Origin of the sequence: Pandoraea anapnoica (assembly GCF_902459765.1) — a bacterium.
Taxonomy (GTDB): Bacteria; Pseudomonadota; Gammaproteobacteria; order Burkholderiales; family Burkholderiaceae; genus Pandoraea; species Pandoraea anapnoica.
On the sequence record NZ_CABPSP010000006.1, the window covers coordinates 114,102 to 171,100 of the forward strand.

At 63.3% G+C, this 56,999-nt stretch carries 52 protein-coding genes (2 of these 52 cut by a window edge); 38 read left to right on the forward strand and 14 right to left on the reverse strand.

The genetic code is table 11. The features are described 5' to 3' along the window. From PAN31117_RS11975 to PAN31117_RS12055, 17 genes are all read left to right on the forward strand, one after another. Positions 1-683, forward strand: partial view of a serine hydrolase domain-containing protein gene (locus tag PAN31117_RS11975; protein WP_150738382.1) — the end only. 769 nt of this gene lie to the left of the window's left edge; the window shows 683 of its 1,452 coding nt (coding positions 770-1,452); its start codon lies off the left edge, out of view; the stop codon is at positions 681-683. Positions 684-828: 145 nt separating this feature from the next. Further along, positions 829-2,025, forward strand: a complete 1,197-nt coding sequence (locus PAN31117_RS11980; RefSeq protein ID WP_246189043.1) for a metal-dependent hydrolase family protein — start codon at positions 829-831, stop codon at positions 2,023-2,025. Positions 2,026-2,090: 65 nt separating this feature from the next. Beyond that, a complete protein-coding gene (locus PAN31117_RS11985) occupies positions 2,091-3,566 on the forward strand; it encodes a M81 family metallopeptidase (RefSeq protein WP_150738384.1) in 1,476 nt (491 codons plus the stop codon). Between the two features lie 48 nt (positions 3,567-3,614). Continuing rightward, entirely contained in the window at positions 3,615-4,970 is a 1,356-nt protein-coding gene (locus tag PAN31117_RS11990; RefSeq protein ID WP_174990930.1) for an MFS transporter, read from the forward strand. Positions 4,971-5,156: 186 nt separating this feature from the next. Beyond that, the gene (locus PAN31117_RS11995; protein ID WP_150738386.1) at positions 5,157-7,460 is read left to right on the forward strand and encodes a TonB-dependent receptor; all 2,304 of its coding nucleotides are present in this window, start codon (positions 5,157-5,159) and stop codon (positions 7,458-7,460) included. Positions 7,461-7,495: 35 nt separating this feature from the next. Beyond that, on the forward strand, positions 7,496-8,191 hold the full coding sequence (locus PAN31117_RS12000) for an energy transducer TonB (RefSeq protein WP_150738387.1): 696 nt from the start codon (positions 7,496-7,498) through the stop codon (positions 8,189-8,191). Positions 8,192-8,272: 81 nt separating this feature from the next. Then, complete coding sequence (locus PAN31117_RS12005) at positions 8,273-9,184, forward strand: MotA/TolQ/ExbB proton channel family protein (RefSeq protein WP_150738388.1); 912 nt, start codon at positions 8,273-8,275, stop codon at positions 9,182-9,184. A 16-nt stretch (positions 9,185-9,200) separates the two neighbouring features. Then, positions 9,201-9,626: an ExbD/TolR family protein gene (locus tag PAN31117_RS12010; protein ID WP_150738389.1), complete on the forward strand. Its 426-nt coding sequence runs from the start codon at positions 9,201-9,203 to the stop codon at positions 9,624-9,626. 23 nt (positions 9,627-9,649) lie between these two features. Beyond that, positions 9,650-10,066 carry an ExbD/TolR family protein gene (locus PAN31117_RS12015; protein ID WP_150738390.1) on the forward strand — a complete coding sequence of 139 codons (417 nt, stop codon included), beginning with the start codon at positions 9,650-9,652 and terminating at the stop codon, positions 10,064-10,066. 191 nt (positions 10,067-10,257) lie between these two features. Then, a complete protein-coding gene (locus PAN31117_RS12020) occupies positions 10,258-11,232 on the forward strand; it encodes an ABC transporter substrate-binding protein (protein WP_246189052.1) in 975 nt (324 codons plus the stop codon). 1 nt (position 11,233) lies between these two features. Next, positions 11,234-12,103 carry an ABC transporter ATP-binding protein gene (locus PAN31117_RS12025; RefSeq protein ID WP_150738392.1) on the forward strand — a complete coding sequence of 290 codons (870 nt, stop codon included), beginning with the start codon at positions 11,234-11,236 and terminating at the stop codon, positions 12,101-12,103. Continuing rightward, positions 12,100-13,014, forward strand: coding sequence for an ABC transporter permease (locus tag PAN31117_RS12030; protein ID WP_150738393.1), 915 nt, complete (start codon positions 12,100-12,102; stop codon positions 13,012-13,014). Before PAN31117_RS12025 ends, PAN31117_RS12030 begins: the two co-directional genes overlap by 4 nt. A gap of 442 nt (positions 13,015-13,456) precedes the next feature. Then, on the forward strand, positions 13,457-17,032 hold the full coding sequence (locus tag PAN31117_RS12035) for an autotransporter outer membrane beta-barrel domain-containing protein (RefSeq protein WP_174990931.1): 3,576 nt from the start codon (positions 13,457-13,459) through the stop codon (positions 17,030-17,032). 178 nt (positions 17,033-17,210) lie between these two features. Then, the gene (gene tauA, locus PAN31117_RS12040) at positions 17,211-18,242 is read left to right on the forward strand and encodes a taurine ABC transporter substrate-binding protein (protein WP_150738395.1); all 1,032 of its coding nucleotides are present in this window, start codon (positions 17,211-17,213) and stop codon (positions 18,240-18,242) included. 14 nt (positions 18,243-18,256) lie between these two features. Beyond that, positions 18,257-19,054, forward strand: a complete 798-nt coding sequence (locus PAN31117_RS12045; protein ID WP_150738396.1) for a taurine ABC transporter ATP-binding protein — start codon at positions 18,257-18,259, stop codon at positions 19,052-19,054. 5 nt (positions 19,055-19,059) lie between these two features. Next, entirely contained in the window at positions 19,060-19,929 is an 870-nt protein-coding gene (locus PAN31117_RS12050; protein WP_370855752.1) for an ABC transporter permease subunit, read from the forward strand. Between the two features lie 141 nt (positions 19,930-20,070). After that, positions 20,071-20,862 carry an HAD family hydrolase gene (locus PAN31117_RS12055; RefSeq protein ID WP_150738397.1) on the forward strand — a complete coding sequence of 264 codons (792 nt, stop codon included), beginning with the start codon at positions 20,071-20,073 and terminating at the stop codon, positions 20,860-20,862. 10 nt (positions 20,863-20,872) lie between these two features. On the opposite strand, the gene PAN31117_RS12060 is transcribed toward PAN31117_RS12055, so the two are convergent. Then, positions 20,873-21,538, reverse strand: coding sequence for a helix-turn-helix domain-containing protein (locus PAN31117_RS12060; protein ID WP_150738398.1), 666 nt, complete (start codon positions 21,536-21,538; stop codon positions 20,873-20,875). Between the two features lie 209 nt (positions 21,539-21,747). On the opposite strand from PAN31117_RS12060, the gene PAN31117_RS12065 reads away from it, so the two are divergent. Continuing rightward, entirely contained in the window at positions 21,748-22,101 is a 354-nt protein-coding gene (locus PAN31117_RS12065) for a RidA family protein (RefSeq protein WP_150738399.1), read from the forward strand. Continuing rightward, a complete protein-coding gene (locus tag PAN31117_RS12070) occupies positions 22,098-23,330 on the forward strand; it encodes an NAD(P)/FAD-dependent oxidoreductase (RefSeq protein ID WP_150738400.1) in 1,233 nt (410 codons plus the stop codon). The genes PAN31117_RS12065 and PAN31117_RS12070 overlap by 4 nt, the downstream gene beginning before the upstream one ends. 135 nt (positions 23,331-23,465) lie before the next feature. Here PAN31117_RS12070 and PAN31117_RS12075 read toward each other — a convergent pair whose 3' ends face one another. Beyond that, on the reverse strand, positions 23,466-24,923 hold the full coding sequence (locus PAN31117_RS12075; protein ID WP_150738401.1) for a M81 family metallopeptidase: 1,458 nt from the start codon (positions 24,921-24,923) through the stop codon (positions 23,466-23,468). 126 nt (positions 24,924-25,049) lie between these two features. Next, entirely contained in the window at positions 25,050-26,081 is a 1,032-nt protein-coding gene (locus PAN31117_RS12080) for an ATP-binding protein (protein WP_246189044.1), read from the reverse strand. 288 nt (positions 26,082-26,369) lie between these two features. Here PAN31117_RS12080 and PAN31117_RS12085 point away from each other — a divergent pair, with 288 nt between their 5' ends. Continuing rightward, positions 26,370-28,727 (forward strand): TonB-dependent receptor, encoded by a 2,358-nt coding sequence (locus PAN31117_RS12085; RefSeq protein ID WP_246189045.1) that lies wholly within the window; start codon positions 26,370-26,372, stop codon positions 28,725-28,727. Between the two features lie 37 nt (positions 28,728-28,764). After that, on the forward strand, positions 28,765-30,399 hold the full coding sequence (locus tag PAN31117_RS12090; RefSeq protein WP_150738402.1) for a serine hydrolase domain-containing protein: 1,635 nt from the start codon (positions 28,765-28,767) through the stop codon (positions 30,397-30,399). Between the two features lie 40 nt (positions 30,400-30,439). Here PAN31117_RS12090 and PAN31117_RS12095 read toward each other — a convergent pair whose 3' ends face one another. From PAN31117_RS12095 to PAN31117_RS12125, 7 genes are all read right to left on the reverse strand, one after another. Further along, the gene (locus PAN31117_RS12095) at positions 30,440-32,119 is read right to left on the reverse strand and encodes a serine hydrolase domain-containing protein (RefSeq protein ID WP_174990932.1); all 1,680 of its coding nucleotides are present in this window, start codon (positions 32,117-32,119) and stop codon (positions 30,440-30,442) included. Positions 32,120-32,134: 15 nt separating this feature from the next. After that, positions 32,135-33,151: a dipeptide epimerase gene (locus tag PAN31117_RS12100; RefSeq protein ID WP_150738404.1), complete on the reverse strand. Its 1,017-nt coding sequence runs from the start codon at positions 33,149-33,151 to the stop codon at positions 32,135-32,137. A 28-nt stretch (positions 33,152-33,179) separates the two neighbouring features. Then, complete coding sequence (locus PAN31117_RS12105) at positions 33,180-34,541, reverse strand: MFS transporter (protein WP_150738405.1); 1,362 nt, start codon at positions 34,539-34,541, stop codon at positions 33,180-33,182. 74 nt (positions 34,542-34,615) lie between these two features. After that, entirely contained in the window at positions 34,616-35,044 is a 429-nt protein-coding gene (locus tag PAN31117_RS12110) for an ExbD/TolR family protein (protein ID WP_150738406.1), read from the reverse strand. Between the two features lie 31 nt (positions 35,045-35,075). Continuing rightward, positions 35,076-35,510 (reverse strand): ExbD/TolR family protein, encoded by a 435-nt coding sequence (locus tag PAN31117_RS12115; protein WP_150738407.1) that lies wholly within the window; start codon positions 35,508-35,510, stop codon positions 35,076-35,078. A gap of 4 nt (positions 35,511-35,514) precedes the next feature. Continuing rightward, entirely contained in the window at positions 35,515-36,282 is a 768-nt protein-coding gene (locus PAN31117_RS12120) for a MotA/TolQ/ExbB proton channel family protein (protein ID WP_246189053.1), read from the reverse strand. 106 nt (positions 36,283-36,388) lie between these two features. Continuing rightward, positions 36,389-37,027 carry an energy transducer TonB gene (locus tag PAN31117_RS12125; protein ID WP_150738409.1) on the reverse strand — a complete coding sequence of 213 codons (639 nt, stop codon included), beginning with the start codon at positions 37,025-37,027 and terminating at the stop codon, positions 36,389-36,391. A 287-nt stretch (positions 37,028-37,314) separates the two neighbouring features. Between PAN31117_RS12125 and PAN31117_RS12130 the strand changes: the two genes are divergently transcribed. The 3 genes from PAN31117_RS12130 (at position 37,315) to PAN31117_RS12140 (ending at position 39,451) form a co-directional block, all read left to right on the forward strand. Continuing rightward, positions 37,315-38,034, forward strand: coding sequence for a response regulator (locus PAN31117_RS12130; protein ID WP_150738410.1), 720 nt, complete (start codon positions 37,315-37,317; stop codon positions 38,032-38,034). Between the two features lie 212 nt (positions 38,035-38,246). Next, complete coding sequence (locus PAN31117_RS12135) at positions 38,247-38,834, forward strand: TetR/AcrR family transcriptional regulator (RefSeq protein ID WP_150738411.1); 588 nt, start codon at positions 38,247-38,249, stop codon at positions 38,832-38,834. A 122-nt stretch (positions 38,835-38,956) separates the two neighbouring features. Continuing rightward, positions 38,957-39,451 carry a hypothetical protein gene (locus PAN31117_RS12140; RefSeq protein WP_150738412.1) on the forward strand — a complete coding sequence of 165 codons (495 nt, stop codon included), beginning with the start codon at positions 38,957-38,959 and terminating at the stop codon, positions 39,449-39,451. A gap of 65 nt (positions 39,452-39,516) precedes the next feature. Here the strand turns inward: PAN31117_RS12140 and PAN31117_RS12145 are convergent, their stop codons facing one another. Both PAN31117_RS12145 and PAN31117_RS12150 read right to left on the reverse strand, forming a co-directional pair. After that, a complete protein-coding gene (locus PAN31117_RS12145) occupies positions 39,517-40,218 on the reverse strand; it encodes an aspartate/glutamate racemase family protein (RefSeq protein WP_150738413.1) in 702 nt (233 codons plus the stop codon). Between the two features lie 55 nt (positions 40,219-40,273). After that, positions 40,274-40,840: a helix-turn-helix domain-containing protein gene (locus PAN31117_RS12150; RefSeq protein ID WP_046291224.1), complete on the reverse strand. Its 567-nt coding sequence runs from the start codon at positions 40,838-40,840 to the stop codon at positions 40,274-40,276. Between the two features lie 185 nt (positions 40,841-41,025). Here PAN31117_RS12150 and PAN31117_RS12155 point away from each other — a divergent pair, with 185 nt between their 5' ends. The 11 genes from PAN31117_RS12155 (at position 41,026) to PAN31117_RS12205 (ending at position 52,329) form a co-directional block, all read left to right on the forward strand. After that, the gene (locus tag PAN31117_RS12155) at positions 41,026-42,390 is read left to right on the forward strand and encodes an LLM class flavin-dependent oxidoreductase (protein WP_150738414.1); all 1,365 of its coding nucleotides are present in this window, start codon (positions 41,026-41,028) and stop codon (positions 42,388-42,390) included. Positions 42,391-42,440: 50 nt separating this feature from the next. After that, positions 42,441-42,956 carry a flavin reductase gene (locus PAN31117_RS12160; protein ID WP_150738415.1) on the forward strand — a complete coding sequence of 172 codons (516 nt, stop codon included), beginning with the start codon at positions 42,441-42,443 and terminating at the stop codon, positions 42,954-42,956. A 13-nt stretch (positions 42,957-42,969) separates the two neighbouring features. Then, entirely contained in the window at positions 42,970-44,208 is a 1,239-nt protein-coding gene (locus tag PAN31117_RS12165; protein ID WP_246189046.1) for an MFS transporter, read from the forward strand. A 56-nt stretch (positions 44,209-44,264) separates the two neighbouring features. Continuing rightward, a complete protein-coding gene (locus PAN31117_RS12170) occupies positions 44,265-45,698 on the forward strand; it encodes an NAD-dependent succinate-semialdehyde dehydrogenase (protein ID WP_150738416.1) in 1,434 nt (477 codons plus the stop codon). Positions 45,699-45,848: 150 nt separating this feature from the next. Continuing rightward, a complete protein-coding gene (locus PAN31117_RS12175; protein ID WP_150577397.1) occupies positions 45,849-46,064 on the forward strand; it encodes a DUF3311 domain-containing protein in 216 nt (71 codons plus the stop codon). A 2-nt stretch (positions 46,065-46,066) separates the two neighbouring features. Then, entirely contained in the window at positions 46,067-47,542 is a 1,476-nt protein-coding gene (locus PAN31117_RS12180) for a sodium:solute symporter family protein (protein ID WP_150738417.1), read from the forward strand. 76 nt (positions 47,543-47,618) lie between these two features. Beyond that, on the forward strand, positions 47,619-48,134 hold the full coding sequence (locus PAN31117_RS12185; protein ID WP_150738418.1) for a 6,7-dimethyl-8-ribityllumazine synthase: 516 nt from the start codon (positions 47,619-47,621) through the stop codon (positions 48,132-48,134). After that, positions 48,131-49,324, forward strand: coding sequence for a M20 aminoacylase family protein (locus PAN31117_RS12190; RefSeq protein ID WP_150738419.1), 1,194 nt, complete (start codon positions 48,131-48,133; stop codon positions 49,322-49,324). Before PAN31117_RS12185 ends, PAN31117_RS12190 begins: the two co-directional genes overlap by 4 nt. Positions 49,325-49,678: 354 nt before the next feature. Continuing rightward, positions 49,679-49,858, forward strand: a complete 180-nt coding sequence (locus PAN31117_RS12195; RefSeq protein WP_039399840.1) for a DUF3311 domain-containing protein — start codon at positions 49,679-49,681, stop codon at positions 49,856-49,858. Beyond that, positions 49,859-51,355 (forward strand): monocarboxylate uptake permease MctP, encoded by a 1,497-nt coding sequence (gene mctP, locus PAN31117_RS12200; protein WP_150738420.1) that lies wholly within the window; start codon positions 49,859-49,861, stop codon positions 51,353-51,355. A 137-nt stretch (positions 51,356-51,492) separates the two neighbouring features. Beyond that, the gene (locus PAN31117_RS12205) at positions 51,493-52,329 is read left to right on the forward strand and encodes an intradiol ring-cleavage dioxygenase (RefSeq protein WP_150738421.1); all 837 of its coding nucleotides are present in this window, start codon (positions 51,493-51,495) and stop codon (positions 52,327-52,329) included. A 3-nt stretch (positions 52,330-52,332) separates the two neighbouring features. Here the strand turns inward: PAN31117_RS12205 and PAN31117_RS12210 are convergent, their stop codons facing one another. Next, complete coding sequence (locus PAN31117_RS12210) at positions 52,333-53,217, reverse strand: LysR family transcriptional regulator (protein WP_150738422.1); 885 nt, start codon at positions 53,215-53,217, stop codon at positions 52,333-52,335. A gap of 138 nt (positions 53,218-53,355) precedes the next feature. Between PAN31117_RS12210 and argC the strand changes: the two genes are divergently transcribed. Together argC and PAN31117_RS12220 are read left to right on the forward strand one after the other, a co-directional pair. Next, positions 53,356-54,282 (forward strand): N-acetyl-gamma-glutamyl-phosphate reductase, encoded by a 927-nt coding sequence (gene argC, locus PAN31117_RS12215; protein WP_150738423.1) that lies wholly within the window; start codon positions 53,356-53,358, stop codon positions 54,280-54,282. Between the two features lie 129 nt (positions 54,283-54,411). Continuing rightward, entirely contained in the window at positions 54,412-54,867 is a 456-nt protein-coding gene (locus tag PAN31117_RS12220) for an MEKHLA domain-containing protein (RefSeq protein WP_174990940.1), read from the forward strand. A 53-nt stretch (positions 54,868-54,920) separates the two neighbouring features. On the opposite strand, the gene PAN31117_RS12225 is transcribed toward PAN31117_RS12220, so the two are convergent. After that, the gene (locus PAN31117_RS12225) at positions 54,921-55,688 is read right to left on the reverse strand and encodes a DeoR/GlpR family DNA-binding transcription regulator (RefSeq protein ID WP_150738425.1); all 768 of its coding nucleotides are present in this window, start codon (positions 55,686-55,688) and stop codon (positions 54,921-54,923) included. Positions 55,689-56,042: 354 nt separating this feature from the next. Here PAN31117_RS12225 and PAN31117_RS12230 point away from each other — a divergent pair, with 354 nt between their 5' ends. After that, on the forward strand, positions 56,043-56,999 hold the 5' portion of the coding sequence (locus PAN31117_RS12230; protein ID WP_150738426.1) for a 2-keto-3-deoxygluconate permease. It continues 42 nt past the right edge of the window; 957 of the gene's 999 nt are visible here — the first part of the coding sequence; it begins with the start codon at positions 56,043-56,045; its stop codon lies off the right edge, out of view.

The window sequence follows — 56,999 nt, forward strand, 5'->3', positions numbered from 1 at the left end:
GGCAACAGGCGCTGGCGACCGAGCAGATCGAGGCGATGCGCGCGGTGACGTTCGACATGAAGTCACCCAACGTTCCCCCCGTCGGTCTGGGCTGGTGGCAGGTGCCGGTCAGCGGCGTCACGGTCTACTGGCATGGCGGCACGACCATCGGAACGACGAGCACCTTCGTGGTTTGCCCCGAATTGGATCTGGTCGTCGTCGCGGGGGGAACGGGGCCGGGGGCCAATGCACTTCATGATCGTGTGTTGCTCGAAACGCTCGCCCATCTGGGATATGAGCGCGCCGTGCCGTATCGCCGCACACCGCTTACTCGCCCGATGTCCGACTATACGGGCGACTATCTGCATTACCCGATGCACCTGCGTGTTACTAACGTAGCGAACGAGCGACTCTCGGTGCAGGCCGATTGGCGCGTGATGGACGAAGCGATGTTCCGCTCACTTGTCTGGCCCGCGACCGGCGAAGCGTTCGACAAGTTCAACAGACGCTTTGCGTTCGATGGCGGCTCACTGTACGAAGTCGGCCTCACGCCCATCGCGGACGGGCTGTTCCTCCCGGACGGCCTCAACGATGAGGCCATGTGCGGCATCCACAGCCGGATCGGACTGGTGTCGTTCCACGACGCCGAGGGACAACTGTCCGGTGCCCACACGCGGCTTCGCTTTATGCGCCGGGCCGACTGACACGCGGCGCGTCAGGTCGGTGAGGCGAGATGCCGAAACTTGCCGGACGGGCCCTGTAGATATTCAACTGATTCCCAGCGCTTTTTCAGAAATGGTGACGATAATATTTCGGAATGCTAACGTATTTGACGGTTGGTCGGAGGATTTGCGACCTGGCTGCGACGTGCTGGTGGTCGATGGCGAAATCCGTGACGTCAGCGAGACCGCTTTGAAGGTGCCAGCGGGTACCGAGGTGATCGATTGCGCCGGGCGCGTCCTGATGCCCGGATTGATCGATGCCCACGTACACGTCTACGGCGCCGGGCTCGACGTCTCGAAAGCCGTCAAGCGTCCGGGGACCTATCTGGCCCACTACGCGGCGCGTTTTCTCACCGGTTGTCTGAATCGGGGCTTCACCACCGTGCGAGACGTTGGCGGCGGCGATGTCGGTCTTGCCACCGCGTTGCAGGATGGATTGTTGGAAGGCCCGCGCCTGTTCTACGGAGGGCGTGTGCTCAGCCAGACGGGCGGGCACGGCGATATGCGCCCCGGCGACCACGATCTGGATGCGGCGCACGCCATGTGTGGCTGCGCGAGCCATATGGACGGCCTTGCCGTGCTCGCAGACGGGGTCGACGCCGTGCGCCGGGCGGTTCGCGAAGAACTGCGTCGCGGGGCGTCGCACATCAAGATCATGGCCTCTGGTGGCGTCGTATCGCCCACCGATCCGCTCGATTGCTGCCAATACTCGGACGACGAAGTACGCGCGGCGGTCGATGAGGCGACGCGCATGGATAAGTACGTGGCGGCACATTGCCATCCAACGGCGGCGATTCGCCGTTGCGTCGAACTGGGCGTGAACTCCATCGAGCACGGAACGATGATCGACGCTCCCACGGCGGCGCTCGCTGCCGAACGAAACGCGTTCGTGGTGCCGACGATGGCGATTCAGCATGCACTACATGCGCACGGGCGGCGCATGGGGATGCCGGAGGCGAACCTCGCCAAGATGGAGTGTGTGGTGGCGGCCACCATGCAGGGGCTGGACATCATGCGTCGCGCGGGCGTGAGCATGGGCTTCGGCACGGATCTGCTGGGCGCGCTGTGCGATCTCCAGTCGACTGAGTTCACGCTGCGTGCGCGCGTGCTGCCCGCCATCGAGATCCTTCGCTCGGCCTGCGCCGTGAACGCACGCCTGCTGCGGCAGGAAGGGCGGTTGGGCTGTATTCGCCCGGGCGCTTGTGCCGATCTTCTGGTGGTCGACGGCAACCCGCTGCACGACATTTCCGTACTCGCACGCGGCGACGAAACACTACGGGTGGTCATGGTCGCCGGTCGCTTCCATAAGCGGGCGTTGCCGTAACACGCCCGCCCGTCTTCCGTCTTCTCTTCTCTCTCAATCGAACTTCTTACCGATCAGGATTGATCATGCGTATTTTTGTCGCCTCGATGGCGCACGAGACCAACAGCTTTTCCCCGATTCCGACGAGCCTGCATTCCTTCGAGGAGCGCATTCTCTACCGCCCGGAGGGCGGTGTGCCCGATGCCCGCGCCAACGATCTGCTCGGCTACGGCGTGTTTGTACGCGAGGCGCGCGCCCGGGGGCACGAGGTCGTCGGTTCACTCTTCGCGTTCGCCGAGCCCGGCGCGCCTTGCGGCAAGGCGGACTATGAGACGTTGCGCGACGAGATCCTTCGCGATCTGTCCGCGGCGGGCAAGATCGATGCGGTGCTCTACCTGTTGCACGGCGCGCAGATGGCGCAGGGCTACAACGACTGCGAAGGCGATCTGCTCGCTCACACACGCGCCATCGTGGGTCCGGACGTCGTCATCGGCGTGGAGTTGGATTTGCACGCGAACGTGACCGAAGCCATGACCGCGAACTGTGACATCCTGCTCGCCTGCAAGTATTACCCGCACATCGACTTCGACGAGCGTGCGGTCGATCTCATGAATCTGACCGAACGTGCGGTGCGCCGTGAGATTCGTCCGGTGGTGCATTTCGAGCGCGTGCCGATGCTCGGCATGTTCTTTACGACGGAGCCGCGCATGGCTGAAGTCAATCAGTCGGCGATGGAACGGGAGGGGCGTGACGGCATTCTGTCGGTGTCGCTGATTCATGGCTTTCCCTGGTCCGATTTTCCGGAGACGGGCGCAGGGGTGCTGATCGTGACCGACGGCCAGTCCGAAACGGTGCGTGTGCACGCACAGGACCTCGCCAGGCGTTTCGCCGCCGTGCGCGATGAGACGGCCGCGCTGCGCGCGTCGGTGCCGGAGATCCTCGACCGCATTCAGGCGGCACCGCCGTCGAACGGTAGTGGTCCGTTCGTCATCGCCGACGTGGCCGACAATCCAGGCGGCGGCGCAGGTTCGGATTCGACGTTCATTCTGGAGGCCGTGCTTGAGCGGGGCTTGCGCAACGTGGCGGTGGGCATGCTCTGGGACCCGATCGCCGTCACCTTTGCTCGCGACGCCGGTGTGGGGGCGATGGTGCGCCTGCGTCTGGGCGGTAAGACCGGACCGCGCTCGGGCCGTCCGCTGGATGTGCTTGCGAGGGTGGTCGCCGTCAACGATGGGTTCTCGCAGCACGACGACGACTTCCGGTTTCCCGGCCCGGCGCTCGGACTTGCCGCTGTACTCGAAATCGACGGCGTGACGGTCGTGGTGAATTCCACGCGCCAGCAGACCTACAGCCCGAGTTGCTTCACGGACTTCGGCATCGACCTCAAGCGTTTCGACATCGTTGCGGTGAAGTCCAGCCAGCACTTCCGCGCGCTGTTCGGTCTGTTCGCCCGCGAGATCTTTTATTGCGAGACGCCGGGTTCGCTCAACCTCGACTTCCGTGCCGAAGACTATGGCAATCTGCGTCGTCCGATATGGCCGTTCGACGAGAACGCCGTCTGAACGAGCGAAGCGAGGTTCCCTATGCGCAGGATGTCGGATGAAGCGGATATGAACGAGCCACGTTGGACGCAAGACAAGGCATGGGGCACGCCGTTACCGGGGGCGGCGTCGCTGCGGCGCGCCTGGTATGCGCTGGTGGTCCTGTCGCTGATCGCGATTCTCGGCATCACTGACCGGCAGATGCTGACGCTGGCCGTTGAGCCGCTGAAGCAGGACTTCCGGTTAAGCGATACCGAGTTGGGGCTGATCGTGGGATTCGGGCCGATTCTCTTCAGCGCGATTGCCTCGCCGCTGCTCGGCTGGCTTGCCGACCGCGTGGATCGGCGGTGGCTGATGGTGGTGTGCATTCTGGTCTGGAGCGCGGGCACGGCTGCTTGTGGGCTTGTCACGCAAAGCTGGATGCTCTTCCTGTGCACGCTCACGCTGGCCGTGGGCGAGGCGGGTCTCGGACCGGTCGTCTACAGCCTGCTCCCCGATCTGTTTCCGGCCCGCCTGCGCACGACCGCGAACACAATCTTCTTCGCGATGTCGCTCTTCGGCGCGGGGCTTGGCATTGCCGGTGCGGGCGCGATCTTCCGTCTGGCGGAGCCGCTGGCGCGGGAATTGTCGATGGACACCTGGCGTCTCGCGTTCCTCATCGTGGCGGTGCCCGGTCCGGTCATCGCGGCCCTGTTCGTGCCGATCGGGCATCCGCCGCGGGGCGGCGAGGGCGCCCGGACGAGCCACGTGGCACCGGAGACCGTGGCGCAGTACTGGCGCCGCTCGGGCCGTATGCTCACCTGCCTGTTGTTCGGCTACGCGCTGTCGGCGTTCTATGTCGGTGCGATTCTCGGCTGGGCACCCGTGTCGCTGATTCGCTATTTTCATGTCGACCTGGCACAGGCCGGTGTGTATAGCGGCGTCGCCATCGGCGGCGGGTCGGTGATTGGCGTGATTTCCGGGGCCGTGATGGCGCGCGGCCTGCGACCTCGCTTCGGGCATCGAATGCCGGTGGTGGTTGCCTGCGCGATGGCGTTGGCCGGTGCGGGGCTGTTGTTGTGCCTGTCGGTGGCCACGACGGCGACGTGGCTGGTCGCCACGATGACTGGCATTCTCGCCGCCTACATCACCGGCGCGGCGCTCACGCCGACGCTGCTGCAGGACGTTGCGCCGCCACATCTGCGCGGACGCGTGATCGGCGCGTCCTCGCTCATCACCTACATGTTCCAGGCCATCTCGGTCCCGGCCGTCGGCGCCGTCTCCGACGCGTTGCACGGCACACACTATGCGCTTCTGAAAGGCACGGCATGGCTCGGCATTCCGGCAGCGCTCGCCAGTGCGGTGCTGTTCGCCGTTTGCCTTCGCGCCATGCAGGCACGTGCCCGGCCGCAGGGCGACACGCGCCACGGCACCGCCACGCTGTAACGGCCATGTGACACGCCGTCGCTCAAGGACGGCAGCCAATGTTTTCCGGCGACCAGCAAAAGCGCCCCGAAATTTGGATCCCTACATTGGTGTCAGTGCGACGGCAACCGGCCGTATCCCGGTTGCCGCATCGTCGGCGCATTCATGTCAATCGGCGGGAAACCAAAATCACGAGGGGATGGGGAAATGAGAAGCAAGCGACGCCGTGTCGTACCGGGATCGATTTTCGTCAGACGTACCTGGGTTGCGGCCTCGGTCATGAAGTTGTTCTTCACCGCAGCAAGCGCGAGCGCCCAGACGGCACCCGTCGCACAGGCAGCGCCTGCAGCACCGGTGCAGACCAACCCGTCGGACGAGCAGGGCACAAAGGGGGCAGGGGGTGCCGTCACGCTCAACTCGGTCGAAGTGACAGCCAATCGCCGACGCGAACCGGCGCGCGAAGTGCCGATGAAAGTCGACTCGCTGTCCGCCGACGCGTTGCAAAAGGCCGGGGCCACCAAGCTCAGCGACTACATCGCCACCGAACCCGGTGTAGGGTTCAACAGCGCTGGGGGCCCGGGACAGGCGACCATCTCGATGCGCGGTGTCACCGCAGGCAAGGACGTCGGGCCGACCGTGGGCGTCTATGTCGACGACGTTCCGCTGGGGTCGAACACCGTGTCCGGCGGCGGTGCTTCGCTGGCGTTCGACATGGCGTTGCTCGATCTGAATCACATCGAACTGCTGTTCGGCCCGCAGGGCACGCTTTACGGCGCCGGAGCGATGGGCGGATTGCTGAAGTACGTCACCAATCAACCCGATACGGAGAGTTTCTCGGGCAACGTCGGAACGACGATGTCGTCGACGTGGCACGGCGGGTTCAACAACACGGTCAACGCAGTCATCAACCTGCCGATCAAGACGGATGTCGCGGCGCTGCGCATTGCGGCGTTCAACACCCACGATGCGGGTTACGTCGACGCGGTGGGGACGGCAGGCGGCTCGCGCATCAACAAGAACGATACTACCGGCCTGCGCGCGTCGCTGCTGGTCACGCCGACCAGCAAGCTCACGTTTCGTCTGACGGCGACCGTGCAGAACATCAATGCGAGCGGCCAGAACTATGTGAACTACGGCATGAACGGCCAGCCGGTCTACGGCCGTCTCACGCGCCGGCTCGATCTGGCCGAGCCATACCATCAGAGCAATCAGTTCTTCACGGCCAATGCCGAATACGATTTCGGATGGGCGCGAATGAATGCCATCTCGGCCTATCAGTCGCTGCGCACGGTCTCGAACGCGGACTTCACGTCGTTCTACGTGCCGATTCTCGCGGCAGGGGGGATCAACGCGAGCACGGTGGGCGCTCGCTCGGACGTCAACACCAACAAGGTGACGCAGGAATTTCGTCTGACGTCACCGGGCAATCGCACCATCGAGTGGGTGGCCGGTGCGTATTACGACCATGAGCGCAGCTCGCAGCAGCAGGTGTACAACGCGACGCTGGTCGGCGGCTTCACGCCGCCGCCGCTGGAAAACCTCGGCTACTCGACGACGTACCAGGAGATCGCGGGTTACGGCGATATCACTTACAACATGACGTCGCGCGTGGCGCTGACGGCGGGCGTGCGTATCGCCCACAACAGCCAGGACTATCAGCAGAACACGTCCGGGTTGCTCGTGCCTGTCCCGTTCTCCGCACCGGGCGAGTCGTCCGACACCAGCAAGACGTACATGTTCACCGCGAGCTACAAGCTCACGCCCACGAGCAACGTCTACGCGCGCGCGGCCAGCGGGTACCGCCCGGGTGGCCCGAACAGCATGGCCGTGAGTGCGGTGACCGGCACGCTCGTGTCGGGGAGTCCCACGTTCAAACCCGACACGTTGTGGAATTACGAACTTGGGTACAAGGCCGATCTGTTCGACAAACGGCTGTCGGTGGCGCTGTCTGCCTACGATATCGAATGGCGCAACATCCAGCAGTACGGGGCGATCGATGGCGTGGGACAACTCGTCAACGCCGGTAATGCGCGGATCAAGGGGCTGGAGCTCTCCGGCGCGGTGCGCGCCACGTCGGCGCTCTCGTTCAACGCGTCGATGGCGGCGATCCGCGCGTACCTGACGGATGGGAGCGCGGAAGTCGGTTCGCGCACGGGCGATCTGCTGCCGAACACGCCGAAGTTCGCGGCCTCCATCGGCGCGACATACCGATTCCAACTGGCGGGCAATCCGGCATCCGCGAGCATCAGTGAGCGGTTCGTGGGCGAGCGTCATTCGAGCTTCTCGGGATCGACGGGCACGCCCGACTTCGTGCTGCCGTCGTACGCGGTCACCGATTTGCAACTCGGGGTCAACCTACGGTACGCCAGCCTGTCGTTCTTCGTGCGCAATCTCTTTAACCGCAACGGCCTGCTGTCAGCCAATACGAACTTCGTGCCGCTCGGTGGCAGCGCGCTGGTCTCCGTCATTCAGCCTCGCACGATCGGCATGCAGGTGAGCGTGCCGTTCTGAGCATGACCGACACTCACCGACACGGAAGGCAAACCATGCTTGGCGAACTCTCTCCCGAGCGGGCCGTCACCGGCCACGCACACGGTTCATACGGCCCACGCCGCTTCGGCGGGCGCGCGCAAAGTCCTCTGCGCCGGTTCGGTGGCATTGCCTTGGTGCTGGCGTTGCACGCCGCACTGATCTATGGGTTGTTGAACGGCCTGGCATCGCAGGTCGTGGCAGTCATTCAACAGCCGATAGAGGCGCGTCTCATCGCACCTGTAAATCCGCCTCCTCCGCCACCGCCGGTGGTGAAGCTGGCACCACCGAAGGTTACGCCGCCGCCGCGGCCGTTCGTGGCGCCGCCGGAAGTGCCCGTGGTGAGCACGCCGTCGACGGTGTCGATTCAGTCGACGCCCGTGGCTCCGACCAGCCCAACGCCTGCGCCAGTGGTGGCGCCCGCGCCTGCCGCGAAGCCGGTCAACAGGGAAGTCGGCGTGGTGTGCCCCAACTCGGAACAAGTGCGGGCCTCGCTGCGCTACCCGCGCGAGGCGCTGGAAAACAACATCACGGGCGACGTGCTCGTGGAGTTTTCCGTCGACACGGACGGGCACGTGTCGGGCGAGCGCGTGATGCGTTCGGCCGACCCGGTGCTGGACCGAGCTGCGCTCAATGCCGTCCGGCGTTTCAGTTGCATCTCGCAAGGCCAGTCGGTGCGTGTGCAGGTGCCGTTCTCGTTCAACCTGAACTGACGACGAGTCAAGCCGCCGCGCTGGCGGACCACATTCGTCAAGACAACGATTTCGTTAATTTTCGGTAGTCATGGAGTCTCTATGAACATGCGTTTCTTTGCCGCACTGGCGGCCAGCACGACTATAGCGATGGCCGGTGGCGAAGCGCTGATCGCACCGCACACCGCACATGCGCAGGCCGCAAGCGCTGCGGCGACATCGCCCGCACAACCCGTGCCGACCGACGCCGGGCAGACGCCAGCGCCCGGCGCGTCGCCGAGCGCGCAGCCGGTGCCTCCTCCTGCGCCTGAGACCGTCACGAACGTGACGAATCCCTATGGCCTGAGCGCGTTGTGGGAAGGCGGCGATTTCGTGGCGCGCTTCGTGCTCGTGCTGCTGGTGATCATGTCGATGGGTAGCTGGTACATCATGGTGACCAAGTTCTTCGAGCAGTTTCGTGCCAACCGTCGCGCCAGTCGTGCGGATGAGCAACTCTGGAGCGCACCCTCGCTGGCGGCCGGTGCAGCGCAACTGGAGGAAGCGTCGCCGTTTCGCTTCATCGCCGAAGCGGGTATCGATGCGAGCGAGCATCACGAAGAGGCGTTGCTCGAAGCGGTCGATCGCAATACCTGGATCGACGTGTCGATCGAGCGCGCCGTCACCAACGTTTCCAATCGTTTGCAGGATGGACTCGCGTTCCTCGGTACGGTGGGCTCCACCGCACCGTTCGTCGGCCTGTTCGGCACGGTGTGGGGGATCTATCACGCGCTCACGGCGATTGGCGTGGCCGGGCAGGCGTCCATCGACAAGGTGGCTGGCCCGGTCGGTGAGGCGCTGATCATGACGGCTATCGGTCTGGCCGTGGCGGTCCCCGCCGTGCTCGGGTACAACTTCCTCGTGCGACGCAACAAGGCGGTCATGGAGCGCGTGCGCGGCTTCGGTGCGCAGCTCCACACCGTGCTGCTCGCGGGCGGCAAGCGACCCGGGCGCAACGGCGTGCGCGCGGCCGGTTGAACGTACGGAGCCTGTCATGGCCATGAGTACGAAGTCCCGCGAGGACGAAGACGAGGTGATCGCAGACATCAACACCACACCGCTGGTGGACGTGATGCTGGTGCTGCTGATTATCTTCCTGATCACCATTCCGGTGGTCACGCACACCGTGCCGCTTTCGTTGCCCAACGAGACCGTGCAGCCGCTGCAGACGCAGCCTAGAAGCATCGAGATCGCGGTGAACCGGCAGGGGGATTTCTTCCTGGGCGAGACACCGATGGATGGCCCGGCATTGCTTGCGGCGCTCAAACGCATATCGGTGCAGACGCCGCAGCCCACCGTGCATGTGCGCGGCGACCAGATGACGCCGTACGAATTCATCGGCCGCGTCATCACGCTGTGCGAGCGCGCAGGTATCGATAAGGTGTCGTTCATCACGCAGCCGCCCGCGCGCGGTGGTTAGGCGTCAGCTATGGGAATGAACATATGGGAATGAACGTATCGCAGGGCAAGGCCGGAGGCGAGCCGGAAGTGATGGTCGACATCAACACGACGCCGCTCATCGATGTCATGCTGGTGCTGCTGATCATGCTCATCATCACGATTCCGATCCAGATGCACGCCGTGAAGATGAATCTCCCGGTGGGCAATGCGCCGCCCACCGCACCGCCTGAAGTCGTGCGCATCGATATCGGTGACGACGGCGTGATGCTATGGAACGGGGTCATAGTGCCCGACGGACGTGCATTGGAGAGTCAGTTGACGCTGGTGGCCCGCGCGCCGGTGCAGGCCGAGATCCACTTGCATGCGGCGCGTCGCGTGCCGTATCGCGATGTGGCGGCGGTCATGGCATCGGCCCAGCGCGTGGGGGCGACGAAGCTAGCGCTGATCGGCAATGAATGACGGCGATCCGACGACGTCGGTCGGGCTTATGCCGCAACGCCATAACCTTGTGTGATTCGCTTCGTTGACCTCCGGAGGGCGCCACCGCTATTTTGGGCGTTTCTCCGGCTCCTCTTAGGTCGACGTCGCCCATGCGCTTTGCTCTGGATCCACTGCTCCGCCATCCCACGCGTCTGACACGCGTTCTGTTGATGGGTCTGTCCTGCGTAATGGCGGCACCTGCCGCGCATGCCGAAGGGCGCATCCGGATCGCTGAACAGTTCGGCATTGTGTACCTGCTGCTCAATGTCGTACGTGATCAGCAACTCATTGAACAGGAGGGCCGCAAGCTGGGCGTCGACGTCAAGGTCGACTGGGCGAGGCTGTCCGGCGGCGCGGCCATCAACGATGCGTTGCTCTCCGGCGCTATCGACGTTGCCGGTGCTGGCGTGGGGCCGCTGATTACCGTGTGGGATCGGACCTACGGACGTCAGAACGTGCGTGGTGTGGCGTCGCTGGGCAGCTTGCCGTATTACCTGGTGAGCAACGATCCGAAGATCCGGACCATCGCCGACTTTACGGAGAAAGACCGCATCGCGCTCCCAGCCGTGGGGGTCTCCGTGCAATCGCGGGTGCTTCAGTACGCGTCGGCCAGACTGTGGGGCGATAGCGCCTTCGACCGACTGGACAAATGGACACAGACGATGTCGCACCCCGATGCCGCAGCGGCGATCATCGCCGGTGGCACGGAGATTACGGGACACTTCGGCACACCACCGTTCCAGGAACAAGAGCTGGCGGCCAATCCGCGCGCGCATATTGTGCTCGATTCCTATGAAGTCCTCGGCGGCCCCAGTTCAGCCACGGTGCTTTACGCCACGGAAAAGTTTCGCAACGATAATCCGAAGACTTACCGGGCCTTCGTTCTCGCGCTTGCCCGTGCGGCGGACTTCGTCAAGCGGCAGCCGGACGCTGCGGCCGACACCTATTTACGTGTGAATCAGTCGAAAACCGACAAGAAGCTGCTGGTGAGCCTCATCACCGACCCGAAGGTCAACTTCTCGATTACGCCCCAGAACACGCTCGGACTCGCGCAGTTCATGCAGCGCGTGGGGGCGGTGCGTCACAAGCCCACGTCCTGGAAGGACTACTTCTTCGACGAGCCCGCACTGGGGCAGGGTAGTTGAGATGGGAGCGACGAGCGCCCTGCAACCCCTGCGGCCAGTGGACGGCGACGCCGACGTTGCCGCTACCCCCGGAGAAGTCCTCGGCGAGCGTGTGCTCGAGGTGCGCGAGCTAGATATCGAGTTTCGTACGAAGGGTCGCCATGTCGCTGGTGTGAGCAACATATCGTTCGATGTCTATGACGCCGACCGTCTCGTGCTTCTTGGGCCGTCGGGCTGCGGCAAATCGACTTTGCTCAAGGCCATCGGCGGTTTCGTCAAGCCGACACGTGGTGAGATCGTGCTCGATGGGCACTCGGTCGCCAAGCCGGGCATCGACCGGATGGTGGTCTTTCAGGAGTTCGACCAACTCGCGCCGTGGAAAACGGTCGCGCAGAACGTGATGTTTCCGCTGCGCGTCGGCAAAGGGCTTTCGCGTCGCGAAGCACGCGAGCTTGCCCTCGATACTCTGGAAAAAGTCGGACTCTCCCGATTTGCCGACGCATTCCCTCACACGCTCTCGGGCGGGATGAAGCAGCGCGTCGCCATCGCCCGCGCACTGGCGGTGCGGCCACGCGTGTTGCTTATGGACGAACCTTTCGCAGCCCTTGACGCGCTAACGCGTACACGCATGCAGGAAGAATTACTGCGTTTGTGGGAAGACACGCGTGTCACGCTCATGTTCGTGACGCACTCCATAGAAGAAGCGCTTGTCGTAGGCACCCGGATCGTGCTGCTCGACGGTCAGCCGGGACGTCTGCGGGCCGAACTCGACGCGGGAACGTTCGGGCTCGACGAGGTGGCATCCCCGGACTTCCGGCGTGCAAGTGCACGTATTCACGATCTGCTCTTCGGCGAACAACTGCCGTCGCGAAGCACTGGGGAGACGGCATGAGCTCGCTTTCGCCCAAGCCGGTCCGAATTCGCGCGTCGCGCCGCCCCGAAAGAATTTTCCCGAGGACGCCACGCGCGTCCGCGTTGCCGATTGACGGAAAAGACAACGACGCAGCGGGCAGGCAGGTTCGATGGCGGGCGGTGAGTCCGAGCGTCTGGCGAAAGCTGATCATCGGTGTTGCGCTGCTCGTGCTGTGGGAAATCGCGGCCCGATGGGTCGACAACGATCTGCTGCTGCCGGGCGCCAGTGCCACCGCACGGGCGTGGTGGGAGAGTGCGGCAAGCGGGGAGTTGTTCGCGCGCACAGGCACGTCGCTCTGGATGCTGCTGCGAGGATACGGCCTTGGTGTGTTGTGCGCGTTCGCTCTGACGTCGCTGGCCATGTCGAGCGCCGTGGGGCGCGATCTGCTCTCGTTGCTAACGGGCATGTTCAACCCGCTCCCCTCGATTGCGCTGCTGCCGCTGGCGCTGCTTTGGTTCGGGCTAGGCACGGGCAGCCTGCTGTTCGTGCTGGTGCATGCGGTGTTGTGGCCCTTGTCGTTGAGTATCTACACGGGTTTCGAATCGGTTTCGCCCACACTGCGCATGATCGGACGCAACTACGGACTGTCGGGATTGCGGCAAGTCGCCTGGATTCTGACGCCCGCTGCACTGCCGTCGGTGCTCTCCGGGCTGCGTGTGGGCTGGGCCTTCGCGTGGCGCACGCTGATCGCCGCCGAACTCGTTTTCGGGGCGAACACGGGGGCAGGCGGACTGGGCTGGTACATCTATCAGAACCGCAACGAGCTATACACCGACCGCGTATTCGCCGGTCTGCTGACGGTCATACTGATCGGCTTGCTCGTGGAGCATCTCGTCTTCGATACGCTCGCCCGGTGGACGGTGCGGCGCTGGGGGATGCAAAGCGCATGAGGGTATGGCGGACGATACTCGTCTAAGAAACTGCGCAATTTGGCCACTCCGGAGGGGGCGGTCAAACAGATCCCGGACGTAGCGGCGCGGACATGACCTTGCCATCGGGCGAATCCGGGTAGCGAACTACCTTTCGTTGTATTACATTCGGTTTCCGATGCATCGGGTGAACAGATTGCATCGTTCCAGTGCTCAAGCAATTCAAATAGAACGGCATCTCAGAGCACTGGTGTTCGAGAACTGCCGTACTGCGGGGGAAAGGCCGAATCTTCTCGGTCGCCGGTCGCCATGCACGGCCCAATACGAGAGGATATCCGTGGTCTCACGCAAACTCAGGCGTGCTTCGCGTCGTGCTCAAAAAGCTCAGTTCCCATCGACCATAACGCTGGCAACGCCTGGTGTGCGTGGCGCGCTTCCCTCGTTGGTCAGACGTCCGTTTGGTATGCAAATCGTTCGAACTGCTGGCAATGCGGCGGTCGCATTGGCGCTTGCCGGGACCGCCCCTGCGCTGTGGGCGGCCGGGACATGCGGCACGGGTGACATCAGCGGCTGCGGCGCAGCCGGAGGCGATGGCGCTTCGGCGCGGGGCGGCGCCGGTGGCGTTGGCAACGGGCAGGGCGGCGGTTCGAGTACGCTGGATACAAACAGCGTGACGGTGCCGGTTCCCGGCGCCTGGGGAGCACAGGGGACAGGCGGCACTGGCGCGTCCGGCGATGGTGTTCCGGCGTCGGCCGGGGCGCCGGCACTGATCGTCGTCTCCGACAACATAACGTTCAATACGTCGACGAGTGGCCTCGACGGCAGCGACGGCACCAGCGGAACTAACTTTGCCACCGGTGGCAATGGCGGCAACGTCGGACTTTTTTATTCCGGCCGCAACATCTTCGTTTCGGCGGCGCTTACCGGCGGTGCCGGGGGCCAGGGCGGCAACGCCCTCGGTGGCGTGGGCAACGGCGGCGGCGGCGGAGGTGGTGGTGCCGGGATGATGTCAGTCGCGGGAATGGCATCGATCAACAATTCGGGGACGATTACCGGAGGGGTAGGCGGTGTCGGCGGTTCCGGGGCTTTCGGCGGTGGCGGTGGCGGTGGCGGCGACGGGTTGCTCGCGCTTGGCGGGCGCGCCGACATCGTTAACACGGGCACGATCTCGGGCGGTGCCGGAGGGGCCGCGGGTACTGCGACCTTCGCAGGCGGCACGGCGGGCAGTGGCGGCATTGGCGTTAATCTCGCGGGAACGGCCAACACGCTTGCAAATGCCGGAACCATCTCGGGCGGCGCCGGTTTGACCGGTGGTGTCGGCGTACGCACGCGCGGTAACGACGCGATTGTCAATGACGGCCTCATCATGGGCGGGATGAACAATGGTGGCACAGCGCGCGCCGCGGCCATCGAGTTCGGTGGCCTGAACAACGCGCTGAATCTGCTGTCCGGCTCGGTCATACTCGGCGATCTGCTATTCGACGCCGGTGCAAGTGCCACCATCGCCGCCCTCAATTCCGGGCTGACGCTGAACAATGCCATTGTTCTGAGCGACGCCGCGTCGAACGTGATTTTCTCGACTGCGAGATCCGGCTTAACGATGACAGGCGCGGTATCGGGCGCTGGCACACTGACGCTCGGTGGCGTCAACTCGAATGTCTTGACGATGACGTCGGTCAATACGTATACAGGAGCCACGACGATCGGCAGCGGCACGCTGGCGCTATTAGGCAACGCAAGCATCGCGGCATCGTCGGGGGTGACAGTGGCCGGTGTGGGCGGCGTTGGCGGTGTGTTCGATATTTCGGGCGTGACGGCGGGCACATCGATCAAAGCGCTTTCTGGCGGCGGTGCCGTGCGACTCGGCGGCCAGACGCTCTCGCTCACCAACGCGGCCTCGGCATTCGATGGCGTCATCGACGGCACCGGTGGCGTACACCTGCGCGGCGGCACACAGACGCTAACCGGCGTGAATACCTATTCCGGCGCGACGACCATCGATAACGGCGCGGTGCTAGCCCTGACCGGCACCGGAAGTGTTGCGTCGTCGAGCGGTGTGGCGAATAACGGCACCCTCGATATTTCCGCCACAACGAATGGCGCCTCACTGACGGCCCTGACAGGACTTGGGACGGTCTCGCTCGGGGCGCGCACGCTGACGCTGACCCAGGCGGCGGGCGTCTTCTCGGGCACGATCTCCGGTACAGGCGGCCTGACGCTGAACGGCGGCACGCAGACACTTGCGGGCGCGAACACCTATACCGGCGCGACGACAATCAATGCGGGCACGCTCGCGCTTATCGCTGGCGGACAGTTGTCGTCGGCAACGACAGTGATTCTCGGCGGCAGCGGCGCTACGTTCGATGTCTCCGCCGCAGGCGCGCTAACCCTCTCCGGCTTGTCCGGTGCGGCGGGCACGCGTTTCGCCGTTGGCACGAGCACGCTGACGGTCGATGCTGCGAGCGACGCCACCTATGCCGGCGACCTCACCGGCAGCGGGGCTTTCGTCAAACGGGGCGCCGGCATGCTGGTGCTCAATGGGACAAGCACCGCTTTTACCGGCACGACCACGGTTGCGGCGGGCACGCTCGAGATCGGCGACGCCGCGCACGACCGCGCGGTGCAGGGCGGCGACGTTGCGGTCGGTTCGCAGGGCACATTGCGCGGGCACGGCACGATCCTCGGCAGTGTAACCAACGGCGGCATCGTGGCGCCGGGCGGGTCCATCGGTACGTTGAGCGTCGCCGGAAACTACACGCAAGCATCGAACGCTACGCTGGCGATTGAGGTCAGCCCGACGACGGCGTCGCTGCTCAAGGTGTCGGGCAGCGCGACATTGAACGGCGTGCTCGCGATTAGCTATGACCCGGGCACCTATCGGTCGACGCGATATACCTTGTTGAGCGCGGCGAACGGTGTGAGCGGGCGATTCTCCTCGGTGACCGAGGCGGTGTCGGCCGGTGCCGATCTTGGCAATCTGCGCTCCGCCCTGAGCTACGGCGCAAACGACGTGACGCTCGCGCTCAACGATCCGGCATCCGGCGGCCCGGGCGCTTCGGATCCGTCGGGAGGCGTGGTCGTTGCGCCGAAGAACACGAGCGTTTTCACTGCCCTTGGCACGGCGGCGGTGATGAACGCCCAGTCAACGACGGCAGCGGTGCTCGACCAGGCCACGAGGCGGTCCGTCGGGACGGGGCTGGCGACCGGCGATGCGACCTCTGACGAGCCCACGGTCTGGGCGAACGCGACCGGGCTTCACGGGCGTTTGTCCGGCACCGACGGCCAGCCAGGGTTTCAGGAAAACCGTTACGGCTTCCTCGCGGGCGCGCACAAGCGCATGGGGGGCAATACCTTCGGGTTGGCAGGCGGCTATTCCCACGCCGATCTCTCGGAGGCGGGCACGGCGAACTCAGGCATGATCGACACGCTGCGACTGGCCGCTTATGCGAGTCGCGAGATCGGTCCGGTCGACGTTGCGGCATCGGTAGGCTACGGCCTTGATTTCATGTCACAGAAGCGACCGTTCGCGGGCATCGGCACGGCCCAAGGCGATCATATCGGGCAGGAGTTCACTGTAGCAGCACAGGCGAGCGCACCGTTGTCGATCGCCGGAGTGGTGGTCACGCCGCGTGTCGGCTTGCGCTACGCCTACTTCCATGCCAACGGTTTCGACGAAAGCGGTGCGGGCGGACAGAATCTGCGCGTTGGGACGGACAATACGCGCAGCCTTCAGCCCTTCGTGGGCGTAACGTTCGACAAGGCGTTCGGAGAGGTGTGGCGACCGATGCATGTGCAATTTCGCGCAGCCTATGCGCACGAATTGCTCGATGCCGGACGGGCCATCACCGTATCCTCGCAGGACGGCACGATTTTCGTGGCCCCGGGCACGCGCCTGGCGCGCGGCTATCTGACGCTTGGCGCGAGCTTCGGCGTCACGCTCGCGAAGCATCTGGACGTCTCTCTCGCCTACGATGCGCTCGTCAATACCGCACGCGCATCCGCGCAGGCGGGCAGCCTGAAGGTGAGCTACCGGTTCTGACCGAAATCGGCGTGGTGTCGCCCGTTTGGGGAGGCGGGCGGGCCTCGCTGGCATCGAATGGGCAAAGAAAACGAATCTACGTTGTGCGCCATAAGCAAGTGCCAATCCATTGGTACGCGGTATCGCACGTCCCTCTATAGTGGTTCGCTGAATCCAACTACAAGAATGAGGGAATTCAATGAACCGATTGCTCCGACCGCTCGCCATCCTGAGTGCCTTCAGTGCATTGGCATTTTCAACGGCGTACACGCCGTGTGCGCAAGCACAGGCGAAGGAAGTCGTCATCGCGTATCAGGACATGATCGTGCCCTGGCGTTACGCACAGGCCACGGGCGAGGTGGAACGCGCCACCGGCTACAAGGTGACCTATCGCAAGCTCGGTAGCGGTGCCGATGTGATTCGCGCGCTGGCTTCCGGATCGGTGCAGCTCGGAGAAGCAGGTTCGAGCCCGATTGCCGCCGGATTGTCGCAGGGTGTGGATCTGTCGTTGTTCTGGATTCTGGACAATATCAACGACGCCGAAGCGCTGGTCGCGCGGGACGGCTCCGGTGTGACATCCGTCAAACAACTGACCGGCAAGAAGGTTGGCGTCACCTTCGTCTCGACTTCGCACTTTCACACGCTGGTGGCATTGCAGTCTGCCGGGGTCAACCCGTCCGACGTCAAGATCGTCAATCTGAGACCGCCTGAGATCGCCGCCGCATGGGAGCGCGGCGATATCGACGCCACCTACGTGTGGGACCCGGTGCTGGCCAAAGCCAAAAAGAACGGCAAGGTATTGATCACGTCTGGCGAAGTGGCCAAGGCCACGGGCAAAGCCACCTTTGACGGATTCGTGGCAGACCGAAAATTTGCCACCGCGAACAAGGAATTCCTCGATCGTTTCGTGAAGGTGCTTGCAGCAACCGACGCGAGCTATCGGGACCACCCGCAGACGTGGACTGTCGGTTCGCCGCAGGTCGCAGCGGTGGCCAAGGAGTCCGGCGCGAACGCGGCGGACGTCCCGGCAAGTCTGGCGCTGTACGCATTCCCCACCGCCGCTCAGCAGGCCTCCAACTTGTGGCTCGGGGGCGGCAAGCAGTCGGGTGCCGCCAAGTCCCTCGCAGCGACGGCTGCATTTCTCAAGGAGCAGGGCACGATTCAGGCCGTGCTGCCGGACTACTCAGTGGGCGTCGATCCTCAGTTCGCCCAGCGCGCCGCAGCGCGTTGAGTGGGCGTATTCCAATGAGTGGACTGGACATCCGGCGGCTGCACGTCGCCTATGACGGCACGCGCGGTACTGCACCCACCATAGCGCTTGAGAACGTGAACCTGCATATCGGCACCGGGGAGTTTGTTGTTGCCCTTGGCGCTTCGGGGTGCGGGAAGACTACGTTACTCAATTGCATCGCTGGCTTCCTGTCGGCGACCGAGGGTGATGTGAGCCTCGACGGGGTACCGGTGACGGGGCCCGGCGCCGAGCGTGGCGTGGTATTCCAGCGATACGCGTTGTTGCCGTGGCTGAATGTACTCGACAACGTCGCACTCGGGCTGCGATTCCAGGGGATATCGAAGGCGCAACGGCAGGCGACCGCGCTTCGCACGTTGGCGTTGGTCGGCCTCGAACGTTTTGCGGAGTCGCGGGTGTACTCGCTGTCCGGGGGCATGCAGCAGCGGGTCGGTATTGCGCGAGCGCTGGCCAACGATCCGCGTGTGCTCCTGATGGATGAACCGATGGGGGCGCTGGACGCGATGACAAGAGAGTCGATGCAGGAACTCGTTCTGGATATCTGGGAGCGTACCCACAAGACGATTTTCTTCATCACGCATAGCGTGGAGGAAGCCCTTTTCCTCGGGACGCGCGTCATTGTCATGACGCCCGGCCCGGGGCGTATCGCCGAGAGTCACGAACTGCCGTTTTCGCGGCAGTTTCTCGAATCTCGGGACGCCCGCGCCGTCAAGTCGTCGCCCGACTTTATCGAATGGCGCGAACGGCTCGTCCATCGGCTGCGCGAGTCGCCTTCTCTTGCATTGACGGTCTGAGTCCCATGCCATCTGAAATGTCTGCGGTCAATACTCCACGGGCAGCATCGGCGTCGCAAGCGCCCAATCCCAGCCAGACGAAACATACCCGCGCGTGGCGCATGCCGGGTGAGGGGCCAACCGCGCGGCTCAGTTTCCTGGCGGTTCTGTCGATTGGGGGGCTATGGTGGATATCGACCCATTTGCAGTGGCTGCCGCCATTGTTTCTGCCGACGCCGGAAGCAGTATGGAACGCATTTCTCGATGCGGTCCACGGCCGTATTCAAGGCGGCCGACCTTTGTCGGAGCATCTCGCGTGGAGCGCGTTGCGCGTCTTTGGCGCTTTCGCACTCGCCGCGATGACGGCTGTACCGGTGGGTATTCTCATGGGAGTTAGCCGCATCGCCCGCGGGATACTCGATCCGGTACTTGAATTCTATCGGCCGCTCCCGCCGCTGGCCTATCTCCCGCTAGTCGTCATTTGGTTCGGCATCGACGAGGCAGCGAAGATCATCGTCATCTACCTTGCCTGCTTTGCGCCGATAGCGATGGCGGCTCGCGCGGGCGCGCGTAGCGCAACCACCGAACAAATCCACGCGGCCTACTCGCTCGGGGGAAGTTATCTGCAAGTGGTTCGCCACGTCATCCTGCCTGCTGCGCTGCCCGAAATTCTGACGGGCTTACGCATCGCCGTCGGGTTCGGGTGGACCACACTGGTGGCCGCAGAGATGGTCGCGGCCACCGCAGGCCTCGGGCAGATGGTGCTCAACGGGTCGAGTTTTCTTCGCACGGACGTGGTTGTCATGGGCATCGTGCTCATTGGTGTTATCGCATGGTGCTTCGACCTGGGCATACGTGCGCTGGAAAAGCGCCTCGTCCCCTGGCGTGGCCGCTGATGGCCAGTACACCCCGAACACAGCAAGAGGCAACCGATTGGCTCACTAACAACAAATCGCGATAAGCATTTTCATAATTCACCAAAGCGTTTATCGGAATGCCCCGCATAATTTGCTGCCTTCCATTGCCAACCGCTCATCATGCAACCCCTTTCCCTGGCAACAGCGAATCAATTTTCGACCGTCCGATTCGTGCTTACGGATATGGACGAGACGTTGACCTATAAGGGCCGCCTGCCCGCCGAAACGTACACGGCGCTGGCGCAACTGGAAGCCGGTGGCATTCGCGTGGTACCCGTCACAGCGGCCCCGGCCGGATGGTGCGACCAGATGGCACGCATGTGGCCCGTCGACGGTGTCATTGCCGAAAACGGTGGTTTGTTCTTGCAGCCAAGTTCGGACGGGCACCAGGTCGAACGGCATTTCTGGCATTCGCCCGATAACGTTGAGCAGGTGCGCGAACAACTGAAGTCCATTGCAAAGGCCGTCGAAGCCGCAGTGCCACAGGTGCAACAGGCCGACGATCAGGTGTTTCGGCTTACGAGCCTCGCCTATCGCCGTACAGGGGCGGATACCGATGCCCGTATCGTCGAGGCGCTGAGGCAGGCGGGCGCGGATGCGACGATAAACAACCTGTGGGTGCTGGGCTGGGTCGGCGGCTATGACAAGTTGACGATGTCATTGCGAGTTCTCGCCGACACATACGGCATTGACGCTGAATCCGCCTACGAGGTAGTCGCCTATTGCGGCGACTCCACCAACGACGCGCCCATGTTCGAGTTTTTCAAACACACGGCGGGTGTAAGCACGGTGACGGATTACCTGTCGCAATTACCGGTTCCCCCGCGATGGATCACGCGTGGCCCAGGGGGCGCCGGTTTCGTGGAATTCGCCAGCGCCATTCTTCAGTCGCGCTCCGCGCTACGTGGATAGTGGCTCGCACTCACAACACGGGATGCGCAACATTCATGTCCACACAGCAGACGACCGCTTCGACGCCGTCCTCGTGCTCGCTCAGATACACGTGCCCCACGCCGCTGTCGAAGTAGAGGCTGTCGCCCGGCGCTAGCCGGAACTTCGTGCCGTTCTCAAACTGCAACAGCAAGTTGCCCGATAGGACGAAGACGAACTCCTCACCGGCGTGACGAATGTAGTCGGGGAAATCTTCCAGCTTTCGCGCGCGAATGTGCGCGCGCATCGGCACCATGCGCTTGTCGTGCAGATCGGAGGCGATCATGCCGTAGCGATAGTTCGGCGTCTCGTAGATCGCCTGCTTTCCCGCCGCAGTGAACGACGGGCTCATCGCGCCGCCGGGTGCCGTCTCTTCATCGCCGAAGATCGCCGAATAGTCCAGATTCAGCGCGCGCGCCAGCGCACCGAATTTGTCGTACGTCAGCGCGATATCGCCGCGCTCCGCTTTAGAGATAGTGGATACCGCCACCCCTGAGCGCTCGCTCAGCGCCTTGAGCGTCAGCCCGTTGGCACTACGCGCGTTGCGCAGCCGTGCGCCCACCGTCTGATGGCTGATCTGGCTGACCTGTCCGCTCTCGCTCCGGGCCGGATTCCGCTTGGTCGGCGTTGGCGTTTTCTTTTGTTTAGGTGGCGTCATAACACTTCACTGAACGTGTCCCGTTCACATCTTCCGAACAAAACACGACGTCGTTGATCTCGTCACGTCTCTTGGTATTTTCTCGTATACGAGAATCGAAATTCTCATATATGATAATTCAAGCAACCGCGAATCCGTTGAGTCTACGTTAGCGGTCGTCCATTCACTTCTCTTTTCATTTCTTTTCTCTTCCGAGCTGAGTTCGAACCATGAAGAAAGACATCACGCGCATAAAAACCAATGGCCGAATGAGTCAGGTGGTCGTGGCTAACGGGGTTGTATATCTTGCCGGTCAGGTCCCGGACACGGCGGGCGCGACGATTACCGATCAGACCATCGAAGTGCTAAAGCATATCGATGCGCTGCTGGCCGAAGCGGGGATCGAAAAGACGCGTTTGCTGACCGCGAATATCTGGCTGTCCGACGCGCGTCATTTCGACGAATTCAACCGCGTGTGGGACGTCTGGGTGCCGGACGGGCACGCCCCTACGCGTGCGTGCGTTCAATCGCTGCTGATGCGCGCCGGTTTCGACGTGGAAATTGCCGTGACGGCGCTGGCATGACAGTCGACGTGCTTGTGCTCGGTGCTGGCATTGTCGGCACCTCCACCGCGATCCATCTCCAGCGCCGGGGGCTGAACACGGTTCTCATCGACCGTGCAGCGCCCGGGCGCGAAACGTCCTACGGAAATGCCGGACTGATCCAGCGCGAAGGCGTGTATCCATACGCGTTCGCCAGAGACATCGGAACGCTGCTGCGTTACGCGCGCAATCAGTCCACGGACGTGCGGTATCACCTGGCGGCACTGCCGGGTATCGCGCCATTTCTCGCGCGCTACTGGCACCACTCTGCACCGCATCGTCACGCGCAGATCGCCCGCCATTACAGCACCCTCATCGAGCATTGTCTGACGGAGCACAACACCCTGATCGAACGTGCGGGCGCACAGGATCTGCTGCGCGAAGGTGGCTGGCTGAAGATCTTCCACACGGCAGGCGCGTTCGACGCCGCATACCGCGAAGCCGAGCGCTGGCGAAGCGAGTACGACGTCCCGTTCGAGCCGCTCGACCCCGTGCAGCTTCAACGCGATGAACCGTCGCTCGCGCGAACGTTGGCAGGCGCAATTCGCTATACGGCCTCCGGCTCGATACGCGATCCTGGCGAACTGGTGAGTCGCTATGCGCAACACTTCAAGTCACTGGGCGGACGCATCGTCAGGGCAGACGCCACCACGTTGAAGCCTCACTGGCGCGTGCAAACGGAAGACGGGGAGATCGAAGGTCGGCACGCGGTTGTTGCAATGGGGCCGTGGTCCGATACCGTCACGAACGCGCTGGGCTATCGGCTGCCGTTAGTTTCCAAGCGGGGCTATCACCGGCATTTCCGCCCCGAGAACGGTGCAACGTTGAACCAAACCGTGCTGGATGCGGAGCGCGGCTTCGTGATGGCACCTATGAATCAGGGCATCCGTCTGACGACCGGCGTTGAACTTGCGTTGCGTGACGCCCCTCGTACACCGGTTCAACTCGCGGCGGTGGAGCCGTTGGCCAGAAGCGTGTTCCCGCTCGGCACGCCCGTCGAAGCGCAACCGTGGATGGGCAGCCGTCCTTGCACGCCCGACATGCTGCCGATCATTGGTCCGGCGCTGCGACATCGCGATCTTTGGTTCGCGTTCGGTCACGCTCACCACGGTCTGACGCTCGGACCGGTGACAGGCCGTCTGATCGCCGAGATGATCTCGGGTGAGCGGACGCTGGTTGACCCGACGCCATTTCGCACCGACAGGTTCTGAAAAAAAATGCCCTTCGCAAGGAAGGGCAAAAATTTGCCGGAGTTTTGGCGAAGCCCGGCAAATCGTCAGACCGGCCCGCCGATGGCGGGCGAAATTCTGATCAAGGGCGCTCAATCGAGCGCGAGATGCCGAGAATCAAACAAACGGATTCTCGACGCGAGGCCAGTATTTGAGGCTGCGGTGTCGATAGGGAAGTGCGGCGAAGTCAGGCGTCAATGCCCCTGGCGCCGCAAGATGCACGACGGCTTTCGCGCGAGGCGCGAATTCTGCCTGAAAATGCTGCGTCGATTTCACGATGACGAGACGCTTGGCGTCCATCGCAATGCCGAGACCGGTGAACGCGTCGACGCCAATGACTTGTGTTCGTACGGAAACGAGCACGATGTCCAGCCCGTTTGCGCCTTCCACCCAGACCGAACGTCCCAAAGGAATCGACATGCCGCGAATGCTCTGCGAGTGCGTGTCGTGCACGGCGCGTACCGTGACGCGTAAATCGATGGGATCGCCCGAGGCGGTGCCGCACTTCCCGCCGATCCGAAGATCGAGCGTGGCCCCGACACCGGCGTCCGCACAGATCTGAATGGCGCCGAGATCCCAGAAGCAACCCAGTGCGACGTCGGGAATGTCCCGCTCGACAACCCGTCGCAGGATGAAGGTGCTATCGCCCGGCGCGCCCCCGCCCGGGTTGTCGGCTACGTCTGCGACGACCACCGGACCGGTGCCGACGCCGAGTGCCACGTCGAGTCCGTGATCGAGATCGAGCCATTTGGGCTGGACCTCGTGGCGCAACGCCCAGAACTCGTTGCCCAACTGATGCGCCAGCGCAGCGGCACGCGCCGGATCGCCGTCCGCGATGACCCACAGCTTTGCCCCGGCCTCGGGCACATCGCCCCACGGAAAGCCGTGACCCAGGGAGACGGACAGAATGCCGTCATGCCCCTCGAACGACTTCATCCGTCGAACGAAGCCCGCCATCGGTTCTGTCGTCGTGTGCCACGCGCCGACCATCCGGCAATCGTGCACGGCGGTGACCGGGGAGATTCTCCGCTCGGCCGCTTGCGTCACGAGTCGGTAGACTTCATGCAGCCGGTCGATGCCGTCGGTGTGCGGATATTCCTTGTAGGCGATGAGAATATTGGCCGCGTATTGCATCAGCTCGGTGAAGTGGCAGTGCGGGTCGAGCGTCGCGGCAATGGGGACATCCGGGCCGACCACTTCGCGAACGCACGCGAGCAGATCGCCTTCGCAATCGTCGTGGTTCTGTGCCACCATCGCGCCGTGCAGCATGAGAACGACCGCGTCGAGCGGCAAGGCGGCGCGCACACCGGCGACGATTTCGTCGCGCAACGTTTCGTAGACTTCCCGAATCACCGGGCCGGACGGTTGCGCCTCTGCACTCAGCCCTTCGGCCAGTTCGTGACCGTCCGACTCTGCGAGACGACGAAGCTCGGCCATCATGTAGCCCACGCTATCGGACGCGCGGATGCTGGCGTCGCCCCGGTAGATCCCGTTCTCCTGAAATCCACCCCATCCCGTGGGGCACGGCGCGAATGTGTTTGTTTCGGTAGAAAGGTTTGCCGCGAAGATCTTCATTGCGAGTCCAAAGGTGTGAAGAAGGTCGTTTCACACACTCTATGAAGACCGCGTTGCCGGATTGTGAGCAGTGTGTATCGACATTGACACACACGCCGGATAACACGCTCGCGCGACGATCGACAGTTAGCGTCTGGGCAGTACCACGCGGGCGATCAGCCCGCCATCTCCAGCGTTGAGCAACGTCAGCGATCCTGCGTGACGTTTCACCACATCGTTCGCAATGGCCAGCCCGAGTCCGGTGCCGCCCGTATCGCGACTGCGAGATCCTTCAAGCCGGAAGAACGGTTCCAGGACCCGTTCGAGATCGCGTTCCGGAATGCCGGGGCCGCGATCCACGATATCGATCTGCACTTGCTCGTCGCCGTCAATCAGTTCGATGCGTGCTTCGCCGCCGTAGCGGATGGCATTCGCGACCAGATTGGTCAGGCAACGTTTCAACGCCAGCGGTTGCGCGAGGAGTGGCGCGATGGCGCCGTGCACCGAGACTCTCTGACCGCTTTCCAGCGCATCTTCCGCAATGGCATCCATCAGCGCATCGATATCGATAGGGCTGAATTCTTCGGTGACGGCCTCGTTACGAAGAAACGACAGTGTCGCGTCGAGCAACTGCGTCATCTCGTCGATGTCGGCAATCATCCGGTCGTTGAACTCCGAGCCTTCGAGGGTGCGCACTCGCAGACGCATACGCGTGAGCGGTGTGCGCAAGTCATGCGACACCGCAGCCAGAAAGCGATTGCGGTCATTGACCTGACGCCGGATGGCCGCCTGCATCGAGTTGAAGACGCGTGCCGCCTGACGCGCTTCGATCGGCCCCGCTTCGGGAATCGGCGGCGCGTCCATATTGCGCGACAACTCTGCTGCACCGGCTGCGAGCGACCGAAACGGCACCGACAGCATGCGTGCACCGACCCAGGAGGAGAAAAGCAGCGGCACGATCTGAACCGTGGCGGCCAGCCCCAATTGCAGTTCGGTCGACATACCGGGAGGCGCCCTGAAGGCGGCAGACGAATAGAACGTGTAAAGCAGCAACGCGGTACCCGCTTGCGTCAACGCCACCATAACGAGCATGACGAACAGCAGCCGATAGAACGCGGAATCGAACGATGGCTTGTGCATGAGAGGTGCGGCCGGCGCGGTAGAAGAGGATTCGATCATGCGCGCCATTATCCCGCGCGCATGTAGCGGCTTCGTCAACAGATTGTTTCAGAACGGAAACATCCGGGAGCACGCACCGTCCGTCTGAATCCCGCACAGGCGGGACGCTGTACTCAGGGGATCTATGTTTCACGCGCGATACAAAGTCCACATGAACCAGAAATATCGCACAAATAACGTTCATGCCAGAGCTAAGACTCTGATGAGCGTGGGCACACCGCGCAACACGATCCATACCGCGAAGGCATCGGCGATGACCGAGGCGCGGAAATCCCGGAGGAGACGACAGTGGCAATCAGACAGCATCGCAGGCAGACCGCAGGCACTTTGCGCCGATTCAGACTTCGACCCAACGGCGGCACCTGGCTGGTCGGTTCACTGCTGGGGCTGGCATCGGCCTACGGTCATGCGCAGACCGTGACACCGCCAGGTGCCGCGTCGGCGGTCAGTGCTGAAGCCGAGAACGCCAACCCGTCGGCCGACGCGAATGCCGTGGCTCCCGGCGCAGCGCAAACCGTGACCCCGGCCACGGCAAAGGACGGCGCGACGCTCAACACTGTCGTGGTGACCGCAACGCGCCGCCGCGAACCGGCACGCGAAGTGCCGATGCAGATCAACGTCATCTCGGCCGAAGAGTTGCAGAAGAGCGGTGCAAAGACGATGTCGGATTTCCTCTCGTCGGAGCCCGGTGTCGATCTCAACACGCAGGGCGGCAGCGGTTCGGGACAGATCAGCATGCGCGGTGTTACGACCGGCGAGCAAACGGGGCCGACCGTCGGCGTCTATGTCGATGACGTCGCCTTCGGCGGTAGCACGCTGTTCTCGCAAGGTGCGACGTTCGCGCTGGACATGAGCCTGCTGGACCTGAACCACATCGAAGTGCTGCGCGGGCCGCAGGGCACGCTCTACGGCGCTGGCGCGATGGGCGGGTTGCTGAAGTACGTCACCAACGAGCCGGATACGAACACGTTCTCGGGTCAGGCGAGCGCTGGTTTGTCGACGACCAAGCACGGTGGCATTGGCAATACCGCCAGCGCAGTCCTCAACATCCCCATCAAGAACGATGTGGCGGCCGTACGCGTGTCGGCGTTCAGTCAGCACGATGCCGGTTATATCGACGCCGTCGGGCCGCAGGCGGGCACGCGCGTCGACCGGGGAGACACGTACGGCGCGCGCGCCTCGCTGCTCCTCACACCCACGAGTCAGTTCACCGTGCGCTTGAGTGCGATCACCCAGAACATCAATCGAAACGCGCCGAACTACGTGGCCTACGACAACAGTGGCAAGCCTGTCGATGGTGATCTGACCACGCGCATTTATGCGCCCGAGCCGTTCCATCAGAACGTGCAGCTTTACTCGCTCGGCCTGGAGTATGACTTCGGATGGTCGCGCTTCAACTCGATCACGTCATATCAGTCGGTGAAGACGAATGCGCCGCAGGATCTGTCGGTCGTCTACGTGCCAGCGCTGGCCGCGCAGGGGTTGAATCTGAATTCGGTCGTGGCGGCGAACATCGCGTCGACGAACAAGGTGACGCAAGAGTTTCGTCTGACGTCACCCGGCAATCGTCAACTTGAATGGATTGCGGGACTCTTCTTCACGCGTGAGCGAAGCGAGTCGGATCAGGGGATTGTCGCGGCGTATCCCGACGGATCATCGGGATTCCTCTCGTCGCTCACGGCACCGAGTACGTACACCGAATACGCGGCGTATGGCGACCTGACGTACCACGTGACGCCGCGACTGGCGCTCACCGGCGGAATGCGGATTGCCCACAACAACCAGGACTTCAACCAGACTACCGGCGGTCTGCTGGGCGGACCGGCACAAACGATTTCCGCGCCCTCGTCGGACACCAGCAAGACCTACATGCTCACGGCGAGCTACGGTCTCACCGAGAACAGCAACGTCTACGTTCGTGCGGCCAGCGGTTATCGCCCGGGCGGACCGAACGCGCAACTCGTCAGCCCGATCACGGGGTTGCCGGGTAACGGCAATGCCACGTTCCAGCCCGACACGCTGTGGACGTACGAAGCTGGCTACAAAGCCGATCTGTTCGATAAGCGTCTGTCGCTGTCGGCCACGGTCTACGACATTGAGTGGAAGAACATCCAGCAGCTCGGTGCAATCGAGGGTGTCAATCAGGTGCTCAATGCAGGTAACGCGCGCATCAAGGGGTTCGAGCTGGCCAGCAGCTTCCGCCCGGACCGGCATTGGAATTTCGGTGTCGGCTTTTCGTACATCGATGCCAAGCTGACGCAGGGCAATGCGTCGACCGGCACGCAGTTGGGCGACCCGCTGCCGAACTCGGCGAAGTTCTCCGCGACGCTGACGGGGACGTATCACTTCTCGCTCGGCTCGTACGCCTCGTACGTCGGCATTGCGGAGCGCATTGTCGGCCGTCGTCACTCGGGCTTTAGCAACAGCACCGGTCGCCCCGATTATCAACTGCCGGGCTACGCCGTCACCGACCTGCTGGCGGGGATCGACTTCGGCAAGGCGAGCCTGAACTTCTATTTGCGCAACCTGTTCGACCGTCGCGCGCTGCTGGCCGCCGGTACTGCACTGATGCCGATGGGCGGCCCGGCGCTGGTCAGCGTGGAGCGTCCGCGCACGTTCGGTGCAGTGCTGACGGTGCCGTTCTGATACCTGAGATGCCTCATAGATCCTCGGAGACCTTCCAATGACTTTGCAACAACAAGACCTGCACGCTCGCCTCGACGCGCATCTCGCGCAATTCAACCGAAGCGATGCGCCGGGGCTCGTAGTCGGCGTCGCCCGCGACGGACGTGTGCTCTACCGCAAGGGGTTCGGCATGACGAGCCTCGAACACGGTGTGGCTAACACACCGGCCACCCGCATGCGAATCGGCTCGACCAGCAAACACTTTGCCTGTCTCGCCGCGCTGCTGCTCGCGGAGGAGGGCAAGCTGGATATCGACGCGGGCGTTCGGGCCTATCTGCCGGAAGTCCCTGTGCCCGTAGGCGAGCCGACGCTGCGTCAACTGATGACGCACACCAGCGGCTATCGCTGTTATCTGGACCTGTCCGTCATTACGCAGGGGGTGTCACCGATCGGGCGCGGCATGCCGCTGGAAATCGAACTGCGTCAGCAAGACGCCAATTTCCCGCCCGGCGAGCGGATGATGTATTGCAACGGCGGATACCACTTGCTGTCGCAGATCATCGCGCGTGTCGCTGGCATGTCCTTCGAGCAATTTCTCGATGAACGCATCTTCCGCGTGATGGGGATGAGCGACACGGAGTCCGTCAGCGACGACCTGCGCATTCGCCCTCGCATGGCCACGCAGCATGTGCCCGACGGCGAGGGCGGATATTTGCGTGGGCTGTTCCCGAGTCTCGATGTGCTGGGGGAGGGGGGGATTGTCTCCACCATCGACGACATGCTGAGATGGGCTGCGCATTTGCGTCACCCGAACCGACTGGGGAGCGCCGGGACGTGGCACGAAATGCTGACCATGCCGACGTATTCGAGCGGCGAGACCGGCATCTACGCGCTGGGCTTGATGCGTACGAAGTATCGCAATGTCGAAACCGTTCATCATGCGGGCGGCGTCTTCGGCGGCACGTGTCAGATGCTAACGGTGCCGTCGCACGCACTGGACATCGTTCTGATGAGCAACGGTGCGCCCATCGATCCCGCCGCGCTGGCGACCGAGATCGTGGATATCGTTCTGGGCGACGACGTGCTTGGGCCTCCGCGACAGGTGGCAGAGCCGACGTCGGAAAATCCGGGGCTTCTCGGTAAGTACCTGAGCGCCGATCCGGTTCAACTCGTAGAGATCGTGGAACGGGACGGAGGGCTCCACGCGGCGACGAACAACGCGATACACCCTGCACAACCGCTGATCGCAGACGAGCGTGGGTATCGTATCGAGGATGGCGCGGGCGCACGGATACGCGTCATACCGCATGAGCGCGCGGCGTCGGGTGACGTGCCTGCGATCGATTTCGTCGAAAACGGCCACGTTCTCACGCTCCGGCGTTACGAAGGCACGCCATCGGCCGAGGTGTTGCAGAGGGAGGGGGTCTGCGGTCGCTACTTCAGTCACGATGCCGACGCCAACGCGCTGATCTCGAAGGAAGACGGCGTTCTGGTGCTGTCCATTCGTGGCGCGACAGGTGGTGCACGCTATCACCTCAACGCGCTCACGCGTGACGTCTGGACGTTCCGGCCTGCCGATGCGTCTGCGCTAAGCGCCGGTGTGGTGCTTGTCGAGCGTAGCGAAGACAAGGCCACGCGGTTTTCGCTGTACACGTCCCGCACGCGAGGGCTGGCGTTCTCTCGGATCGGGTGATGAGGAAGTGGGGAGGGAGCGTAGGTTCCCTCCCTTCCTGTCATAACTTTGTGAACCGAAGGTTTCGGGTCCGGGCCGTGTTGACGGAAATTCCCTCCACAAGTCGGGTGTCTGGGTGCCTGACGATAGCCAGCGTTCCCGTGAGCATCGCGTTCGGTCCGCACGGCGAGAAGCGAAGCAGATCGCTGTCGACCGGAAAGACCTCGTAGCAGCATTCACCTGCGACCCCAGCCATCACCAGCGACATGACGGCGCAGCCGTCGCCCGGCGGCTGTTCCTGCGACAGCGGGCGCAACGTGGCGCGAGCGTTCGCTTCTTCGCTGATATAGACGCCGTTCAGGGCGTCGATAGCTTCGAGGTCTGGCGATGCCTGCGACACCATGCGGCGAAAGTTTGCCGGGTGACCGCAATGCACAATCCGCAAATGTCCGGTGTCATTAGGATCGATGTCGGTCCCCCATTGCAACCGGAATGTTCCGTCACCACTCGACTCGGACGCGAATTCCCGTGCGCCGCCTTCCGGCGCATCGCGTTCATAGAGCGTTGGAATACCTGGTTCGAGTGGCCCGCTAAGCGTCATACGTCCATCGCGCTCGACGACGTCGTAGACGACATCGCCGCTTGAGTCACGATAGGTGCCGGTGCAGGCAGAGTAGGGGAGCATGGGCGCGGCGGCCGGCGCGGGGAACGCCTGCATCTGATCTGCGAGCAGGATGTCGAGCATTCGCAGCGAAAGCGCCAACGGTGACGAAACCGCCCCATTACTCAACAACACGATGTCGACACCGTACTCAGGTACGCACAACATCTGACACGTCCCTCCCACGACGCCGCCCGCATGGTGGATCAGTTCACACCCGCGATACTGCGTGCGCTTCAGACCCATCATGTAATCGCTGCGTAGCCCGCTGGAGAACGTGGGCGACGAGAACATCGCTTCCCAGGTGACGCGATTGCCGACGATCTTCTCGCCGCGCAGATGAGCGCACCATCGCAGCATGTCGTCGATGCAGGAGACGACGCAGCCTTCGCCGAGTATTTCGCGCGAAGGGAACAGGCCTCGCTCGTAAGCCCCGTCGCTGCGCTTCACATGGCACGCGGCCATGCGGTTTCGAATCTGGAAATCGTCGGACAGGCAGAACGTATCGCGCATCCCCAACGGTTCGAAGATTTCTGACGCGAGGAACGACGCGAACGATTGCCCGCTGACACGTTCGATGGCCAGCGACACCAGGTGATAGCCGCCGTTGCAGTACATCATCCGCTCCCCGGGCGGGAAGTTGACGTGCGTCTGACGGCGCTGAATGTCGAGCAAATAGCCCGCCTGCGGGGCCGCCAATCCGTTCGTGAGCAGCGAGATGTCGAGCGCGCAGCGCTGGCCGCTGGTGTGGTACATGAGCGAGCGCAGCGTCGGCTCACCCGCGACGCCTGTCAGTTCCGGCAAATACCGGCGGATGGGGGCGTCTATGTCGAGCGCTCCGGTCTCCTGAAGCAGCAGGGCGGCAAGGCAGGTCATGTGCTTGGTCGTCGAACCTATGCGCAGTCGGGGCCGCGTATCGAGGGCGATGCCCAGTCCGACGTTCGCCATCCCGAAGGCGCGACGCAGCACGACCTTCGCGTCGATGGCCGCGCCGACGACGACACCGGGCGCGTCGCTTCGATTGAACGTCTCAAATAGCGCGATGAGCGCATCGTCGTCAAATGGCACGCGTGCTGACACGGCAATCCTCCTGAGTCACGTTGCAACCCGCTCGACGTCGTCGACGCCCCACAGGCTGTCTGGCCTCAGCACGTACCCGTTCCGGTACTGGAACGAGGGCGACCGATCCTCGGCCAGAAAGCAGGGGCCGTCGAGATCGACGCGGTCGCAGACCTGTCCGAGGAGGTAGGCCGGTGCCAGACCGAGCGAAGTGCAGGGCATGCATCCGACCATGACCGAAAGGCCGAGATCTCGAATCGGGGCGACGAGGGACAGCGCGCGCGTGAGGCCGCCGCATTTATCGAGCTTGATGTTGACGACGTCGTACCGGCGGGCGACGGCGGTGATGTCGTTCAGATCCTGAAACGATTCGTCAGCCGCGAGGCGAATCGGGTACGACATTGCTTCGAGGCATGCGTCCTCGCCCACGGGCAAGGGCTGTTCGAGCAGATCGACACCAACTTCCTGCAAGACCGGCAGCATCCGGTGCATGTGGTCTTGCGTCCAGCCCTGATTGGCGTCCACGGCCAGTGCTACGTCGGGGCACGCCTTGCGAATCGCAACAAGGCGGTCTGCGTCGAGTGCGTTCCCGTCCAGCTTGATCTTCAACGTTGTAGCGCCCACATAGCGCCTTGCCGCATCGGCCATCGCCTCAGCCGTACCGACACCGACTGTGAGCGAGGTGCGCAGGGGGCGCAGGCGGGCGCGTCCGGACAGGCGTGCGACGGTCATGCCGCACCGCTGCGCGGCCAGTGACCACAGCGCGGCATCGACGGCATTTCTCGCACCACCGGCAGGTAACAGCGAGATGAGGTCTTCGCGGGAGATGCCGCGCTCGATGTCGGCTCGCACGGCGGCAATCTGTTCGGCCATGCTTTCCGGCGTCTCGCGCCGGTAGTAGACACCAGCCGCTTCCCCTCGGCCTCGGCACTGCCCGGACCTCAGTGAGACGACCAGGACTTCGGCCGCATCGACCGTGTGACCCGAGATGTGAAAGGGCGTGGCCAGCGGCCACCGTTCGATGCGAACGGAAAGGGTGCAGGGAATCGTCATAGGTATTCAGGCTCAACGCATGAATAACTCATGCATAACGTTCGATGGCGAGGCGCACGGCGTTGGCCGCGTTGCGCATCAGAAGACAGGCGACGATGAAGCCGGACAGAGATACGGCAACAATGGCCCAGATCAGACCGGTGGCAGTGCCGTGCAGGTGATCCGACATCAGGCCGATGGCGACGGGGCTGCCGGACTGCATCAGTACCGTCGTCAACACACCGATGGCTGCCACGCGTGAGCGCAGATACGGCGGACAGATGCTCTGCATCAGGCCCGGGAACATGATCATCCCTGCCACGACGCACATGAACTGCGCGCCGAAGAGGAGGTAGACGTACGACACGGACGGCGCAATCAGATAGCCGAGGCTGACGACGCAGGCCCCGAGCGCGCCCCATTCGCACACGCGTAGCGGCGCGAGCACTCCGAGCCGAGTGGTGAGGCGACGTGCAACGAGCCACCCGAGCACACATCCGATCACGCTGCCAACCATCGCGGCGCCGCCGAGACCGGCACCGGCGGTCGCGGGCGTCGCGCCGAAGAAGCGCACGGCGACGACCGGCATCCAGCTCGTAACGCCCGCGAAAGCCATGTTGATCAGCGCGATCGCCCCGAAGAAGCGAAGCATCATCGGCATCTCGCGGCGGAAGTACTCACCGGCCGCCAACCCGGGCGCCGCCGTCTCTCCGGTCGGGGAGGGGACGTCCGAATGCGCGTAGCGAGGACGAATCATCGCGACGATCAGCACCAGCAGCGGCGCAGGGACGGCAACGGCGAAGAACGCAATCCGCCACGCGGACGTGCCCGCCAGCCCGAAGGGCAGCGTGCCATGCAGCGTATCGATCCCCTGAATCAGCAGGCCGCCGAGCGCCATACCCGCGCCGGCGCTCAACAGATTGACCATGGCGAAGACGGAGTTGGCGAGAATGCGCTGTCGCGCAGGAAAGAGGTCGGGCAGCAAGCCGTAGATGATCGGCATGAGTCCCGCTTCGCCAATGCCCAGACCGATGGAGGCGATAAAGAGCGTCCAGAAGCCGGTCGCCAGACCACACGCCGCCGTTGCCGCACTCCAGAGCAGGATGCAAAGCGCCAGCACGACACGTCGGTCCATGCGGTCCGCCAGCCATCCGATGGGGATGGCGGCCGCACCGGCGAAGAGCGCGATACCGGCCCCCTGCAGCAGCCCGACCTGAATGTCGGCAAGGCCGAATTCGGCGCGGATGAGTTCGGCCAGAAGCACCAGCATCTGGCGGTCCACGTTGGCGAAGAAGGTCACGACGACGAGGGCAAGAAGCCCGAGCCACGCGCCGACCCCCGCGTAGCGCGCGCGGCGCGCCCTGGCGGCATACCCCGGCGTACCCGGTGTATCGGTGTTCGTTTCCAGCATTTGTAGTCCAGTAGTAGGGCGAGTGGGGCGTCTGACGCTTCAGCGCGCGAGGCCGCTGGCGAACGGTCGGGCGGTCATTGCGCGAACCGTTCGTTGCCGACGAGGCCGATGCGCGTCACGCCCAGCTTTTGCGCGGACGCCATGACCATCGCAACCGCCCGGTAGGGAGCCTGTGCGTCGGCCCGCAAGTGCAGCTCGGTGGGCGGTGTGGAAGTCGCGGCTTCGGTGAGATGGGTTTCCAGTTGCGCGCGGTCGGCAAGCGGAGAGCCGTCCCACGCCACGACACCGCTTGCGTCGACGTCGACCTGCACGACGAGCGGCGGCGCTGGCGGCGCGGCGTTGGATGGCGTGGGCATGTCGAGTTTGACGGCATGCGTCTGGATCGGGATGGTGAGGATCAGCATGATCAGCAGCACCAGCATGACGTCGATGAGCGGCGTCGTGTTGATCTCCACCATGATGTCGCTGTTCTCGCCAGCGCCCGATGGCATGGTCATGGCCATGGCAGTCTCCTGAGGTGGTGCGCGCGGCGCGCTATTGACGCGGCGGCGCTTCGGTAATGAAGTCGACCTTGGCGATGCCCGCCCGCTGGCACGCCAGAACAACGCGGCCAATCGCGGCGTAACGCGCATCGAGGTCGCCGCGAATATGGACTTCGGGCTGCGGGGTCTGCACGGCGACCGCCTTGAGTTTGTCCAGCAGCGTTGCAGCGTCGGGAATGCGTCGCTCGTCCCAATACACCTCGCCATCGTGGGTGACGGCGAGGACAACGTTCTGGGGCGTGGTCTGCAGCGGTTGAACCGCTTCCTTCGGCAGCGTGACGGGTACGGTGTGCGAGACCACGGGAATGGTGATGAGGAAGATGATGAGCAACACCAGCATCACGTCGACGAGCGGCGTCGTGTTGATCGTCGCCATGACCTCGTCGTGCTCTGCGCCACCCTCCCCACTGGATACGGTCATCGCCATGGCATCACCCCACGCGAGCGACTTGCGAGGTGCGCGTCGCCACGATGGCCGACGCCGTCGTCTTACCCGTGAGCAGCACGTTGTGCAGTTCGCTGCCGAACTCGCGCACGCGTTCCATAACAGCCTTGTTACGGCGCACGAGCCAGTTGTAGCCGAGCACGGCGGGCACAGCCACGGCCAGACCGATGGCCGTCATGATCAGCGCTTCGCCCACTGGCCCAGCGACCTTGTCGATGGACGCCTGACCCGCAATGCCGATGGCGGTGAGCGCGTGATAGATGCCCCACACCGTGCCGAAGAGGCCGACAAACGGTGCGGTAGATCCGACCGTGCCCAGGAACGACAGCCCGTCCTGGAGGCGATTCGAGACGCCAGTCATCGAGCGTTCGATAGCGGTGGCGACCCAGGTATTCAGATCGACTTGTTCAAGCAGCGCACCGTGGTGGTGGTCGCGCGCCGACAAGCCGGTTTCGGCGATGAAGCGAAACGGGCTGCCCTCATCGAGCGAGCGCACGCCTTCGGAGAGCGATTGAGCGCTCCAGAACTTCTGCTCCGCCGCACGCGCCCGGCGCAGCACCTTGGCCTGTTCGAGCAGCTTGGCAACGATGATGTACCAGCTCCCCATCGACATGATCACGAGGATCAGCAGGGTCCCGCGAGCGATCATGTCGCCGCCTTCCCAGAGGGCTTCCAGACCGTAGGGGTTCGTCACCGTGGTGGCGGCATGCGCGCTGAGCGACGCAAAGGCCGTCATCATCGATACCAAGGCCATCGGAACCGCGAGACCGCGTGCACGCGGCATGACGCGAGATTGGAACTGAAACATGGTTGTCTCCTCGACGTAAATCAGGGTGGAAGATGGGCTGTTGAGCACAGCCTCAATTGAGTTGGAAATCGAACGGGACTTGCACGCGGACCTCCTGTCCTTGTGCAACGCACTGGAACTGGCGCACCGCGCTCTCGGCAGCACGGTCCAGCACTGGCGCGGCGGAACGGGCGACGCGAAGCTGTTTGATCTGCCCGTCGGTGCCGACCACGAACTCGACGAGTACGCTGCCCGTGATGTTGTCGCGCTGGGCTTCCCGGGGATAACGGATCGCGGCACGCACTTGCGCTGAGTTCGGACAGACGACGCCGACGTTGGCGGGCACGGGCTTGCTCACGGGCGGTGCGGGCGGTGCGACCGGCGCCGTGTCGACAGGCTTGTCGGCCTGTGCGGCGATGGCGTTCGGTTGCGGCGCGCTCTGCACCTGCACTTCGGGCGGCGGCACGTAAGCCTTGGGCTGGACGACGGGGCGCGGCGCGGGTGCGATCTTCTTCACCGGCGGTGGCGGGGGCGGCGGAGGAGGCGGTTTGATCTCCTCGATGATTCGTGTCTCAATGGGCGCCTGAATGATTGTCGCGACCCGGGTGGCGAGGCCACTGAGCAAGGCATACAGAATCAGGGCGTGCAGTAGCAGTGCAACACCGATACCGAGCATTCTCCGGGCGGGCGGTTTGGGTTGGGCGTAATTCATGGACTACGTGTCTCCTGCCTGCTTATGTCTTGTGTGGAGTCACGTTACGGCGCGGGTATTTCTGGTTCATCTCGACTTTGTATCGGGTTTGATACATAGCGCAGATGATGCGAAGGCGACGCGCAGTCGACGAATGGGCCTGCTTGCCAAATGTTTCAGGACTGCAACAATGCCGCAAGAATGCCTGCACGTTCCTCGCGGATAATCAGGGCATGGAGACGCCGGGCGTGGGGACGGGAAGGGGAGGAACGCCCCGACGTGTCGGAGACTAGAAAAGGAAAATCATCATGGCAACGCACGTACTTGTCGTCGACGACGATGCGCAGATCCGCAGTCTGCTTTGCGATTGCCTTGCCGACTTCGGCATGACCTGCATGCAGGCGGCCAACGGCGAGGAGATGCACCGGGTGCTGGAGCACAGCGACATCGACATTGTCGTGCTTGATTTGATGCTGCCGGACAGCGACGGCCTGACGCTCTGCCGGGAACTGCGCACGACATCGGACATACCGATCATCATGCTCACGGCGCGCGGCGAGATGACCGACCGGATCGTGGGGCTTGAACTCGGGGCAGACGACTATGTCGTGAAGCCGTTCGAGCCGCGCGAGCTGGTGGCGCGAATCCAGACGATTCTGCGTCGCACGAAAGCGCAGGCGAGAACGGCGACCGAGCAGAAAGACGAGCGGAAATTTGCGGGATGGCGTCTGAGCCTGATCGGGCGCCATCTCATCGCTCCGGACAACACCGTCATCCCGCTCTCGAATGCAGAGTTCAGGCTGCTCAATGCGTTTCTTTCTGCACCGGGGCGCGTGCTCAGTCGTGAGTACCTGATGGATACGGCGCGCGGGAAGTCCATCGATGCGTTCGACCGCAGCATCGATGTCCAGATATCGAGGCTGCGGCACAAACTGCGTGAAGACATCAAGGAGCCGCGCCTGCTGCGCACGATTCGCGGCGAAGGCTATATGCTCGACGTGCGCGCGCAATCGGGGATAGAGGGGTAAGCGCGTCCGCTCGCATCCCGGCTCGTTGCAGGCGGAACGTTCACGCCTGCTGACGGCGTTGGCCTGAAATATCGGTGTCTCCTTCGCAGGGGACACTTGACGCCGAACCAACCAACTAGTAGATTGGCTGCCGTTGGGACGCTGTCACGGGCGTCAAACGCATGCGTGAGGTATGGCATCACGCGCCATTTCGTCTAATCGAGTTAAGGACCATGAGCGTCGAGCTGTCTCCCCGGGCGACCGAAATCGCAGAGCACACGAAGCAACTGCTGGCAGCGGGCGGTTATCACGGGTTCAGCTACGCCGATCTGTCCGAGCGGGTGAACATCGGCAAGGCTAGCATTCATCACCACTTTCCGAGCAAAGCGGATCTGGTGCTGACGGTGGTCAAGCGGCATCGCGAGCAGGCGCGCGACGGGCTGGCGGCGCTCGACCAGCAAGTGGCCGATCCGTCGGCGCGTCTCACCGCTTACACGAATTACTGGGCGGGGTGCATTCGCGACGGCTCGATGCCGATGTGCATCTGCGCCATGCTGGCGGCGGAATTACCGATGATCCCGGCGGAAATCGCCGACGAGGTGCGACGCTATTTCGACGATCTGACGGCGTGGCTCGCATCGGTGCTTGAAGCCGGTGTGGAGAAGGGGCAGTTCCGGTTGAACGGCAGCGCGCTGGTCGAGGCGCAGGCGTTTATGTCCACGGTGCACGGCGCGATGTTGACGGCACGGGCATTGGGAAACGCGGATTCGTTTCAGGCGATTTCGCAAGTGGCGATCAGCCGCTTGAGTTCAACGAAATAAGTTTAGCGAAATGACGTCGACCGACTGAACATCGTTCGGGCGAGCAGACAGAAGGGGGCGCAATTGCGCCCACTTTTTGAAGTATCAAACCAACCAACTAGTCGGTCGAAGGAGTTCCCTCCATGCCTCATCCTATTTCCACCTTGGGCGCGGTGCATACCGCCATCAGTGTCGTGACGTTCGCGGCGGGCATCTCCAGCTTCGTTCGCTATCGAAAGATCGACCCGGCCAATCGCTCTGGCCAGCTTTATCTGGTCGGAATGTTGATCTCGGTGCTCACGTCGTTCGGGCTATCGAGTACCGGCGGGTTCAACGTCGGCCACGCACTGGGCATCATGGCGTTGCTCGCGACGCTGGGCGGTTTGCTCGTACCGAAGATCGATTTCCTAGGACGTGTGCGCCCGTACCTGTCCCAGTTCGCTTTCGGGTTCAGCTTCTTTTTGCTGCTGGTGCCGGGGATCAACGAGACGCTGACGCGATTGCCTGCGAGCCATCCGCTCGCGAGCGGTCCGGAGTCGCCGCTCGTGCGCGGCGCGCTCGGCGCGTGGCTGGGCATCTTCGTGCTCGGCTCGATCGTGCAATTCCTGTGGCTTCGTTCGCAGCGTAGCCGGGCGTAAGCGGCTGCGTGACGGAACGTGCGGGGGGGACGTCGACATTGATTCGACGCTCTCCCGTTGCAATATCAGTCGACGCCGTCGAGCGCGAAGTCGACCGCTGCCATCGCGTGCAATTCGGTGGTGTCGAATAGAAGCAGGTCGGTGTGTTCAGGCTTCACGAGCAGGGAAATCTCGGTGCATCCGAGAATGATGGCTTGCGCGCCGCGTGCGGTGAGCCGTTGCATCACATCCAGATAGACGGCGCGCGATGCGTCGCTGACGATGCCGACGCAAAGCTCGTCGTAGATGACACGATGCACGGCGCCGCGGTCGTCGCTGTCCGGCACGAGCACGTCGAGTCCGAATTTCTGGTGCAGTCGTGACTTGATGAAATCCTGCTCCATCGTGAACGCCGTCCCTAGCAGGCCGACGCAGGTAATCTCGCGTGCCTTTGCAGCATGCCCGACCGGGTCGGCGACGTGGATGAGCGGGATCGAGACCGCGTCTTCGATGTAGTTCGCCAGCTTGTGCATCGTGTTCGTGCACAGCACCACACAGTCCGCGCCGCCTGCTTCCAGACGCTTCGCCGCCTCGCGCAACATCACACCGGCGTCATCCCAGCGTCCCTCATGCTGGGCTCGCTCAATCGGGCCGAAATCCACGCTGAACATCAGTGTCTGCGCTGAGCGCAGCGGGCCGAGTTTAGCCTGCACCGCCTCGTTGACGATGCGGTAGTACTCCACGCTGGATTGCCAGCTCATGCCGCCGATAAGGCCGATGGTGCGCATGAAAATTCCTCGTTCGGTAACGACGATGTTCGCTTGATGTGCGCGTGACTTCCGATTAACGGCGCACCAGCGCCACAACGTAGACGCAAGGCTGCTTGCCTGCGTTGAGGAAAGTGCACGGTGCGGGTGGTCCGAGCTGAAGGCAGTCGCCTTCCTTGAGTTCGTACGTCAACTCGCCTTCCTCGAACGTGAGCGTTCCCTTGCGCACCCAGATCTGCTGATGCTGAAACGTGAAGGCCGACGACGGATACGACACGTTCACGCCCGGCGGCAAGGTCACTTCCAGCAACTCCAGCATGCCGCCATTGCGCGGTGACACGGCGCGGCGCAGATAGCCCGTCTCTGGGTCCTGCCAGACCAGTTGCTCTGCTTCGCGGCTCAGTCGCTCACCGGATTGCTCGGCGAGCGAAAGCAGCATCGACAGTTGCAAACCGAATGCACCCGAGAGACGACCGAGCAGTGCGGCCGTCGGGCTGGCCGCACCACGTTCGATCTTGCTGATCATCGCCTTCGAGACACCGGAGCGTTCGGCCAGATCGCCCAACGACCAGCCGCGGGATTCGCGTTCGATACGGATGCGATGCGAAATCGCGGGCGTCGGGTCCACCATCGGGGGAGTCATGCAGAGATTCCAAGGGTTTCGGGTTGCGAAATTATACAAGTCACCTCTATCACGACCCGGAAATTAAGCGTTTACCCCCATCCGAAACATTTTTGATCGTAGTCAAACGTCTACTATAGTAAACGGCAACAACGGATCGAACCGCATTGGTCCTGCCCCTAATTTGTTGCAGACAAGGAGTCAACATGCCCCGTGAAATTCGACTGAACGCCTTCGAGATGAACTGCGTGGGTCATATCCAGCAAGGTCTGTGGACGCATCCGCGCGATCAATCCACGCGCTACAGCGAGTTGCAATACTGGGTCGACTACGCGAAGAAGCTGGAGAAGGGGCTCTTCGACGGGATGTTCTTCGCCGACGTGGTCGGCGTGTACGACGTCTACGGCGGCAACGCCGATGCCGCGCTGCGTAACGCCGTGCAGGTGCCGGTCAATGATCCGCTCATGCTGATCCCGGCCATGGCCGCCGCAACGCAACACCTCGGCTTCGGCGTCACGGCCAACCTGACCTACGAGCAACCGTTCCTGTTCGCGCGCCGTATGTCGACGCTCGATCACCTGACGGGCGGGCGCATCGGCTGGAACATCGTGACGGGCTATCTGGATAGCGCCGCGCGCGCCATCGGCATCGAAGGGCAGATCGCGCACGACGATCGCTACGACCTCGCGGACGAGTACATGTCGCTGGTCTACAAGCTGTGGGAAGGGAGCTGGGACGATGACGCCGTGCTGGCCGACCGCGCGGGCGGCGTCTACGCCGATCCGTCGAAGGTGCGCGTGATTCATCACCACGGCAAGCAATACAAAGTCGACGCGATGCACCTGAGCGCCCCGTCGCCGCAACGTACGCCAGTGCTGTATCAGGCCGGTTCGTCGCCGCGCGGTTGCCAGTTCGCGGCCACCCACGCCGAGTGCGTTTTCGTGAACGGCCAGAAGATGGACGGCGTGAAGGAGATCGTCGACACGATCCGCGCGGAGGCTGTGAAGTGCGGCCGCGAAGCGAGCGACGTCAAAGTCTTCATGGGCGCGACGCCTATCGTTGGCCGCACCGACGCCGAGGCAAAAGAGAAGTTCGAAGAGTATCGTCGTTATGTCAGCTCGGAGGGCGCGCTCGCGCACGCGGCTGCGTCGCTTGGCATCGACTTCGCCAAGTACGACATCGACGAGCCGATCGATACCGGCAAGAGCCAGGCCATTGTGTCGAACGTGACGGCCATGACGCGCGCCGCTGGTCCGCAATGGACGCGCCGCAAGCTGCTCGAACAAATGGTGCTCGGCAGCCGCCAGACCCCGTGGATCGGCTCGGCGCAGACCATTGCCGACCAGATGATGGCGTGGAGCGAGGCGACGGGGATCGACGGCTTCAACTTGTCGCGCACCGTTGTGCCGGAGTGCTTCGAAGACGTGATCGAACTCGTGGTGCCGCTATTGCAGGAGCGCGGCGCGTACAAGACTTCGTACGGCGACGGCACCTACCGCAAGAAGCTCTTCGGCCATGACCGTCTGCCGCAGACGCACAGCGCTGCGCAGTACCGCTCGGGCGCGAAGTAAGCGTCCCCGTGAAACCGAACCGTCACGTAGCATCGAACGAGGTGAAGGAAATGGACAAGAGCACGGTGGACAAATCGATCTTCCGCGAGGCGATGGCTGGCCTGGGCGCTGCCGTCAACGTCATCACCACCGACGGCCCTGGCGGGCTGGCCGGATGCACGGCCTCCGCAGTATGTGCCGTCACCGACGATCCGCCCACGCTGCTCGTTTGCATCAACCGGGCGAGCCGCAACAACGCCGTGATGCGCGAGAACGCACGCCTGTGCGTGAACGTGCTGTCGGCCGACCAGCGCGACATTGCCATGCAGTTCGCGACGAAGGATCTGTCGATCGAGACGCGTTTCGCCAGCGGCGACTGGGACACCTTGCACACCGGCGCACCGGCGTTGCAAGGCGCAGTGAGCGTGCTCGACTGCGAGGTCTCGTCCATCACCGAAGTCGGCACGCACACCGTCTTCTTCTGCGAAGTCAAGGCGGCGCGCTCGGCTGGGGCACTCGACGGCCTGATCTATTTCGCACGCGGCTTCCACCGCGTCGGCATGGTCGCGCAAGCGCTCTCCGCCTGAGGACGCCCCGCCCATGAAGTCTATGTCCACCCTGCGCGAACACGGCGCACCCGACGGCAAGCTCGCCTCACTGGGGATTGTGCTGCTGGCGCAAGTGGCGGCAATGGGCGTCTGGTTTTCGTCGACGACCGCCGTCGCGCTCATCAAGCGCACGCAGGCGATTGCCTCGGGCGACGAGGCGATGCTCACCGGTGCGGTGCAGCTCGGGTTCGTGATCGGCACGGTCGTGTCGGCCACGCTCGCGCTGCCCGACCGCTACGACCTGCGTCGGATCTTCGCGGCGTCGGCGCTGATGGCGGCGCTCTCGACCGGTGCACTCGCCGTGCTGCCGCCAACAGGGCCGATGGTGATTCTGTTGCGACTAATCACGGGCATTTGCATGGCTGGCGTCTATCCGGTCGGTATACGGCTCGTGGCCACGTGGGCCAAAGCCGACCTCGGTTTGCTGATCGGCTTGCTGGTCGCGGCGCTCACGCTGGGCTCCGCGAGTCCGCATCTGGTGGGCGGCTTGCAAGATCTCGACTGGCGCTGGGTTTATCTCGCGGCAGCCACGCTGGCTGTGGCGTCGGGCGTGGCTATCGGCTTCGCGCAGATCGGCCCGAACATCAAGCGGGCGGCGCGCGTCGACTTCACGAAGGTCACGCAGGCGTGGCGCGACCCGGCGGTGCGGCTGGCGAATCTGGGCTACCTCGGTCACATGTGGGAGCTATATGCCATGTGGGCGTGGCTCGGTTTGTTCCTGCAATACACGTTGAATTTGCACGGGATAGCGGATTTTCACGAGAAGGCCGAGATGCTGACGTTCGCCGTGATCGCGTTCGGTGCGGTCGGTGCGTGGGCGGGCGGCATGCTTGCGGATCGTCTGGGCAGAACGCTCGTCACGATAGGGGCGATGGCGCTCAGCGCGACGTGCGCCGTTGTGATCGGCTGGCTGCCTGCGGCACCGCTAGCACTCGTCGTAGGTGTCGCATTCGTGTGGGGCTTTTCCGTCATCGCAGACTCCGCGCAGTTTTCGGCGGCCGTCGCGGAGTTGGCGGACCCGACGTCGGTCGGCACGCTGCTTACCGCACAGACATGCGCTGGCTTCCTGCTCACGCTCGCCAGCATCCGGCTGGTGCCGGTGATCGTGACCCACCTCGGCTGGCAGGGCGGCATGGGGGTGCTCGCCATCGGACCGGCCCTCGGCTGCGTGGCGATGTGGCGATTGCGTCAGCACCCGGCGTCGCTGCGCATGGCCGGTGGCAAGCGATAGCACGACAGCACACGAAGCGCTTTTCTTCTGTACCTCAAGTAACCCGAGACGTTGAAATGTATTCCTATCCCGACATCAAGATGCTGATCGGCGGTCAGTGGCGCGCAGCGCCCGGCCAGCCGGTGACGAACCCCTCGGAAGGCACGACCATCGGCACCGTTCCGACGGCGACGCTCACCGACCTCGACGACGCTTTGGCTGCGGCTGAGCGTGGTTTCCGCGTCTGGCGACGCACGTCGCCTGCGCAGCGCAGCGAGATCATGCTGCGCGCCATTACGTTGCTCAAGGAGCGCGTCGAAAGCATCGCGTTCGCCATCTCGCTGGAACAAGGCAAGACGCTTGCGCAAGCCCGCGCAGAAGTGTTGCGCGGCTGCGATCTGATGACGTGGGATGCCAACGAAGGCAAGCGTCTTTACGGTCGTGTCATTCCCGCCGAGCCGGGCATGCGTCATACCGTGGTGCGTGAACCGCTCGGCGTGATCGCGGCCTTCACGCCGTGGAACTTCCCGATGAGTTCACCTGCGCGCAAGGTCGGCGGCGCACTCGCGGCGGGTTGCTCGATCATCCTCAAAGCGGCGGAAGAAACGCCCGCCGGTGCCGTGCTGATGGCGCAGGCGTTCCAGGACGCAGGCTTGCCCGACGGCGTGTTCAACCTCGTGTTCGGCGACCCCGCGACGATTTCGTCGCATTTGATCGCAAGCCCCGTTGTGCGCGGCATCACGTTCACGGGCTCCACGCCGGTCGGCAAGCACCTCGCCGGGTTGACAGCGAAGCATATGAAGCCCGCCATTCTGGAACTGGGCGGTCACGCACCGGTCATCGTGTGCGACGACGCGGACCCCGAAGCGGCGGCGCTTGCTTGCGTCAAAGGCAAGCTCAACAACGCCGGTCAGGTGTGTGTGGCGCCCACGCGCTTCTTCGTCCATCGCAAGGTCTACGACGCCTTCACGGCAGCCTTCGCGCGTCACGGCGCGGCGATCCGTGCGGGTCACGCCCTCGAATCGTCGAGCGACATCGGCCCGGTGGTGAACCAGCGGCGTCTGGACGCGTTGCATTCGCTGGTCGACGACGCGGTGGCACGCGGTGCCCGCGTGCTGTGCGGTGGCGCTCGCGCCGAAGACCCCGGCTATGTGTTTCCGTTCACCGCACTGGCCGACGTGCCGCCTGATGCGCGCGCAATGCTCGAAGAACCGTTCGGCCCGCTGTCGCTGATCGTGCCCGTCGATAGCCTCGACGAAGCTATCGAACGCGCTAACAGCGTGCCCTATGGGCTGGCGGGGTACGCATTTACCCGCTCGGCGGCGAATGCCTACCGCCTCGGCGACGAACTCGAAGTCGGCAACCTTGCGATCAACCATCTAGTTTCGGCAGTCTCCGAGACACCGTTCGGTGGCGTGAAGGACAGCGGCTACGGCAGAGAAGGGGGCACCGAGGGGCTTGAGTGCTACACGCACGTCAAGAGCATCTCGCACCTGATGGAGACGGCGTAACCCGACGACGGATCTGTCGCGGTGAACGTACGGGACACGCTTCACCGCATATACGACGTGCCGGACGACGGCTATCGCACATTGAATTAGCTTGAATGTGCGATGCCCTGACCGGCCCGACAAGGCAACGGGAAAAACCAGGAGAAGCTCATGCGGTCCATACATCTTTTAGCACTCCTACCAGTATTGGCGGTTCTGGTAGGTCCGTTTTTCGTCAACCGCGTCACGCCGTATGTGCTCGGGATGCCGTTTCTGCTGGCATGGCTGGCGGGGGCGCTCGTGCTGACCTCGATCGTGATGGCGATCATCTATTACGCGGATCGGGCGCGATTCGAGGCGGCCGACCACGGCCAGGAAGGAGTCTGAGTATGAATAGCGCACTGATCTTCATCTTTCTGGCCATCGCGCTGGCGCTGTTCCTCGGCATCCGCGCGCGACGCGGCAAGGACATGAGTCTGGAGCAATGGGCCGTCGGCGGTCGCGGCTTCGGCGCGGCCATCGTCTTCCTGTTGATGGCGGGCGAGATCTACACGACGTTCGTGTTCCTTGGTGGCAGTGGTTATGCGTATGGCCATGGGGCGGGCGCGTATTACCTGCTCGGCTACGGCAGCCTGCCGTTTATCTTGTCCTACTTCCTGTTGCCGCCGATCTGGCGTTATGCGAAGGAACGCAACCTGATCTCGCAGCCGGACTTCTTCGCCTCGAAGTACAACAGTCCGGTGCTCGGCGTGCTGGTGGCCATCGTCGGTTTCGCGGCGCTGGTGCCATACCTCGTGCTGCAACTCAAGGGGCTTGGGATCATCGTGAGCGTATCGTCGTATTCCGCGCTCTCGGCGAATCAGGGCGTGCTGATCGGCGCGGTCGTGGTCGCGGTGTACGTGGCACTTTCCGGCGTACACGGTTCGGCATGGACGTCGGTCGTCAAGGACGCGCTCGTCATGTTCGTCGCCGTGTTCCTCGGTCTCTATCTGCCGTATCACTACTACGGTGGCGTGGGCGACATGTTCGCGGCCATCGAGAAGGCCAAGCCGGGCTTCCTGGCGCTCAAGGACGTGGGCGAAAGCCCGGTGTGGATGGTCTCCACGGTGATCCTGTCGACGCTGGGCTTCTACATGTGGCCGCACATGTTCATGGCGACGTACACGGCCAAGCGTGAGGAAGTGCTGCGCCGCAACGCCTTCGTGCTGCCTATCTATCAGCTGATGCTGCTGTTCATCCTCTTCGTCGGCTTTTCGGCGGTGCTTGCCGTGCCGGGCCTCACCGGTGGCGACATCGATCTGGCGCTGTTCAAGGTGTCGCTCGCGACGTTCGATCCCTGGTTCGTCGGTGTGATCGGCGCGGCCGGGATTCTGACGGCACTCGTGCCGGGTTCGATGATCCTGATGACGTCGGCCACGCTGCTCGCGAACAATGTGTATCGCCCGCTGCGTCCGCAGTCGAGCGATGCGCACGTCGCTCGCGTCGCCAAGTGGCTCGCCCCGGCGGTCATGGCGCTGGCGGTGCTGTTCACGCTCAACGGCGGCCAGACCATCGTGGCGCTGCTGCTCATGGCCTATGCGCTCGTGACGCAGTTGTTCCCGGTGTTGCTGGCGAGCCTTATCGGCAAGAACCTCGTGACCCGCCCGGCGGCGTTCGCCAGCATCATCGTCGGTGAGGCGACGGTGGCGTGGGTGTCGCTCACGAAGAAGTCGGTCGCAGCCCTCTTCCCGTTCCTGCCGGACGCGCTAAAGGACCTCAACGTCGGCATCGTGGCATTGGTGTTCAACGTGGCGACGCTGGTAGTCGTGACGCTGCTCACGCGCCGCACGGCTGCTACTGCGCAGCTTTCGGCAGACGCATCGTAATCCAGTCACAAGAGAAGTAACGAGCGCCCGTGGCTGCCCCGGAAGGGGCGGCGGGCTTTCGTGCAACAGACTAGCTATGACGACTTCCCTCGATATTCATCGCATCGCGTTCGTGCAAGCTGGCTGGCATGCCGACTTGCTCGACGGCGCACGCGACGCCTTCCAGACGCGCATGACGGAACTGGGCGTGCCCGCCGACCGTATCCATCACTTCGACGTGCCCGGTGCGTTCGAAATTCCGCTGTTCGCGAGACGTCTCGCGAAAAGCGGTCAGTACGACGCCATCGTCGGTGCAGCACTCGTCGTCAACGGTGGGATCTATCGTCACGAGTTCGTGGCGCAGGCCGTGGTCGATGGCCTGATGCGCGTGCAGCTCGACACCGATGTGCCGGTGTTCTCGATGTCGCTCACGCCGCACCACTTCCATTCGCACGACGAGCACTACGGATTTTTCGACGGGCATCTGCGTCACAAGGGCCGCGAAGTGGCCGACGCCTGTGTCGGCATGCTGCTCGCACTGGCGAATCTCGGCAGCCTCGTCGCTCCGGAGAACGCTGGATCCCCTACACCTAGCAAGGAATCTCTGACATGACGCCTCCGAGCGATCTGGACGTATTGCTCGCCGAGGGCGACGCCGACTTGCGCACCTTGCGCCGCGACCTGCATGCCCATCCCGAACTGCGCTTCGAAGAGCGCCGCACTTCGGATGTGGTCGCCGAGTATCTGACCTCGCTCGGCTACACCGTCGACCGTGGCATGGCGGGCACAGGCGTGGTGGCGAGCCTGCCGGGTGCGGACCCGTCGCGGGGCATCGTGTTGCGTGCCGACATGGATGCGCTGCCGATTCAGGAAGCGAACACGTTCTCGCACGCGTCGTGCCATCACGGCGTGATGCACGCCTGTGGCCATGACGGACACACGACGATGCTGCTCGGCGCGGCCCGTGTGCTGCGTCAGTTGCCGCAATTGCCGGGTTCGGTGCACTTCGTCTTCCAGCCGGGCGAGGAGGGCGGCGCGGGCGCGCAGAAGATGATCGATGACGGCCTGTTCGAGCGCTTCCCGACGCAGGCTGTGTTCGGTATGCACAACTGGCCGACATTGCCTGCGGGCGAGTTCGGCCTGCGCACCGGGCCGATCATGGCGGCGGGCGTTCGTTTCCGGATCACGATTCGCGGGAAGGGCGCACATGCCGCGCAGCCGCATCTCGGCCTCGATCCGATTCCGCTCGCCTGCTCGATGGTGCTGCAATGCCAGACGCTGGCGGCCCGCCACAAGGATCCCGTCGCACCGGCAGTCGTCTCCGTGTGCATGATGCGCGCAGGCGACACGGACAACGTGATCCCCGACACGGCGGAGTTGCGCGGCACGATCCGCACGCTATCGTCGGCCGTGCTGAACCAGTTGCAGGACGATATCCGCCGCATTGGCGACGGGTTGGCAGCGGGCTACGGCGCGACCATCGAGACCGAGTTCTTCCAGTACTACCCGGCGACCGTCAATACGGCCAACGAAGCCGCGCTGTGCGAGCAAGTCATGCGCGAAACGTTCGGGGACGACGCCACGCACGCCGACGTGCCGCCCAACATGACGTCCGAGGACTTCGGTTTCATGCTCGAAGCGAGGCCGGGCGCTTACGTGCTGATCGGCAATGCGCCGCGTGGTGAAACCGGCGTCGGTTTGCATCATCCTGCCTACGACTTTAACGACGACATTATTCGCGACGGCGTGCGGTATTGGGTTGCGCTTGCGCAGGCCTACTACGTAGGACCACGTAGACGATAATTGGCCGAAGTCAAGATTTTTTAATGCGGCAAATTCAACGCACCTGCGTATTTTTATACACGATGCAGGTGCGTTGTACTTTCCGATTCGGGCATTATTCGTGCCTGATATTTCAACCTAAGTCCCGATGAAATCAATGTAAAAACACGTCGATTTCATCGAGTAAAACGGACTTAAAACTTGCGCATCGGGACAAAATGTTTCGATACGCACAACGTCTCCTTTTCTCCCTGAAACCCCACTGTTCATGGGGCTTTGCGGCGCAGCGGCAAAAGCACATTCCATCGGCTAGAGTGTATTTAAGCGTGTTTCACATGCGCTTTTATCGAACTAGAACAAGAGGAGACTGCTGAGATGCGGTTATTGCTATTGCTGCCGTTCATCGGCTTGTTGTGGGTGCCTTTCTACAACAAAGAACTGCCGGCCCTTTGGGGATTCCCTTTCTTTTACTGGTACCAGTTCGCCTGGGTGCCGCTGACCTCGCTGCTGATCTGGATCGTGTTTCGCGATGGTCTGAAGAAAGGGGAAGAATAAATGGACGCCGGTATCAACTGGACTGCGCTAGCGGTCTTCGTATTCTTCTTCATCCTCGTCACCGTCATGGGGTTTTGGGCGTCGCGCTGGATGGCCGGGCCGTCCAACAAAGGCGCGCACCTGGACGAGTGGGGCCTCGGTGGTCGCAACTTCGGCGCATGGATTACGTGGTTCCTTGTCGGCGGCGACTTCTACACGGCTTACACCGTGATCGCTGTTCCGGCGCTGGTCTATGCGGTCGGTGCCTACGGCTTCTTTGCGTTGCCGTACACGATTCTCGTCTACCCGATCGTCTTCCTGATCATGCCCAAGCTGTGGCACGCCGCGCACAAGGCCGGTCACGTGACGGCGGCCGACGTGGTCTACGGTCGCTATCAGTCGCGTCCGCTGGAGTTCGCGATTGCGCTTACCGGCGTGGTGGCGACGATGCCGTACATCGCGCTGCAACTGATCGGTATGGAAGTCGTGATCAAGGCACTGGGACTGACCGGTGAGCTGCCGCTGCTTGCCGCGTTTGTGATTCTTGCGCTGTACACGTATTCGGCAGGGCTGCGCGCACCGGCGCTGATCGCCTTCGTCAAGGACCTGATGATCTACATCGTGGTGCTGGTGGCAGTGGTCGTCGTGCCCGCAAAGCTGGGCGGCTACGGTGTCGTGTTCGACTCGGCGCGCGAGGTGTTCGCGAACAAGGGCGGGGCGACCGGCTTGACGCTCAAGCCGTCGCAGTTCCTGCCGTTCGCCACGCTGGCGCTTGGCTCGGCGATGGCCGCGTTCATGTATCCGCACACGCTCACGGGCATTTTCGCTGCGAAGGACGCGAACACCATTCGCAAGAACGCCGTCTTCCTGCCCGCCTACACCGTGTTGCTCGGCCTGATCGCGCTGCTTGGCTTTATGGCTTACGCGGCCGGTGTGAAGGTGCAGACCAACAACGACGTCGTCCCGGCGTTGTTCAACGGCCTGTTCCCGAGCTGGTTCGCAGGCTTTGCGTTCGCCGCGATTGCCATTGGTGCCTTGGTGCCTGCGGCCGTGATGTCGATCGGTGCGTCGAACCTGTTCACGCGCAACTTCTGGAAGCCGTACGTCAACCCGGGGATTTCGAACGAGGGTGAAGCGAAGGTAGCCAAGGTCGTGTCGCTGGTCGTGAAGCTGGGCGCGCTGGTGTTCATCCTGTTCCTGCCGACGAAGTTCGCGCTCGACCTGCAATTGCTGGGCGGTGTGTGGATTCTGCAAACGTTCCCGGCGCTCGTGTTCGGCCTGTTCGTGGGCTGGTTCGGCGCGCGTGCGTTGCTGTGCGGCTGGGCCGTCGGGATCGTGTGCGGGAGCTGGATGGCGTTTGCCGACGGCATCAAGCCGGTGCACTCGTTCACGGTGGGCGGTGACCAGTACGCGATGTACACGGGCCTGATTGCGCTGGCACTGAACGTCGTCGTGGCGGTGGTCGCTAACCTCGTGCTGGGCAAGGGTTCGCGTCCGGCACTGCGTAGTGCGGTGTAACCGCTAAGTTTGCTGAGTGCTTGCCACGCCCAGTCCGCGTGGCGTAGCGCATCAGATGAGGGCGCCACATGCCGGGATCATCCCTGGGCACGTGGTGCCTTTTTCGTTTCGTCAGACCTGATCGTCAAGGACACGCGATGCGCAATCTGGATCAACACACGATCACGCAGGAAGCGATAGACCGCCTGGCGGACACGCCGGACCCGCGCGTTCGCGAAGTGCTCACCAGCCTCATTCGCCATCTGCACGACTTTGCACGCGAGGTGAATCTGACGGAAGACGAGTGGGCCAAAGGAATCGCTTTTCTGACGGCGACCGGCCAGAAGTGCGACGACAAGCGTCAGGAATTCATCCTGTTAAGCGATGTGCTGGGGCTGTCGATGCTCACTGTCGCGATGAATAATGCGAAACCGCCGGAATGCACCGAGGCGACGGTGTTCGGGCCGTTCTTTGTCGACGGTGCGCCGCATTACGAGAACGGTGACGACGTGGCGAACGGCGCATCGGGCGAGCCGTGCGAAGTCAGCGGCAGCATTCGCGGGCTGGACGGCCGTCCTGTTGCAGGCGCACGCATCGACGTGTGGCAGGCCGACGCGCAGGGCCTGTACGACGTGCAACGCGACGACCTCGATACCGCACAAGGACGCGGCGTGCTAAATGCCGACGAGGCGGGCGTGTACCGTTTCCACACGGTGCTGGCCGAGGCCTATCCGATCCCGACCGACGGGCCGGTCGGCGAGCTGCTGGCGGCGACGGCGCGGCATCCATGGCGTCCCGCGCATCTGCACTTCCGTATCGAAGCGTCAGGGTACGAGACGCTGGTCACGCATGTGTTCCGAGAAGACGATAAATGGCTCGATTCGGATGCGGTGTTCGGCGTGCGTCAGTCACTGATCGCACCGTGGGTGCGTCGTGACGACGGCAGCTACTCGCTGCATTACGACTTTGTCCTCAACCCTGTCGCCAAGGACTGAGTGCTATCGCAGCCGCAGTCCCCACAGTGCATCAAGCACATGCTGAGTTGAGCGCTCCAGCGGCCCCGCGTGATGCGCGATGCCCAGATCGCGCCACAACGCAGGACGCAGCGGCCGCATGGCGATGCGCTCGTCCGTGTGGGGCGTGGTGGCTTCGTGCGGCAGAAGCGCGGCGCCGTACCCGGCGGCCACGAGGCTCTTGATCGCGTCGTTGTAGTTGAGTTCGATGCGCGGCGTTGGATGATGTCCGGCGGCGGCGAACCATTCGGCCGTCTGGCGCGACAAGCGTGTTGTACTGTCGTTCAGGATGAGCGGCTGGGCGGCGAGCCAGTCCGGCGTCACGCGTTTGGGCATCTCCCAATGCGCGGGCAGGAACGCTATCACCGGATCGCGACGCCATTGCCGCAGCGTCAGCCCTTTGGCCTGCGATTGCGGCAACGCCACCAGCCCGAGATCGAGTGCGCCGCGATGCAGGCGACTGAGCGTCTCCTGCGACGTGAGGATGGCGACCTGCACGTCGATATCTGGATGATCCAGACGCAGCGTTTCAAGCGCCTGCGGCAGTAAATGCGCGATGGCCCCCGTCGACGCACCGATTCTCACCCGTCCCGCAAGTCCCTGCGCGTGCCGCTCGATGTCCTCCAGCGTGCGCTCCGCGTCGGCCAGCAAGCGCCGGGCGCGCTCAACCAGTGCCTCGCCGACCGACGTCGGTCGCACGTGCCCGCGCTTGCGCGACAAAAGTTGTGCGCCCACGCGCGCTTCCAGATCCGAGATATGCAGGCTGACGGTTGGTGGCGAGAGGTGCAGCGCCTGCGCTGCGTCGGCAAACGAACCGCTGTCGGCGACCGCCACCAGCGTCTTTAATCGGTCGAGACTGATCTCTCTCATATCGTCACCGTCATCTCGTCAGACATCATTCAGAAAAATGGAATTTCAGATTCACGAAATTCAACTTTTTTTATTTCACTCGTGGCAAGAAGATACCACTTCGACGAGGTTCACGTTTCCACTGATGGGGTATCTGATATGTCTTCTCCACTTGTCTTTATCGATGGTGACCAGGGCACCACGGGATTGCAGATCCACGAGCAACTGCGTGGACGCGCCGATATTCAACTGCTGACGTTGCCGGACGCCCATCGCAAGGATCCGCAGCATCGCGCCGAGGCGATCAACAACTGCGACATCGCCATTCTTTGTCTGCCCGACGCCGCCGCGCGCGAGGCCGCGGCGTCCATCGTCAATCCGCATGTCCGGGTGATCGACGCGAGCTCCGCGCATCGCACGCACGCCGACTGGGTGTACGGTTTCCCCGAAATGGTGAAAGGGCAGGCAGAGCGCGTGGCAAGTGCCAAACGCGTGTCGAACCCCGGCTGCTATCCGACGGGGGCGGTTGGCCTGCTGCGGCCGTTGGTCGACGCAGGGTTGATCCCGCGCGACTATCCGATCAGCGTCAATGCCGTGTCGGGGTATTCCGGTCGCGGACGCGCCGGGGTCGAGGAACACGAAGGACCGAATGCGACGCCTCGGGCGACACACCGCGTGTACGGGCTGGAGTTGTCGCACAAGCACGCGCCGGAGATCGAACAACGCTCGGGTCTCGCGTTCCGTCCCCTGTTCCTGCCGTCGTACGGCTCGTACCGGCAAGGCATCGTGCTGACGATTCCGCTTCAGGTACGTTTGCTGGCACCGGGCGTCGATGGTCGCGCGTTGCACAACGCTTTGTCGGCTCACTACGCCGATGAAAAATTCGTCGAAGTGATGCCGATGGAAGCGCCGGGCGTTGTGAAACAGCTTGATCCGGAGGCGATGAACGGCACGAACTTCATGCAACTGAGCGTGTTCGCGCATCCGGAAAACGGTCAGATCCTGCTTGCTGCGGTGCTCGACAACCTTGGCAAGGGCGCGTCGGGGGCAGCTATTCAGAATCTGGACTTAATGCTCACTCAGTAAAACAGGCGAAATCGGCAAGCCAACGGCGTCCTCGGACGCCGTTGTTTTGCCTGGGACCCGCCCCCGGAACATCGCGCGGATGTTGTATCGTCAGGGCTCCCGTAATTTGTTGTCGAAGTCCCCCCGATGATGCCGCTTCACTCCGATCCAGCGTTTTTTCAACTTCTGGCGGATAGCCACGCACGACTGCTCGGCCGCCCGCTCGTCCCCCAAGACATCCCCTCCGAAGACGCCGTCGAATGGCTCTACGAGCACGCACCGTTTGCCGTGCTCGCGCACAACACGGCCGCCGATCCGGTGTTCGTGTACGGCAACAAGATGGCGCAGCGCCGCTTTGGTTACGACTGGGCGGAAATCACCCGTCTGCCGTCGCGCCTGTCGGCCGAAGCGCCGAACCGTGCGGAGCGTCAGCAGTTCCTCGAACGCGTTCAGCGTCTGGGTTATGAGTCGGGCTACAAGGGGGTGCGCATCACAAAGACCGGTGAGCGTTTCATGATCGAAGAGGCCACGCTGTGGCAGTTGATCGACGACGAGGGCAAGCTGCATGGGCAGGCCGTCGTCATTCCGCGCACTCGCGATATGTGATCGGTCGGCGCAGATCGGTGCGCGTGTGACGAACGACGCCTCGCGTCATCCCTTCAGACGTTCACCGATTCGATGGCGATTTCCGGGTGCTTGTGGAATTCGGTGAGCGCGCAGTCGTCCGGGCGTGCGTCGGTGACGAGCGTCCATGCGCGCTCAAGCGGCGTCCAGTGCTGCTGACTTGCACGGTCGAGTTTGTTCGCCGTCACTAATACATAGACGCTGGCGGACTGTCGGATGATGCATTCCTTGAGCCACGCCTGTTCGGCCGACGCTTCGCACAGTCCGCGTCCGGCGACGACACCATCCGCGCCGAGAAACGCCTTGTCGACGGAAACCCGCGAGAGCGCGAGCTGCGCCAGCGGGCCGAGCACGCTCATGCTCGACGGACGCACGTCGCCGCCGATGAGCGTCACCGGCACCTTGTTGGCGGCCAGCGCACCGACGGCGAGCAAATTGTTCGTGACGACCTGCACGCTCTCGCGTCCCGCGAGGAAACGCGCCATCGCTTCGGTCGTCGTACCGCCATCGAGGAAGATCGTGTCGCCGTCGGCGACATGCGCGACCGCAGCGCGCGCGATGGCGTCTTTCTGTTCGCGAAAACTCTCGCGACGCAATTCCAGAGATTCTTCCGGTTCGTGCATACGCACGGGTGCTGCCGCGCCACCGTAAGTGCGCACGATGCGGCGTTCATCGGCCAGCGCGCGCAGGTCGCGCCGCACGGTCGCCTCCGACATGCCGAAGTGCGCGCATAGCGCAGCCACATCGGTCATGCCCGACAGGACAGCTTTGAAAATCGCCTCGCGGCGGTTAGCAACTTTCATGGAGGGATCGCTCAATGATACGAATGACGAAGTCTCGCGGGCGAGCGCAACGCCGTCAGGGCAGACAGCAGGTTCGCCGCACGGCGCGCATAGTGTAGCTTGCGGCGTCCGCAAACCGGTGGGGACGCTGGCAAATGGGGCTGCGAGGGCGGTACGCGGCGTGTTGTCTATCAATAATGATCGATTCAATCATTTTGACGATCTGGATGCCCTCGTTTTGACCGATTTCACTCGAGGATAAACCCCTAGTCACAAAATTTGCACATTTTTCTGGCAGCGATTAGACTTCCGTCTGCTCAAATCGATCAAAATAATGATCGATTAGTCAATATAGATATCAGTCGGGAGACAACAATGGCTCAAATTCATATCAAGCGCGGCATCGAACGCGTACCGGGCGGGATGATGATTGTCCCCCTGCTGATCGGCTCGTTGATTGCCACGTTCATGCCGGGCATGCCGAAGTTCTTCGGCTCCTTCACGAACGCGCTGTTCACCGGTGCGCTGCCGATTCTCGCGGTCTTCTACGTCTGCATGGGCGCGAGCATCGACGTGAAGGCCACGCCGTACCTCATCAAGAAGGGGGGCGCGCTGTTTGCCGCCAAGGTGGGCGCGGCGATTGTCGTGGGCATCGTACTCGGACACTTCCTGGGCGAAGCACCGGTGACGTCGGGCATGTTCGCGGGCATCTCCACGCTGGCCGTGGTCGCCGCAATGAACGACACCAACGGTGGCCTGTATATGGCGCTGATGGGTCAGTATGGCCGCTCGGAAGATGTGGGCGCGTACACGATCATGTCGCTCGAATCGGGGCCGTTCCTGACGATGGTCACGCTGGGTGTGGCCGGTCTGTCGGCGTTCCCGTGGCCGACGCTGGTCGGCAGCATTCTGCCGCTGGCCGTGGGCATGCTGCTGGGCAACCTCGACCGCGAAATGCGCGACTTCCTGGGCCGTGCCGTTCCCGTCATGATTCCGTTCTTCGCGCTGGCACTCGGAGCGGGCCTCGATCTGCACAAGGTCTGGCAAGCGGGCCTGTTGGGCATCCTGCTTGGTTTCGCCGTCGTCGTCGTGACGGGCATTCCGCTGTATATCGTCGACCGTCTGACGGGCGGCACGGGCGTGGCCGGTACGGCCGCTGCCAACACGGCAGGGAATGCGGCGGCAGTGCCTGCGCTGATTGCGGCCGCGAACCCCGTCTATGAAGAAGCCGCCAAGAGCGCGACGCTGCTCGTGGCAGCGTGCGTGGTGGTGACCGCCATCGTCTCGCCGATTCTGACGGCTGCCGTTGCCAAGCGTGCCATGGCGCGCAAT

What these genes read in the sequence shown, in the direction of transcription:
- PAN31117_RS11985 (WP_150738384.1), top strand. Translation starts at nt 2,091, where the DNA reads ATGCGTATTTTTGTCGCCTCGATGGCGCACGAGACCAACAGCTTTTCC.
- PAN31117_RS11990 (WP_174990930.1), top strand. Translation starts at nt 3,615, where the DNA reads ATGAACGAGCCACGTTGGACGCAAGACAAGGCATGGGGCACGCCGTTA.
- PAN31117_RS11995 (WP_150738386.1), top strand. Translation starts at nt 5,157, where the DNA reads ATGAGAAGCAAGCGACGCCGTGTCGTACCGGGATCGATTTTCGTCAGA.
- PAN31117_RS12000 (WP_150738387.1), top strand. Translation starts at nt 7,496, where the DNA reads ATGCTTGGCGAACTCTCTCCCGAGCGGGCCGTCACCGGCCACGCACAC.
- PAN31117_RS12005 (WP_150738388.1), top strand. Translation starts at nt 8,273, where the DNA reads ATGAACATGCGTTTCTTTGCCGCACTGGCGGCCAGCACGACTATAGCG.
- PAN31117_RS12010 (WP_150738389.1), top strand. Translation starts at nt 9,201, where the DNA reads ATGGCCATGAGTACGAAGTCCCGCGAGGACGAAGACGAGGTGATCGCA.
- PAN31117_RS12015 (WP_150738390.1), top strand. Translation starts at nt 9,650, where the DNA reads ATGGGAATGAACGTATCGCAGGGCAAGGCCGGAGGCGAGCCGGAAGTG.
- PAN31117_RS12020 (WP_246189052.1), top strand. Translation starts at nt 10,258, where the DNA reads ATGGGTCTGTCCTGCGTAATGGCGGCACCTGCCGCGCATGCCGAAGGG.
- PAN31117_RS12025 (WP_150738392.1), top strand. Translation starts at nt 11,234, where the DNA reads ATGGGAGCGACGAGCGCCCTGCAACCCCTGCGGCCAGTGGACGGCGAC.
- PAN31117_RS12030 (WP_150738393.1), top strand. Translation starts at nt 12,100, where the DNA reads ATGAGCTCGCTTTCGCCCAAGCCGGTCCGAATTCGCGCGTCGCGCCGC.
- PAN31117_RS12035 (WP_174990931.1), top strand. Translation starts at nt 13,457, where the DNA reads ATGCAAATCGTTCGAACTGCTGGCAATGCGGCGGTCGCATTGGCGCTT.
- tauA (WP_150738395.1), top strand. Translation starts at nt 17,211, where the DNA reads ATGAACCGATTGCTCCGACCGCTCGCCATCCTGAGTGCCTTCAGTGCA.
- PAN31117_RS12045 (WP_150738396.1), top strand. Translation starts at nt 18,257, where the DNA reads ATGAGTGGACTGGACATCCGGCGGCTGCACGTCGCCTATGACGGCACG.
- PAN31117_RS12050 (WP_370855752.1), top strand. Translation starts at nt 19,060, where the DNA reads ATGCCATCTGAAATGTCTGCGGTCAATACTCCACGGGCAGCATCGGCG.
- PAN31117_RS12055 (WP_150738397.1), top strand. Translation starts at nt 20,071, where the DNA reads ATGCAACCCCTTTCCCTGGCAACAGCGAATCAATTTTCGACCGTCCGA.
- PAN31117_RS12060 (WP_150738398.1), bottom strand. Translation starts at nt 21,538, where the DNA reads ATGACGCCACCTAAACAAAAGAAAACGCCAACGCCGACCAAGCGGAAT.
- PAN31117_RS12065 (WP_150738399.1), top strand. Translation starts at nt 21,748, where the DNA reads ATGAAGAAAGACATCACGCGCATAAAAACCAATGGCCGAATGAGTCAG.
- PAN31117_RS12070 (WP_150738400.1), top strand. Translation starts at nt 22,098, where the DNA reads ATGACAGTCGACGTGCTTGTGCTCGGTGCTGGCATTGTCGGCACCTCC.
- PAN31117_RS12075 (WP_150738401.1), bottom strand. Translation starts at nt 24,923, where the DNA reads ATGAAGATCTTCGCGGCAAACCTTTCTACCGAAACAAACACATTCGCG.
- PAN31117_RS12080 (WP_246189044.1), bottom strand. Translation starts at nt 26,081, where the DNA reads ATGATCGAATCCTCTTCTACCGCGCCGGCCGCACCTCTCATGCACAAG.
- PAN31117_RS12090 (WP_150738402.1), top strand. Translation starts at nt 28,765, where the DNA reads ATGACTTTGCAACAACAAGACCTGCACGCTCGCCTCGACGCGCATCTC.
- PAN31117_RS12100 (WP_150738404.1), bottom strand. Translation starts at nt 33,151, where the DNA reads ATGACGATTCCCTGCACCCTTTCCGTTCGCATCGAACGGTGGCCGCTG.
- PAN31117_RS12105 (WP_150738405.1), bottom strand. Translation starts at nt 34,541, where the DNA reads ATGCTGGAAACGAACACCGATACACCGGGTACGCCGGGGTATGCCGCC.
- PAN31117_RS12110 (WP_150738406.1), bottom strand. Translation starts at nt 35,044, where the DNA reads ATGGCCATGACCATGCCATCGGGCGCTGGCGAGAACAGCGACATCATG.
- PAN31117_RS12115 (WP_150738407.1), bottom strand. Translation starts at nt 35,510, where the DNA reads ATGGCGATGACCGTATCCAGTGGGGAGGGTGGCGCAGAGCACGACGAG.
- PAN31117_RS12120 (WP_246189053.1), bottom strand. Translation starts at nt 36,282, where the DNA reads ATGGCCTTGGTATCGATGATGACGGCCTTTGCGTCGCTCAGCGCGCAT.
- PAN31117_RS12125 (WP_150738409.1), bottom strand. Translation starts at nt 37,027, where the DNA reads ATGAATTACGCCCAACCCAAACCGCCCGCCCGGAGAATGCTCGGTATC.
- PAN31117_RS12130 (WP_150738410.1), top strand. Translation starts at nt 37,315, where the DNA reads ATGGCAACGCACGTACTTGTCGTCGACGACGATGCGCAGATCCGCAGT.
- PAN31117_RS12135 (WP_150738411.1), top strand. Translation starts at nt 38,247, where the DNA reads ATGAGCGTCGAGCTGTCTCCCCGGGCGACCGAAATCGCAGAGCACACG.
- PAN31117_RS12140 (WP_150738412.1), top strand. Translation starts at nt 38,957, where the DNA reads ATGCCTCATCCTATTTCCACCTTGGGCGCGGTGCATACCGCCATCAGT.
- PAN31117_RS12145 (WP_150738413.1), bottom strand. Translation starts at nt 40,218, where the DNA reads ATGCGCACCATCGGCCTTATCGGCGGCATGAGCTGGCAATCCAGCGTG.
- PAN31117_RS12150 (WP_046291224.1), bottom strand. Translation starts at nt 40,840, where the DNA reads ATGACTCCCCCGATGGTGGACCCGACGCCCGCGATTTCGCATCGCATC.
- PAN31117_RS12155 (WP_150738414.1), top strand. Translation starts at nt 41,026, where the DNA reads ATGCCCCGTGAAATTCGACTGAACGCCTTCGAGATGAACTGCGTGGGT.
- PAN31117_RS12160 (WP_150738415.1), top strand. Translation starts at nt 42,441, where the DNA reads ATGGACAAGAGCACGGTGGACAAATCGATCTTCCGCGAGGCGATGGCT.
- PAN31117_RS12165 (WP_246189046.1), top strand. Translation starts at nt 42,970, where the DNA reads ATGAAGTCTATGTCCACCCTGCGCGAACACGGCGCACCCGACGGCAAG.
- PAN31117_RS12170 (WP_150738416.1), top strand. Translation starts at nt 44,265, where the DNA reads ATGTATTCCTATCCCGACATCAAGATGCTGATCGGCGGTCAGTGGCGC.
- PAN31117_RS12175 (WP_150577397.1), top strand. Translation starts at nt 45,849, where the DNA reads ATGCGGTCCATACATCTTTTAGCACTCCTACCAGTATTGGCGGTTCTG.
- PAN31117_RS12180 (WP_150738417.1), top strand. Translation starts at nt 46,067, where the DNA reads ATGAATAGCGCACTGATCTTCATCTTTCTGGCCATCGCGCTGGCGCTG.
- PAN31117_RS12185 (WP_150738418.1), top strand. Translation starts at nt 47,619, where the DNA reads ATGACGACTTCCCTCGATATTCATCGCATCGCGTTCGTGCAAGCTGGC.
- PAN31117_RS12190 (WP_150738419.1), top strand. Translation starts at nt 48,131, where the DNA reads ATGACGCCTCCGAGCGATCTGGACGTATTGCTCGCCGAGGGCGACGCC.
- PAN31117_RS12195 (WP_039399840.1), top strand. Translation starts at nt 49,679, where the DNA reads ATGCGGTTATTGCTATTGCTGCCGTTCATCGGCTTGTTGTGGGTGCCT.
- mctP (WP_150738420.1), top strand. Translation starts at nt 49,859, where the DNA reads ATGGACGCCGGTATCAACTGGACTGCGCTAGCGGTCTTCGTATTCTTC.
- PAN31117_RS12205 (WP_150738421.1), top strand. Translation starts at nt 51,493, where the DNA reads ATGCGCAATCTGGATCAACACACGATCACGCAGGAAGCGATAGACCGC.
- PAN31117_RS12210 (WP_150738422.1), bottom strand. Translation starts at nt 53,217, where the DNA reads ATGAGAGAGATCAGTCTCGACCGATTAAAGACGCTGGTGGCGGTCGCC.
- argC (WP_150738423.1), top strand. Translation starts at nt 53,356, where the DNA reads ATGTCTTCTCCACTTGTCTTTATCGATGGTGACCAGGGCACCACGGGA.
- PAN31117_RS12220 (WP_174990940.1), top strand. Translation starts at nt 54,412, where the DNA reads ATGCCGCTTCACTCCGATCCAGCGTTTTTTCAACTTCTGGCGGATAGC.
- PAN31117_RS12225 (WP_150738425.1), bottom strand. Translation starts at nt 55,688, where the DNA reads ATGAAAGTTGCTAACCGCCGCGAGGCGATTTTCAAAGCTGTCCTGTCG.